The 57,671-nt window shown below is 54.7% G+C and carries 43 protein-coding genes (2 of these 43 cut by a window edge); 11 read left to right on the top strand and 32 right to left on the bottom strand.

The window, feature by feature from the left end:
• Positions 1-1,036, top strand: the 3' portion of a protein-coding gene (gene aspC, locus ACMGG3_RS03530; protein ID WP_414149583.1) for an aspartate transaminase. 155 nt of this gene lie to the left of the window's left edge; 1,036 of the gene's 1,191 nt are visible here — the last part of the coding sequence; its start codon lies beyond the left edge, outside the window; its stop codon occupies positions 1,034-1,036.
• Positions 1,037-1,086: 50 nt separating this feature from the next.
• Here aspC and ACMGG3_RS03525 read toward each other — a convergent pair whose 3' ends face one another.
• From ACMGG3_RS03525 to cmoM, 7 genes are all read right to left on the bottom strand, one after another.
• A complete protein-coding gene (locus tag ACMGG3_RS03525) occupies positions 1,087-1,734 on the bottom strand; it encodes an MBL fold metallo-hydrolase (protein ID WP_020884810.1) in 648 nt (215 codons plus the stop codon).
• Positions 1,735-1,754: 20 nt separating this feature from the next.
• Complete coding sequence (locus ACMGG3_RS03520; RefSeq protein ID WP_014169403.1) at positions 1,755-2,306, bottom strand: YcbK family protein; 552 nt, start codon at positions 2,304-2,306, stop codon at positions 1,755-1,757.
• Positions 2,307-2,482: 176 nt separating this feature from the next.
• Positions 2,483-4,306, bottom strand: a complete 1,824-nt coding sequence (gene ldtD / locus ACMGG3_RS03515) for a L,D-transpeptidase (RefSeq protein WP_014169402.1) — start codon at positions 4,304-4,306, stop codon at positions 2,483-2,485.
• A 177-nt stretch (positions 4,307-4,483) separates the two neighbouring features.
• Complete coding sequence (gene mukB / locus ACMGG3_RS03510; protein ID WP_044857323.1) at positions 4,484-8,935, bottom strand: chromosome partition protein MukB; 4,452 nt, start codon at positions 8,933-8,935, stop codon at positions 4,484-4,486.
• On the bottom strand, positions 8,935-9,639 hold the full coding sequence (gene mukE, locus ACMGG3_RS03505; protein ID WP_014169400.1) for a chromosome partition protein MukE: 705 nt from the start codon (positions 9,637-9,639) through the stop codon (positions 8,935-8,937). The genes mukB and mukE overlap by 1 nt, the downstream gene beginning before the upstream one ends.
• A complete protein-coding gene (mukF, locus tag ACMGG3_RS03500; protein ID WP_014169399.1) occupies positions 9,620-10,942 on the bottom strand; it encodes a chromosome partition protein MukF in 1,323 nt (440 codons plus the stop codon). Before mukF ends, mukE begins: the two co-directional genes overlap by 20 nt.
• A gap of 3 nt (positions 10,943-10,945) precedes the next feature.
• Entirely contained in the window at positions 10,946-11,725 is a 780-nt protein-coding gene (cmoM, locus tag ACMGG3_RS03495) for a tRNA uridine 5-oxyacetic acid(34) methyltransferase CmoM (RefSeq protein WP_032677804.1), read from the bottom strand.
• A 124-nt stretch (positions 11,726-11,849) separates the two neighbouring features.
• Between cmoM and elyC the strand changes: the two genes are divergently transcribed.
• Positions 11,850-12,629 carry an envelope biogenesis factor ElyC gene (gene elyC / locus ACMGG3_RS03490; RefSeq protein WP_044857324.1) on the top strand — a complete coding sequence of 260 codons (780 nt, stop codon included), beginning with the start codon at positions 11,850-11,852 and terminating at the stop codon, positions 12,627-12,629.
• On the opposite strand, the gene ACMGG3_RS03485 is transcribed toward elyC, so the two are convergent.
• The 13 genes from ACMGG3_RS03485 to ACMGG3_RS03425 form a co-directional block, all read right to left on the bottom strand.
• On the bottom strand, positions 12,606-13,499 hold the full coding sequence (locus tag ACMGG3_RS03485; protein ID WP_014169395.1) for a YcbJ family phosphotransferase: 894 nt from the start codon (positions 13,497-13,499) through the stop codon (positions 12,606-12,608). The genes elyC and ACMGG3_RS03485 overlap by 24 nt on opposite strands.
• Positions 13,500-13,640: 141 nt before the next feature.
• Entirely contained in the window at positions 13,641-14,387 is a 747-nt protein-coding gene (gene kdsB / locus ACMGG3_RS03480) for a 3-deoxy-manno-octulosonate cytidylyltransferase (RefSeq protein WP_014169394.1), read from the bottom strand.
• The gene (gene ycaR, locus ACMGG3_RS03475; RefSeq protein WP_006174474.1) at positions 14,384-14,566 is read right to left on the bottom strand and encodes a protein YcaR; all 183 of its coding nucleotides are present in this window, start codon (positions 14,564-14,566) and stop codon (positions 14,384-14,386) included. Before ycaR ends, kdsB begins: the two co-directional genes overlap by 4 nt.
• Positions 14,567-14,611: 45 nt before the next feature.
• Positions 14,612-15,841 (bottom strand): winged helix-turn-helix domain-containing protein, encoded by a 1,230-nt coding sequence (locus ACMGG3_RS03470; RefSeq protein WP_032677802.1) that lies wholly within the window; start codon positions 15,839-15,841, stop codon positions 14,612-14,614.
• 44 nt (positions 15,842-15,885) lie between these two features.
• On the bottom strand, positions 15,886-16,863 hold the full coding sequence (gene lpxK / locus ACMGG3_RS03465) for a tetraacyldisaccharide 4'-kinase (protein ID WP_044857923.1): 978 nt from the start codon (positions 16,861-16,863) through the stop codon (positions 15,886-15,888).
• Positions 16,860-18,608, bottom strand: a complete 1,749-nt coding sequence (gene msbA, locus ACMGG3_RS03460; protein ID WP_020884816.1) for a lipid A ABC transporter ATP-binding protein/permease MsbA — start codon at positions 18,606-18,608, stop codon at positions 16,860-16,862. The genes lpxK and msbA overlap by 4 nt, the downstream gene beginning before the upstream one ends.
• A gap of 36 nt (positions 18,609-18,644) precedes the next feature.
• Positions 18,645-20,909, bottom strand: coding sequence for a ComEC family protein (locus ACMGG3_RS03455; RefSeq protein ID WP_414149582.1), 2,265 nt, complete (start codon positions 20,907-20,909; stop codon positions 18,645-18,647).
• Positions 20,910-21,124: 215 nt separating this feature from the next.
• Positions 21,125-21,412: an integration host factor subunit beta gene (gene ihfB, locus ACMGG3_RS03450; RefSeq protein ID WP_008499965.1), complete on the bottom strand. Its 288-nt coding sequence runs from the start codon at positions 21,410-21,412 to the stop codon at positions 21,125-21,127.
• A 171-nt stretch (positions 21,413-21,583) separates the two neighbouring features.
• Positions 21,584-23,257 carry a 30S ribosomal protein S1 gene (rpsA, locus tag ACMGG3_RS03445; protein ID WP_014169387.1) on the bottom strand — a complete coding sequence of 558 codons (1,674 nt, stop codon included), beginning with the start codon at positions 23,255-23,257 and terminating at the stop codon, positions 21,584-21,586.
• Between the two features lie 110 nt (positions 23,258-23,367).
• Positions 23,368-24,051 (bottom strand): (d)CMP kinase, encoded by a 684-nt coding sequence (cmk, locus tag ACMGG3_RS03440; RefSeq protein ID WP_014169386.1) that lies wholly within the window; start codon positions 24,049-24,051, stop codon positions 23,368-23,370.
• Positions 24,052-24,304: 253 nt separating this feature from the next.
• Positions 24,305-25,588 carry a 3-phosphoshikimate 1-carboxyvinyltransferase gene (gene aroA, locus ACMGG3_RS03435; RefSeq protein WP_414149581.1) on the bottom strand — a complete coding sequence of 428 codons (1,284 nt, stop codon included), beginning with the start codon at positions 25,586-25,588 and terminating at the stop codon, positions 24,305-24,307.
• Positions 25,589-25,657: 69 nt separating this feature from the next.
• Positions 25,658-26,746 carry a 3-phosphoserine/phosphohydroxythreonine transaminase gene (gene serC, locus ACMGG3_RS03430; protein WP_025204554.1) on the bottom strand — a complete coding sequence of 363 codons (1,089 nt, stop codon included), beginning with the start codon at positions 26,744-26,746 and terminating at the stop codon, positions 25,658-25,660.
• Between the two features lie 162 nt (positions 26,747-26,908).
• Positions 26,909-27,601, bottom strand: a complete 693-nt coding sequence (locus ACMGG3_RS03425) for a DUF421 domain-containing protein (RefSeq protein WP_020884820.1) — start codon at positions 27,599-27,601, stop codon at positions 26,909-26,911.
• Between the two features lie 127 nt (positions 27,602-27,728).
• Between ACMGG3_RS03425 and ycaO the strand changes: the two genes are divergently transcribed.
• The 4 genes from ycaO to pflA all read left to right on the top strand — a co-directional run bounded on the left by ycaO (position 27,729) and on the right by pflA (position 34,032).
• On the top strand, positions 27,729-29,489 hold the full coding sequence (ycaO, locus tag ACMGG3_RS03420; protein ID WP_032677795.1) for a 30S ribosomal protein S12 methylthiotransferase accessory factor YcaO: 1,761 nt from the start codon (positions 27,729-27,731) through the stop codon (positions 29,487-29,489).
• A gap of 406 nt (positions 29,490-29,895) precedes the next feature.
• On the top strand, positions 29,896-30,753 hold the full coding sequence (focA, locus tag ACMGG3_RS03415; RefSeq protein WP_025204555.1) for a formate transporter FocA: 858 nt from the start codon (positions 29,896-29,898) through the stop codon (positions 30,751-30,753).
• Between the two features lie 51 nt (positions 30,754-30,804).
• On the top strand, positions 30,805-33,087 hold the full coding sequence (pflB, locus tag ACMGG3_RS03410; RefSeq protein WP_014169380.1) for a formate C-acetyltransferase: 2,283 nt from the start codon (positions 30,805-30,807) through the stop codon (positions 33,085-33,087).
• 204 nt (positions 33,088-33,291) lie between these two features.
• Positions 33,292-34,032 carry a pyruvate formate lyase 1-activating protein gene (gene pflA / locus ACMGG3_RS03405; RefSeq protein WP_020884823.1) on the top strand — a complete coding sequence of 247 codons (741 nt, stop codon included), beginning with the start codon at positions 33,292-33,294 and terminating at the stop codon, positions 34,030-34,032.
• A gap of 34 nt (positions 34,033-34,066) precedes the next feature.
• Here the strand turns inward: pflA and ACMGG3_RS03400 are convergent, their stop codons facing one another.
• The 10 genes from ACMGG3_RS03400 to lrp all read right to left on the bottom strand — a co-directional run bounded on the left by ACMGG3_RS03400 (position 34,067) and on the right by lrp (position 48,131).
• Entirely contained in the window at positions 34,067-34,588 is a 522-nt protein-coding gene (locus tag ACMGG3_RS03400) for an anti-virulence regulator CigR family protein (protein WP_414149580.1), read from the bottom strand.
• 123 nt (positions 34,589-34,711) lie between these two features.
• Positions 34,712-35,860, bottom strand: a complete 1,149-nt coding sequence (locus ACMGG3_RS03395; RefSeq protein ID WP_014169376.1) for an MFS transporter — start codon at positions 35,858-35,860, stop codon at positions 34,712-34,714.
• A 274-nt stretch (positions 35,861-36,134) separates the two neighbouring features.
• Complete coding sequence (locus ACMGG3_RS03390; protein ID WP_414149579.1) at positions 36,135-36,998, bottom strand: dimethyl sulfoxide reductase anchor subunit family protein; 864 nt, start codon at positions 36,996-36,998, stop codon at positions 36,135-36,137.
• A 1-nt stretch (position 36,999) separates the two neighbouring features.
• Positions 37,000-37,617, bottom strand: a complete 618-nt coding sequence (locus ACMGG3_RS03385; RefSeq protein ID WP_014169373.1) for a DMSO/selenate family reductase complex B subunit — start codon at positions 37,615-37,617, stop codon at positions 37,000-37,002.
• Positions 37,618-37,627: 10 nt separating this feature from the next.
• A complete protein-coding gene (dmsA, locus tag ACMGG3_RS03380) occupies positions 37,628-40,069 on the bottom strand; it encodes a dimethylsulfoxide reductase subunit A (protein ID WP_414149578.1) in 2,442 nt (813 codons plus the stop codon).
• Between the two features lie 211 nt (positions 40,070-40,280).
• A complete protein-coding gene (gene serS, locus ACMGG3_RS03375; protein ID WP_008499983.1) occupies positions 40,281-41,573 on the bottom strand; it encodes a serine--tRNA ligase in 1,293 nt (430 codons plus the stop codon).
• Between the two features lie 92 nt (positions 41,574-41,665).
• The gene (gene rarA / locus ACMGG3_RS03370; protein WP_014169370.1) at positions 41,666-43,009 is read right to left on the bottom strand and encodes a replication-associated recombination protein RarA; all 1,344 of its coding nucleotides are present in this window, start codon (positions 43,007-43,009) and stop codon (positions 41,666-41,668) included.
• Between the two features lie 9 nt (positions 43,010-43,018).
• On the bottom strand, positions 43,019-43,633 hold the full coding sequence (gene lolA / locus ACMGG3_RS03365) for an outer membrane lipoprotein chaperone LolA (protein WP_014169368.1): 615 nt from the start codon (positions 43,631-43,633) through the stop codon (positions 43,019-43,021).
• A gap of 127 nt (positions 43,634-43,760) precedes the next feature.
• Positions 43,761-47,501, bottom strand: a complete 3,741-nt coding sequence (ftsK, locus tag ACMGG3_RS03360; RefSeq protein WP_414149577.1) for a DNA translocase FtsK — start codon at positions 47,499-47,501, stop codon at positions 43,761-43,763.
• 135 nt (positions 47,502-47,636) lie between these two features.
• Positions 47,637-48,131 carry a leucine-responsive transcriptional regulator Lrp gene (gene lrp / locus ACMGG3_RS03355; RefSeq protein ID WP_000228469.1) on the bottom strand — a complete coding sequence of 165 codons (495 nt, stop codon included), beginning with the start codon at positions 48,129-48,131 and terminating at the stop codon, positions 47,637-47,639.
• Between the two features lie 543 nt (positions 48,132-48,674).
• Here lrp and trxB point away from each other — a divergent pair.
• The 5 genes from trxB (at position 48,675) to infA (ending at position 54,499) form a co-directional block, all read left to right on the top strand.
• A complete protein-coding gene (gene trxB, locus ACMGG3_RS03350; protein ID WP_025204565.1) occupies positions 48,675-49,643 on the top strand; it encodes a thioredoxin-disulfide reductase in 969 nt (322 codons plus the stop codon).
• Positions 49,644-49,757: 114 nt separating this feature from the next.
• Positions 49,758-51,524, top strand: coding sequence for a heme ABC transporter permease/ATP-binding protein CydD (gene cydD, locus ACMGG3_RS03345; protein WP_020884832.1), 1,767 nt, complete (start codon positions 49,758-49,760; stop codon positions 51,522-51,524).
• Positions 51,524-53,245, top strand: a complete 1,722-nt coding sequence (gene cydC, locus ACMGG3_RS03340; protein WP_414149576.1) for a heme ABC transporter ATP-binding protein/permease CydC — start codon at positions 51,524-51,526, stop codon at positions 53,243-53,245. The genes cydD and cydC overlap by 1 nt, the downstream gene beginning before the upstream one ends.
• Before the next feature lie 46 nt (positions 53,246-53,291).
• The gene (aat, locus tag ACMGG3_RS03335; protein ID WP_014169362.1) at positions 53,292-53,996 is read left to right on the top strand and encodes a leucyl/phenylalanyl-tRNA--protein transferase; all 705 of its coding nucleotides are present in this window, start codon (positions 53,292-53,294) and stop codon (positions 53,994-53,996) included.
• 284 nt (positions 53,997-54,280) lie between these two features.
• Positions 54,281-54,499, top strand: coding sequence for a translation initiation factor IF-1 (gene infA, locus ACMGG3_RS03330; protein ID WP_002211347.1), 219 nt, complete (start codon positions 54,281-54,283; stop codon positions 54,497-54,499).
• A 70-nt stretch (positions 54,500-54,569) separates the two neighbouring features.
• Here infA and ACMGG3_RS03325 read toward each other — a convergent pair whose 3' ends face one another.
• Together ACMGG3_RS03325 and clpA are read right to left on the bottom strand one after the other, a co-directional pair.
• Positions 54,570-55,013 (bottom strand): hypothetical protein, encoded by a 444-nt coding sequence (locus ACMGG3_RS03325; RefSeq protein ID WP_414149575.1) that lies wholly within the window; start codon positions 55,011-55,013, stop codon positions 54,570-54,572.
• Positions 55,014-55,498: 485 nt separating this feature from the next.
• Positions 55,499-57,671 carry the 3' portion of an ATP-dependent Clp protease ATP-binding subunit ClpA gene (clpA, locus tag ACMGG3_RS03320; RefSeq protein ID WP_020884836.1) on the bottom strand. Its footprint extends 107 nt past the window's final position, so only the last 2,173 of its 2,280 coding nucleotides appear in the window; the start codon falls outside the window, past its right edge; it ends in the stop codon at positions 55,499-55,501.

The following is a 57,671-nucleotide window of genomic DNA, read 5'->3' as shown; positions in this document are numbered from 1 at the left end:
TGAGCAGTATCTGCTGGAAAATGAAACCACCAAAAATTACCTCGGTATTGATGGTATCCCTGAATTTGGTCGTTGCACTCAGGAACTGCTGTTCGGCAAAGGCAGTGCAATTGTGAGCGACAAGCGTGCGCGTACAGCACAGACTCCTGGCGGTACCGGCGCGCTGCGCGTCGCGGCGGATTTCCTTGCGAAAAACACCTCTGTTAAGCGTGTCTGGGTGAGCAACCCAAGCTGGCCAAACCACAAGAGCGTATTCAACTCTGCAGGCCTGGAAGTCCGCGAATATGCTTACTACGACGCGGCTAACCACTCTCTGGACTTCGACGGTCTGCTGGCCAGCCTGAACGAGGCTCAGGCGGGTGATGTGGTGCTGTTCCACGGCTGCTGCCACAACCCAACCGGTATTGATCCAACGCTGGAACAGTGGGAACAGCTGGCGAAGCTCTCCGTAGAAAAAGGCTGGCTGCCGCTGTTTGACTTTGCATACCAGGGCTTCGCCCGTGGTCTGGAAGAAGACGCGGAAGGCCTGCGCGCTTTTGCTACCGTGCATCAGGAACTGATCGTGGCAAGCTCTTACTCCAAGAACTTCGGTCTGTACAATGAGCGTGTCGGTGCCTGTACGCTGGTTGCGGCGAACACTGAAACCGTTGATCGTGCATTCAGCCAGATGAAATCCGTGATCCGCGCTAACTACTCTAACCCGCCTGCACACGGTGCCTCTGTCGTTGCGACTATCCTGAGCAACGATGCACTGCGTGCTATCTGGGAACAAGAGCTGAACGATATGCGTCAGCGTATTCAGCGCATGCGTCTGCTGTTTGTGAACACCCTTGCGGAGAAAGGCGCTGACCGTGACTTCAGCTTTATTATTAAGCAGAACGGTATGTTCTCTTTCAGCGGCCTGACCAAAGAACAGGTTCTGCGTCTGCGTGAAGAGTTTGGCGTCTACGCCGTGGCGTCTGGCCGCGTCAACGTTGCAGGCATGACCCCAGACAATATGGCGCCGCTGTGCGAAGCCATCGTCGCCGTGCTGTAAATTGCACCCATAAAAAAAGCCTGCGTAATGCAGGCTTTTTTTTATTCTGGTTACCAGACAGGCATTTCGTCCTGAAGGAACGGGTTATGGAGTCGTTCATAACCCAGCGTCGACATCGGACCGTGTCCAGGGATAAACGTCACATCATCGCCCAGCGGCAACAACTTCTGTTTAATCGACTGAATCAGCTGTCCGTGGTCGCCACGTGGAAAATCGCTGCGTCCTACGCCACCTTTGAAAATCACATCGCCGGAAATCAGCAGACGGGACTGGTCATCAAAGAAGACAATATGGCCTGGCGTATGCCCAGGACAATGCAACACCTGTAAAGTCACATTCCCTACGTTAACGCGCTCTCCTTCATTTAGCCAGCGATCGGGCGTCAGGGGCAGACACTCATCAAGGCCAAACATGCGGCTCTGGGCTGGTAAACCCTGCAGCCAGAACTCATCTTCTTTTTCCGGACCGATCACAGGCACACCGAAGTGCTGTGCCAGCTCCGCCGCCGCACCAACATGATCAAGATGACCATGCGTCAGTAAAATCTGCATCAGCGTGACACCGCTATCAGCGACTTCCTGCTTGATTTTCTCAGCGTCACCGCCGGGATCGACAAGCGCGGCCAGTTTGGTTTGCTCACACCAGATTAATGAACAATTCTGGGAGAATGCAGTAACCGGAATAATACGATAGTTCATACTGCTCCTGTGTTTCGTTATTACCAGTGCCGGACCGGACCGGTATCAATATGCACAAAGTTGCTACTTGGGTAATATCCTACACCACCTGCGCGCATAGATAACGCAGCTTTGCGAATATTGGCTAACGAAACGCCTTCAATATGGAAATCCATTGCCTGTCCCTTCGTGTGATAGCTTTTTTTCGCTACCCCACGGCTGTGGGCGCGCAGTTCATTATTGGTATCAACAGAGCGATAACCAGAAATAAGCTGCACTGGCTTGCTGGTACCCAGCAGGCCCTGAAGGCGGAATAACTGATCAAACAGTCCTGGGTCGATGGCTTTTATTTTATTCGCGCGGAAATCACGGAAAAAATGGTTAAGTCTTGCTAATTCATCCTGAATATAGCCTCTGCCATCGAAGAACTCCGCTTTTAACGACTCACCGGTGTGGAGATTGTTGAGCGTTAAAACTCGCGGACGAGGTGTCGAGAGGGTGGCAAATGCTGGCGTCGGCAAGATGGCCGCTGCGCCGAGCGCAACACCACCTAACGCCAGCAGTTTGCGGCGATTAGCGTCAAATTTGTCCATGATAATCAGGTCTACAGGTCAATGTTTATCGTAAATATGCTTAGCGCACGAAGGGCACCTTAACTGGCAAAGCCGACTACGTCAAGGCACCCAACCCCAGTAAATACGCGGCCTCCAGCCATATAGCCCCGTATTCACCATTACTTACGACAACCTATTTTCCCGAACTGCTTCATTTACCTGATTAATTGTTCAGCTTTTGGCAAAATTTGTGCGCCGGATCGCGCCGTGAGATCATAATTGTAAATATCTGTACGATACTGCGTCCGCCCGTCCTCACCCACAAACGCCGTCAGATAATAAAGATTGACCGGAATATTATGGCGAATATTAACGTAACGCGTATCCCCCTGCTTCAGGGCGTCAGAGATGCGCGTATCGTTCCAGCCTGCATCCTGCAACAGCATATTAGCCAGCTCCGAGGCTTTATTGACACGCACACAGCCTGAACTCAGCGCGCGGGTGTCTTTCTGGAACAGATTGTGGTTCGGCGTATCGTGCAGATAGATAGCATCTGAACTCGGCATATTGAACTTGTAGCGTCCGAGCGAGTTATGCGCACCGGGTGCCTGCTGGAACCGGAATGGCAGATTAGACGCGGTAATGGTTGACCAGTCGACCATATAGGGGTCTATCGCCTCTTTGCTGTTCCAGCCGCGCATCACCGTATAGCCATGGCGTTCCAGGTAACCCGGATCGTTCCAGACCTTGGGCAGAATGTCTTTACGCGCCAGCGTCGGCGGTACGTTCCACGGCGGGTTAACCACCACGTTGTTCAGCGCACTGCTCATCATCGGCGTTTTGCGATCGGGACGTCCCACAATCACGCGTGACGCCAGCACTTCACTGCCGTTCTGGTAATAGACCAGCGAATACGCCGGAATATTCACCATGATGCCGGTAGAGAGGGTCCCTGGCAGCAAGCGTAAACGCTGGATATTGAGCGCCAGCACCCCTGCCCGCTGCGCAGGTGAGACGTTCAGCCAGTCGCGCGTTGACTGGCCAATCACGCCATCAGCACCCAGCCCCTGAGCAGCCTGAAACTGCTTAACCGCTGCAACCAGCTCCCGATCGTAGGCCGCGGGCTTATCACTCAGAACGGCGGCTTTTTTCTCTTTCACCGGGGCTGACGGGCTGACAACGACGCTTTGCGCATCGTCACCCGGCAGGGCAATTTTAGGCCCGCTATCCAGAATACCGGAGCGTTTGAGGATCTCACGCAGGGCAGGCACATCGCTGCTCCACTGTCCAGGACGCAGCGTCGCGGTACCACGCATCTGCGGCCATGGACGTGAATCCCCGACCAGTTCCAGAAGCGACTGATGCATGGTCGCGTATTGCGGATGTGCCGGCGCGAGGCTCGCAATAAAGCGCGGCAGATCGCCACTATCCAGCGCCAGTTGCCACTGGTTAATTACCGACAGTGCCGGAGTCGCCAGCTTGTAAGGCTTATCGCTGTACAACCAACGGTTACCATTGACCGGAATACCGGCCACAAACTGGAGATACCCCATCATGGCATCGGAAAGCACCACGTCCCGCGCCTGCCCGGTGACAGCAGGATCGGTTAAGAGCTCAACCCATTTTGTGAACTGCGGCTGGAACCCTGCAATGGCGACTTCTGCCAGCTGTTGCTGGAAGGCGCGCACCGCATCACGGTTTTCCCACATGGGTTTCATGTCACGCGCCGCATAGAGCAGCGTGAGCTGACTGGTATAGACAGGCGTGTAGCCTGCTGGCAGCCCAGACAGCAGCTGCTGGCGAAGCGATTCCGCGTCGATGCCTTCTGGCAACGGTTTAATACCGGCCATGATGGCCGTCGCAGGAGACTGCTCCAGCGGTTGAGACAGCGACGTTGGCTGTGTGCCAGTCGTTGCTGTGCTGTCAGTCGGCACAATTTCAGGCTCGTCGGCCTGAGCGGTTAACAGTGGAGCAAACGTCACTGCCAGGCATAAACTTAGCGCAGACAGCTGACGACCACATTTTTTCTTTAGCAACATCCCTTGCCCCCTGTTTTCACGACATGCCCATCACGTTGGGGCTTTCTTTTATTATAGGGTGACGGCAAACCTGTTGCCTTACCTTATGTAAAGAAGTTTAAAGATAACGCAGCCTTAAACACAAGTTAAGCGAAAAAAAAAGCGGCGCTGGTGCGCCGCTCACGGTTAGAAAACGCCTCAGGACGCGTCTGCCGTTGTTTCCGGTAAGGATTCTGGCGGCTGTGGGGCAAAACCGCGTAACCCGACCACGTGAACGTGTTCGGTATTCTGGAATACCTTACGCACCAGTTTATACGTGGTGCCTTTCTCAGGACTGATGTTCTCCGGCGCAGCGATAATGAGCTGCATATCAAGACGCTCACAGAGTTCAAACAGCGTGGCAATTGAGCGGGCGTCAAGACGCGCCGCTTCATCCAGGAACAGCAGTCGACATGGGGAGATATCTTTGCCGCGCAGACGACGTGCTTCATCTTCCCAGCTCTGGACCACCATCACCAGAATCGACATCCCGGTACCGATAGCTTCACCGGTAGAGAGTGCACCGGACTCCGCACGGAGCCAGCCGTCTGAACCACGGTTAACCTCCACTTCCATTTCCAGGTAGTTACGGTAATCCAGAAGCTCTTCACCAATGGTTTGCGGCGTGCGTTGCCCCATGTCAATCTGCGGATTAAGGCGTTGATACAGTTTCGCCAGCGCTTCGGAGAAGGTCAGACGGTTGCTGTTGAACAGATCCTGATGCTGTTCGTGCTGTTCAGACAACACTTCCAGCAGCGTCGAGTGCGCTTCACGCACGTTCACGTTCAGACGCACGCTGTTTACCTGACCAAACGATACGCTCTGCAAGCCCTGGTTCAGCTGGCGAATTCGGTTCTGCTCGCGCTGGATGGTTTTACGGATGATATTCGCCACGCTGCGGGAACTGATAGCCAGCTTCTGCTCGCGGGAGGTCAACTCTTCCGTCAGGCGGCCCAGTTCGATTTCCATCTGCTCAATGGCTTCGACCGGATCGTCGGTACGAATGATGTCCTGACGAATACGCTCACGCAGGTGCTGATAAACGGCTACGAAGAACTGGATCTTACGCTCAGGGCGTTTCGGATCTTCGGACATACGCAGCACATCGCGCAGGTGTTCGTTATCCGCCACTGCCAGACGCAAGGCACCCAGCGCCTTATCCGACATAGAGCGCAGTTCATCCGCAGAGAGATAGGCCAGCTCGCGACGATGCAGACGGCGTTCAACGTTATTGTCTTTCACCATCCGCATGACGGCGCACCAGCCCGCCTTCGCGGTCACGACCTGCTCACGCATTTCGTGATAATCACGCTCCAGCTTGCGCAGGCGACGAGTCAGGTTATCCATTTCCGCTTCACAGAAGGTCAGCGCTTTTTCCAGCTGATTACGACGTGCGCGGTTATTACTGAGCTGCGCATGCAGTTCATCACGACGGATACGCGCCCGCTCTTCTGCTCCGCTGTCAGCACGGACGCCAATGTCCTGTAACTCTTTCTGAAGATCGTTTAACAGCTCTTTCTTGGTGTCGAAGGAGCTTTTCAGCGAGGCCAGGACCTGATTGTACTGGTTCAGCTGTGCCGAGTGGCTACGCATCGCGTCACGGGCGCGAGTACGTTCCGCTTCAGCCTGTTCAAGGCGCTGACGCAGCTTCTCATTGAGATCGCTGTTACCGCTCAGCATCTCCGCGGAATCGGAGTAGCCGAAGTGGGCCCGGCGCTGCACCACTTCCGTCAGGGCAAACGCCTGCTGGCGCGCTTCGCGCTGCACCTGCTGCGACCAGGCATAATCTTCTTTTAACTGCTCGAACTGCTCCGGATCGCTCTGCAACACGGAGACCATTGGTTCGAGCTTCGCCAGCTGATTACCGTACTGCTGAACAAAACGTGCCGCTTCCTGAGCTTCATCCAGACGTTCCTGAATCTCATCCACGCGGTCAGCCAGCGTGTCATCTGCCAGCAGATTCAGGCGAGGCAAGATGCGGTTAAGGGCCGCAACGCCCTCTTTCGCCTGTTCGAACTGAACGCGGCTTTGCTGGTTGTCATTTTCATGGTTTGAGATCGCACGCTCAAGCTCGCCGCGACGGGTGTTGAGCTTGCGAATTTCGGCTTCCGGGTCAGCTTCAAACGCCACGCCCAGATGGCTGCCGATAAAGCGGCTGAACGCCTGATGAAGACGCTGGGTTTTCTGCACGTCAAACGACAGGGTCGCAAAACGTTCAGACAGCTTCTCACGCTCGGCGTGCAGACTTTCAATCCGGTTTTCACGCGCTGCGCGACCAAACAGCGGAAGCTCAGGGAAGCGAGAATAACGCCACTGACGATCGGCGATTTTGACGACAACCGCTTTTTCCAGCTCATCGACGCTGAATACGCTGTCATCGAACGACTGCGGGTCCCCTTCGATTAAATAGAGGTCTTCCGGGCAATCTTCCAGCCCTGCCAGCTGGTCAGCAATCAGCGACAGATCCGGGACCACAATCGCATTACGTGATGGGCCATACAGGGCTGAGAAGTACGGCGCATCGTCCAGACCGACATCGTCATAGATTTCGGACAACAGCACGCCGCCAAAACGTTCAGCCAGGGCGTTCAGACGTGAGTCTTCCGAACCACCAGGCTGGCTTAAACGCTCAATCTCTTCATCGATCTCACGTTTACGGGCGCCGACTTCATCGCGCTCAACAATCGCCTCGCGCTCGCGTTCCAGCAGCTGTTGCAGATATTCGGTCACGTCCTGGCTGGACTCAAACTGTTCGCCGCACTGTTCACTGAGCTGATTCAGGCTGCTTTGGGCAGCCAGCCAGACTGGTGCACGCTGCAGCAGCACCTTAGAACGGGACTGCAGCTGCTCCATCTCCTGGCGCAGCGTCATGCGCTGTTCACTGGCGTTGGATACGGAATCGGAAAGCGCAGCAATACGCGCTTCGAGCTCCTGATGCAGAGCTTCAAGATCGTCGAAATCGTAATTTTTGCCCTGGCGCTTACAGAACTCCGCCAGCATACGCTCGGCTTCCTGCTGTTCGCGAAGACGCTGTTCCAGTTCGTTCAGGCGCATACGCAGCGGCTGAACCTGCTCGGCCAGATGGCGCTGGTTCACACCGTCGCGCAGCAGTTCACGGGCAACTTCCCACGCTTCGTTACGCGCAAGCGGGCCGTTAATTGCCACAACCAGCTGGTACGCTTGCTCAAACTGACTGTGCGCCGTTTGCGCGACGCTCATCTTCTGTTCAAGCGAGAGCAGTTTCTCGGTCGCTTCCTGCTCTTTGGCCTGGAAGGTATCCAGCCACTGGTCAGCGCTTTCCGGGGTGAGGTCAGGCAGATGACACAGCTCTTTTGCACGCTGTAACGCCTGAAGTGCCTGGGTATACTGAATTGCACGCGTCTGCTGCACGTCCAGCGCCTGCTGGTAATCGGCCAGCTGATTTTTCAGCTCATCCACTTCCAGCTCGGCGGCCTCGGCACGTGCTTCGTTCTCTTCCTGCATGTCGGCAGCTTCCGCCACCACTTCATTTTGCTCTTCGAGACGAATTTGCAGCTCATCGAGATCCGCTTCATAGCGCTCGATCTTCTCCTGCTGACGCAGGGCGGTCTGCACCAGGTTCAGGTGATCGCTGGCAGCCTGGTAATCGGCTTCCAGATCGCCTTCGGCACCGTTGTGCTCGCCCAGTTCACGCGCCATTTCGACGTGCTTATACTGCTCAGCCACCAGCTGTTTACGGGAGGTAAACAGCTCGCGGCGGTACTCTAACGCCTGATCGAGATGGACACGACGTTCATTGGCGTGACGCATATAGTCCGCCGCCACGTAGTTGGTGGCCTCGCTAATCAGGTGCTTAAACAGGTCACGGTCAGACTGCGTCACGCGAATGGCTTCGAGCGTCATGCGGTTTTCACGCAGCGCAGCTTCCATATCCTGGAAGGCCTTACGCACGCCGCTGTTTTCCGGTAACAGGTAGTCGCGCAGGGAGCGGGTAATGGCGCTGGAGATACCACCGTACAGCGATGCTTCGATCAAACGGTAGTATTTGCTACGATCAGACGCGCTGCGCAGACGACGCGCCACAACGCCCAGATCGAACATCAGGGAGTGGTAATCCGTAATGGAGTTGAACTGCTTGAACTGCACGCCTTCGATGGTTTCGAGCTTATCTTTCAGCTCCTGCAGCGTCAGCACGCGCGCCTGGCGCTCATTCAGGGTTTCCGTCAGCAGCGCTGTGGGCTGCATGGAGGTTGGCAGACCCTGGATGGCAAACGGTTTAATGTCCACTTTACGGTCACGGCCTGCGACCTGCTGCAGACGTACCCCCACCACCACACGCTGATGTCGGGAGTTAATGACGTCCAGTACCGAATAACAGACGCCTGCTTTGAGTTTGCCGTGCAGGCCTTTATCGCGAGAGCCGCTGGTCGCCCCCGCTTCGGTGGTGTTACGGAAATGGAGCAGCGTCAGATCGGGGATCAGTGCCGTAACAAACGCCGCCATGGTGGTGGATTTACCCGCACCATTACCACCGGAGAGCGTCGTAACCAGCTCATCCAGATCGAACGTCCGGGCAAAGAAGCCGTTCCAGTTAATCAGCGTTAGTGAGCGAAATTTACCGCGTTCAATCATTACTCTTCCTCCCCGCTATCCGGCAGATTCTCTTCATGCTCATCATCGAGCTGCAAATGGTTTTCCACCGGCATCGCTTCACCGTCGCGGATCATGCGAAGCTGCGCTTCACGCGCATCGTCGCCCGCACGCACATCGGCGCCGAAGCGGAAGACAGATTCCGTGATGCGGAATTTGCTGCTGTCATGGCCCATAAACCAGACCATGCCCAGACGACGCAGACGGTTAAGGGAAGAGCGAACTTTTTCCTGCAATTTCTGGCGGTCAAGATCCGAGCCCGTGGAGCGGTTGTTCACCAGCTTGAGCAGCTTGCTCTCATCCGCCAGCGCCAGCAGCTCGTCGTAAAGCTCCTGCTGGGTGAAGATACCTTCATTTGCCAGACGCTCCGGGCTGAGATAGAGGTAGCAAAGAATTTTGCCGACCATCATATCCAGCTCAGAGAGCACGGAACGCGGAATCAGGGTTGTGGAACGTGGACGCAGGTAGAAAAACCCTTCCGGTGCGCGGATAAGCTCCACGTTATAGCGGGCGTAAAACTCTTCCAGGTACTCCTGGAAGTCCATCAAAAAGGCGTGATTGTCCAGCTCGTCTAAGCCAATGTGACGACCGGCACGCAGTTGGCTGTCCAGCGCCGGAAACAACGGATTCGCCAGCGCCTGTGCCAGCTTAACTGGCATCACTTGTTCAATATTTGTCAATGACATGCGCCTGTACCTTGGCTCCGTAATCGTTAATCGGCTGCCACTTCGGCGGCAGCCCGGTGAAATCTGCTTGCGCGACGCCCAGACGCACGGCCTGGTCTACCACGATGCGGGCGATGTCGAAGTGGCGCGCACGAGGATATTGCGCCAGATAGTCGCGCACCACGAGCCCAAGATCCAGCGGCACTTGTCTGGTTTTGTAGACAGCGAGCTGTTCTTCGATCATCGCCGCAAGTTGCTCACGAATTTCGTTGAACTCTTCATATTCCAGATCCGGTGGCAGTTCACCGGTCACTTCTTCATCGCGCAGAGCCATCTCTTCGTCGCGCATATCCAGCAGACGATCGGCACTGGCGTAAGTCAGCGCCCATGGCGCATCGAAATAGGTCTGTACCGACTGGCGCAGACGCTGAGCAAAGACGCGGTTTTTATCCATATCGATCGCGGTACGGATAAATTTATGCACGTGACGGTCATAACCGATCCACAGGTCAATCGACTGCTGACCCCAGCTGATAATACGATCGAGTTTGCTCTGCAGATCGAACACCAGACGGTCAATAAAATGCAGATCGTCATGGGCCATGGTCGCATCCTGGATGCGCAGGAGGTTTGCCTGAAGCTTATCCCCTGCCGCTTCCAGCGTATCCTGCAGTTCACGCAGCGTACCCGAGGTTTCCGACAGCAACATTTCACAGCTGGAGATGGCCGCACGCCAGTCTTTATTCAGCAACTGCGCGATATCGTCTTTTACCTGTTGCTGCTGTTCATCCATCAGACGCTGGGTCAGATCGATGCTGTCGAAAATCTCTGCCACCGAATATTTCAGCGGCGCATAGACGTTACGGTGCCAGTGGAATTCGTCACCGTTTTCATCCGCTGCATCGGCGGCGCGCTTAAGTTCACCCGCCACGATCGAGAGCTGCATGGAAAGACGCAGCGTGGAAAATTCACGCTGGCGGATGTAGTAATCGGTGATGCCGATACCCAGTGGCGTCAGACGATAGATGGCGTTTCCTTCCGCCTGCTCGCTGGTAAAGCGGTTCAGCAGACGTTGACGCACCATATCGTTGATTGCGTTGTTGGCACGCACGCTAATGGTTTCGCTGGTTTGCTCAAACGCATCACTGACATGGCGGAACGCATCCACCAGTTCACCCTCGCTCATTTCGCCATCCAGCCGTTCGCCGTTCAGCGTGGCAACCGCCAGCAGGAAAGAGAGTCTGTCTACCGGCAGCGAGATGGAGAAATCGTTTTTCCTGGCCCAGGCAACCAGTTCGGGGACTGTCTGGGAAAATTCACTCATAGGTTATCCTTGCATCTGCGGCTTGTGCGCGGTGACGTGAATATAGCGGCCAAGACTGACAAAAGGTTCCTGACGGCAATACCGCGTTTCTAATTCTGTTAAGGTGTCAAAACAGTCACGCTGTTTGTGTTTTTCACGCAGATAATCATGAAACACCCTGACGCCCGTTTTCCCGGTTATCTGCCAGCCAATCTCTTCCAGCCAGCCATACACCTGCTGCGGATCGCGCGGATAATCAGGGGAAAGCGTGCGTTTTTTCTTTTTTGGCATCCCGACCTGAACATAGTCGAAGTTACCCGCAACCATGTTGTGCATCAGGAAGCCGTTAGCATTGTAGAACATCAGTGACAGCGTACCGCCCGGGCGCAACATCGACCACAGGGTGCGTAACACGCTTTGCGGATCGGCAACCCACTCCAGCACTGCATGAAACAATATCAGATCAACCTGGGTTTCCAAATGCTGTGCGATGTCCTGAGCGGCGCATTGTATAAAATGCATGTTGTCGCTCACACCTTTCTCTTCTGCGGCACGCGTCGCACGCGCGATCATTTCAGCAGAAAGATCGCAAAGCGTTACGTGATGACCGCGCTGGGCCATTTTGATAGCCGTCTGCCCTTCACCGCCGCCAGCGTCCAGCACGCGCAACGTTTGCCCCTCAAACGAGGCCAGGATGTTGTCCAGATCCTGCCAGAGGATCGTCTGACGCAACTGCCCTTTCGTGGTGCCATAAATGTTGCGCGAAAACTTTTCCGCGATGTCATCAAAATTGCGATCCCGCATTGGGAGAGTTCCACTCGCTAACTGCAAAACCGCTATTTTGTCACACCCGCGCGGAGAATGAACCTCTCTGGTGTAATATCACGAGTAATCACCTGCTATATGGTTAAAAAAGGAACCAAAAAGGATGCTTTTTACCCTGAAGAAATACATTGGGGGGATGATGCTTCCCCTTCCATTGCTGCTTATCATCATTGCGCTGGGGCTGGCGCTGGTGTGGTTTAGTCGCTTTCAGAAAAGTGGCAAAACGCTTATTACCGTCGGCTGGCTGGTCCTGCTGCTGCTGAGTCTTCAGCCGGTCGCGGATAGCCTGTTACGCCCTGTCGAAAACAGGTACCCGACATGGCAGGGTCATCAGGAGGTGAAGTATATCGTGGTGCTGGGTGGGGGTTACACCTGGGATCCGAACTGGGCGCCCAGTTCAAATCTGATTAACAACAGCCTGCCTCGACTGAACGAAGGTATTCGCCTGTGGCTGGCGAATCCGGGATCGAAAATGATCTTTACCGGTGCGGCGGCAAAAACAAACCCGGTCAGCACGGCCGAAGCCGGAGCCAGAGTGGCTGAATCGCTGGGTGTACCGCGTTCCGCTATCATCACGCTGGACAGCCCAAAAGACACCGAAGAAGAAGCTGCTGCCGTGAAGCAGGCGATTGGCGATGCCCCGTTCCTGCTGGTTACGTCCGCCTCGCACCTGCCGCGGGCGATGATTTTCTTCGAAAGAGTTGGCCTGCATCCCCTCCCCGCGCCGGCTAACCAGATGGCCATCGACGCGCCGCTTAACCCGTGGGAACGGGCGATCCCGTCCCCGGTGTGGCTGATGCACAGCGATCGTGTCGGTTACGAAACGCTTGGAAGCCTCTGGCAATGGCTAAAAGGCGCGTCAGGCGAGCCAGGGCAGGAGTGATTTCGTGGCGAGATCGAAGTTGGCGCGATTAAAACGGCCAGTATTGACCAGTTGCGCCACTTCATCCCAGAGCAGATAGAGCCAGCGGCGCCAGAGAAACGCTTCTGCAACCGGCGCGCGCTGGAGATAATGCCAGAGTAACCCCTCTGCGGCCCCGCTGTCGCTGAGCCTGAACAACTCGTACTCGCGCGGTGCCCAGAGCATGATCCCCGGCCCTACCATTGCCAGGAGCTGGTCGCTACGAGGGTCTTTCAGCATGCTGCGCAGGGTAAAATTGCCGTGAACCAGCACGCAGTTGTCGTTAAAGCCGTCAAACAGCGCGGGCAAACACTCCCGGGTGCGGAACAAAATACGTTTGTCCTGCATGGTCAAACCGGTGTTATTAAACTGATTAAGGGTGCCCCACAACACTTCGACCCGCTGGCGGTACCACAGTGGCCACAGGTTTTCCTGGGTGCTGTCTACCGGCCCGACGAGCCCACCGCTGTCTTGTCTGTGCCAGCCCAGCAGCGCCTCGACAATCTGATCTTTCAGCTGTTCCCAGCGTTCCGGTGAACGAGCAGGCGCTTCCACAGGCACGCCACGTAACCGCTCAATCAGCAGGACATCGGGGCCGGGGTGTTCTTCATGCGTCATCACGCCATACACCGTCGGCATGCGGACGGTCCCTTGTCGCGCAAGCATCGACATTTTCCAGGCCAGCTGCCTGGCAACGCCCGGCGAGGTAAAACTTCGGGCCATCAGCGGCATTGGGTTTCCCTGGCTGTCATATAACGACCAGAGTGCGGTATCTGCTTTTTCGTTCACACACTCAACCCTGCTTAACTTCTCACCCAGCAGATGGCTCAGTTCAGCACGCAGCTGTTCCATATGAGATTACCCCCATTAAGACTACTGCTTTTATAATGAGCGCGCGGACAGAAGATGTCACCCGACAGAGATCAATTATGGAAAAGAAAGGGAAAATAACCGGGAGAGAACATCCCCCCGTAAGGAGGGATGCGGGCGCTATTAACGCAATTCGGCACGGACGCGCTCAAGATCTTCCGGGGTGTCAACACCCGTACCTGGCACTTCCTGCGCAACGGCAACGTGGATTTTTTCCCCGTACCAGAGCACGCGGAGCTGCTCCAGCATTTCGATATGCTCCAGCGGGCTGGGTGCCCAGGTGACATAACGACGAATAAAGCCAGCGCGGTAGCCGTAGATCCCCAGATGACGCAGGAATGAATCACCAATGGTCTCTTTTGAAACCGCAAAACGATCACGATCCCAGGGAATAGTGGCGCGAGAGAAGTAGAGCGCATAGCCCTCGGCATCCATCACCACTTTCACCGCGTTCGGATTAAACGCCTCTTCAGCGTGGAGCACAGGTACCGCGAGCGTAGCCATACCGACCTGGCGCTGCGCCAGGTTTTCCGCCACCTGGCGAATAATGACCGCCGGGATCATCGGCTCGTCGCCCTGCACGTTAACGATGACCGTATCATCACTGAAACCGCATTTCTCAACCACTTCTGCCAGCCGCTCTGTGCCAGACTGGTGATCGGCGCGGGTCATGCACACTTCTCCGCCAGCCGCCTCAACCGCACGGGCAACGTCCGGATGATCGGTTGCCACGATAACGCGCTCAGCACCGGACTCACGCGCACGTTCAAGGACATGCACAATCATCGGTTTGCCGTTGATATCCACCAGCGGTTTACCCGGCAGACGGGTTGATGCATAACGCGCAGGAATAATGACAACAAAACTCATGGTTTGCTCTCTTCTGCCACCAGGGAGCGGGCTTCGTTTTCCAGCAATACCGGAATACCGTCGCGCAGCGGGAATGCCAGACTGTCCAGCTTGCAAATCAGCTCTTGTTTGTCCTGGCTGTAGTAAAGTTTGCCGTTGCACACCGGGCAGGCAATAATTTCAAGTAAACGGTGATCCATAGTTCCTCCGTATGGGTAATCGCTAAAGCTTAACACATTCCTTTTTCAGGGAGTGTCTGTTTCCCAGCCACGTCGACAGGTGCTAAACAACCCGTCAGGCACCCTACCCAGCGCCACGTCGTGGGCCCCCTGCCAGCGTGCGAATTCGCTAATGGCGGAGGTTAATCCTTTTTCCAGCGCCGCGGTGGTCTTGATCCCCTCTTCAAGATAGAGCGCGATAATCTCCAGCGTGCCGGTTTTGCGGTGCATTTTGGCGTCCATTCGACCGACCAGTTGCCCTTTGTGCAGCAGAGGCAACACAAAGTAGCCGTACTGACGCTTTGGCGCGGGGGTGTAACACTCAAGCCGATAGCTGAAATTAAACAGCTGTTCGGCCCGTTTTCTGTCCCACACGACCGGATCGAAAGGCGATAACACCGCGCTGTGGGTTGCCTGAAGCTTACTGTCCAGAGCCTGGGGTAAGAGCGGGAGGAGATCCGAATGCAGCCACATGTCCCCGAGGGTTTCTACCGTGACGGGGATAACACGATGTTCACGCTGCCACATTTCCAGCAGCGGTTTCAGGGCCGGCTGGCGAAGGCGATAGTAATCCGCCAGCCACTGCGGCCGGAAAATGCCCAGACTGCGGGCGCTGTTCTCCAGCATGATGGCTTCCGCTGCCTCCTGGGTGAGTAAGTCACGCTCATCGTCCCAGTGTGGCATCACGCGGTGCGTCAGGTCATACACGCGCTGAAAATTACGCCGTTCAATCACCATGACTTTGCCGGACGTAAACAGTCCTTCAAGGTGGCGTTTGTGCGGCTTCCACTCCCACCAGCCGCTGGTCCCTTTTCTCGGATGTTCAAAATCGGCGGAACGTACAGGACCGTTTTGCTGAATATGCTCGATAAGCTGTGCAATTTCAGTCGCGTGCTCCTGCATCCATTCCTGGCGGTATTTCCAGCCCATCTTTTCGGGGGCCAGCATGCGATGGCGAACTAGGGCAAAATCGCTGCGCGGCAGGAAACAAGCCTCGTGCGCCCAGTACTCCATTAAGTCCCCCTTACTGAGCGCGTCATCCAGCCACTGAGGCGGATAATTCCCCAGTCGACTAAACAGCACAAGGTAAGGGCTACGGGCCACGATATTAATGGTGTCAATTTGAAGGAGCGACATGCGCTGAACGGTAGAGAGAATATCGGCGGGCTGCGCGCGGCGGCGGGGCTTTTTGAGTAGCCCCTGTGCGGCAAGGTGCAAATGACGTGCGGCTGAAAGCGAGAGTTGCGGTAAAGACATGCGTTTTCCTGTCAGTCAAAGCGCCACCAGAACCGCGTAAGCCATTACTGCACTAACGCAATCAGTTCCTTGAGCAATTGTTCCGGTTGCTCACCGCTGAGTTCAGCGTCAACCGGTAAATACCACCAGTTATCCTTCGCAAAGGCACGGCATTTCACCGCATCTTTTTCAGTCATGATTAGCGTCTGCCCCGGAGCTGTCAGGGCCGCAACCTGATCTGGTACCAGCGCCTGATGATCGGCCAGCGGAACGCGTTTTTCAAGCCGGGCGCCACACTGTTCCAGCGTCGCGAAGAAACGCGGAGGATGACCGATACCCGCCATGGCCACCAGCGCGGGTAACAAGGAGACAGCACGGCGCTCTCCGGTCAACAGATTCACCGCCATTCCCGGCCTGAGATGCATAGGGATCTCACCCGGTTTGGCCTCTCCACCGTTAACAATCACCGCATCAACGGACCTGAGACGCGAAGCGCGTTCGCGCATTGGTCCGGCGGGTAGCCACCAGCCGTTACCGAACCGGCGAACCCCGTCAATGACCACAATCTCTTTATCACGCGCCAGCGCGTAATGCTGCAGACCATCGTCAGTAATAATAATGTCTACCGCGTGTTCGGCAAGAAGTGCCTGAACGGCATCACTGCGTACCGGGGAAACCGCAACAGGTGCGCCTGTACGCTGGTAAATCAATACTGGCTCATCACCCGCTTCAGCGGTCGTAGTTTCCGCCGTCAGCAACAGGGGATACTGCGCCGCTTTTCCGCCATACCCACGCGATACCACGCCTGGGCGTATACCGCGTTTTTGCAGTTGCTCCACCAGCCAGATCACCACCGGTGTTTTACCGTTGCCGCCAGCCGTCAGGTTACCCACCACGACAACTGGCACCGGCGCGCGCCATGCTCGCTTCAACCCCAGGCGGTAAAGTAGACGAATGAGGCCGCTCACCAGGCCATAAAGCCAGGAAAGCGGCAGAAGCGGCAGCCACAGCGGTGATTCACCGGACCAGATGCGTGCAATCATTCGCCGAATTGCATCTTATGCAGTTGGGCGTAAACGCCGCGGTGCGCCAGCAAATCAGAGTGGCTTCCGCGTTCGACAATCACGCCATCTTCAACAACAACGATTTCGTCAGCCTGCTCGATAGTCGACAGACGGTGCGCAATCACCAGCGACGTACGGTTCTTTTGCAGCTCATCCAGCGCAGACTGAATGGCACGTTCAGATTCCGTATCCAGCGCAGAGGTTGCTTCATCCAGAATCAGAATCGGGCTATCACGCAACAGCGCACGAGCAATGGCGATACGCTGGCGCTGGCCACCGGAGAGCAGTACACCGTTCTCACCGATAATGGTATCCAGACCGTTATCCATCTTGTTGATAAAGTCCATCGCATAGGCCATACGAGCGGCCTTTTCAATCTCCGCACGGCTGTACTCTTCTGTACGCGCATAGGCAATGTTATTTGCCACAGTATCGTTGAAGAGATGCACATTCTGGGAGACCAGCGCCACCTGGTTACGCAGCGACTGCAGGGTATACTCCCGCAGGTCATGGCCATCCAACAGGATTTCACCCTCGTCGATATCATAGAAACGGGTGATCAGGCTGGCGATGGTGGATTTACCTGAGCCGGAGCGGCCTACCAGCGCAACGGTTTTACCCGCGGGAATGGACAGGTTGATATTACGCAAAGCCGGCGTTTCGCGGCCAGGATAGGTGAAAGTCACATTGCGGAATTCAACATCGCCGTGGGCGCGTTCAATCTCGCGTTTACCTTCATCTTTCTCCTGTTCGGTATCCAGAATGCTGAACAGGGTCTGGCAGGCAGCCATCCCGCGCTGGAACTGAGCGTTGACGTTCGTCAGTGATTTCAGCGGACGCATCAGGGCAATCATCGATGAGAAGACCACGGTGATGGTACCTGCCGTCAGCGTCTCCATCACGCTCGGGAAGCTGGCCGCATACAGAACAAAGGCCAGCGCCAGAGAAGCGATCAGCTGGATGATAGGGTCAGAAATTGAAGAGGCCGAAACCATTTTCATCCCCTGCAGACGCATTTTGTTGCTGACTTTATCAAAGCGTTTGGTTTCGACTTCCTGCCCGCCGAAAATCAACACCTCTTTATGCCCTTTCAGCATCTGCTCAGCGCTGGTCGTAACCTGGCCCATCGTGTTCTGCATATTCTTACTGATGTTGCGAAAACGCTTTGAAACGACGCGAATAGCAATAGAGACAACCGGTGCCAGCACGATAAGGATCAGTGACAGCTGCCAGCTGTAATAGAACATCATGATGAACAGACCAATAATCGATGCACCTTCACGCACCACGGTAATCAGCGCGTTGGACGACGATGATGCTACCTGCTCGGAGTCGTAGGTAATACGTGACAGCAAGGTACCGGTAGACTGCTTATCAAAGAACGCTACTGGCATGCCCATCATGTGACCAAACAGCCGACGGCGCATGGTCATAACGACTTTCCCGGAAACCCAGGAGATACAGTAGCTCGAAATGTAGCTGGTGATACCGCGTAAGATCATCAGTCCAATAACCACCAGTGGCATCCATATCAGCACTGAGCGATCTGTTTTACCAAAACCGTCATCCAGTAACGGTTTGAGAAGCGATAACATAAACGTATCGCTGGCTGCGTTGAGGACTAACGCTACACCCGCCACGATCAAGCCTGCTTTAAAAGGTGCAATCATCGGCCAGAGTCGGCGGAAGGTTTGCCACGTGGAGAGATCTTTGTCGTTATGCATTCAAAAAACCAGCATCTGTTGAAATAGCCGCATATTCTACCCGTTATCTCCGGGCGCGCCAAACCACTGATGATACCAACGCGGTAAATATTCATCACGTACGCGCTGTATTTGCCATCGATGTTGCGAGAATGTCACCGATATTTGTCCAGAATGGGGGGTATCGTGCCAGATATAGCCCTCTTTTCGATAACGTCTGATAACTTTTGCCGACGGAAAATGCCATGCGTTATAGCGGGCCGCAGAATCGAGCGCGATCCTCCCATCCACCCGCTGCACCAGTGGCAATGATGAAGACGTATTGCTGCCATGATGGGGTACCTGTATTACAGTGGACGTCAGATGACGCCAGTAATGGCTAAGCATAGTCTGTTCCGCTGGCGCTTCAATATCCCCCGTAAGCAACGCACTCTGCTCACCATCGTCGATTTTTACCACACAGGAGCGATTGTTCCCCCTTTCGGAATAGCCCTCAGGTGGCCAGTGGACGGTGAAGGTTAACCCCTCCCATATCCATCTCTGCCCGCGAAAACAAGGCCGATGCTCCGCCCGATCTAACGGGCTTCTTATCCATAACGTGGGCCATGTTTTTTGCAGCGTCGCCAGGCCGCCCGCATGGTCGAGATGCTTATGACTGAGAATGACGCCTTCTGGTTGCAAATGGTGCCAGCGTAGCCACGGAATGATCAACTGCCGGGCGCTATCACCACCCGGCCAGGCGAGCCCGGTATCATAAAGAAGGGCTTTGCCATGGCGTTCAATGACCATTGCCAGTCCCTGCCCCACATCCAGCATATGCAGTGTCCAGCCCTCACTCCTCACCGTTCGCCAAAGCGGAAATGCCAGTAAGATACTCCCTGCCAGACACACTGCAGGAACGGATTTCAAGGCATGAAAGCGCCAGCCGATAATGGCAAGCCAGGGCAATAACGTCAGGTATTGCCATCGTTCATCTACATTCTGCCAGCCATCCGGCAGGCGCATCAGCATCCAGAACAACCCCCCCAGGGATTTATCGGCTGCAAACCAGAGGGCACTTTCCAGCGCCGTCAGCGGCAACAGATGAAGCAACATTCCGGCCAGGATCAGCGGTACGCAGACAAAAGTGACCAGGGGGACGGCAAAGAGATTAGCCACCAGGGAAGAGAGGCTAAACCCATGAAAAATCAGCACCTGTAATGGCATGAGCAGAAGCAACATGCCGGTTTGCAGATAAAGCAGATTCACCAGAGGCTGTAACCAGCGAACCCGGTGCCCGCGAGGAAGAGGCAGCCACTGAAACCAGAAAATCAGCGCGGCGACGGCAAAAGCTGAAAGGGCCAGACTTTGAGAAAGCACGGCTAAGGGATCGCTTATCAGGATTGCCGCGATACAGCAACACCACACCTGCCAGGGAGACCACTGACGGGCGCCAATGCGCAATGCCGCCAGCACGGCAAGTGCGATAACCGTTCGCAATGCGGGCGGTTGCAGCCCGGTAAGCCAGGCGTAGAAAGCGGCAAAGAGCAACCCGGCCAGGAGAGGAATCTGCCAGTGGATCCAGTGGCCCGGCATCAAAAACTGAAGCCCACGCGCAAGTAACCAGACGATGGATGCGGCCAGCGCAATATGCAGACCCGAAATTGCCATCAGGTGCAACGTGCCGGTGTCGCGCATCAGATCTTTAATTTCCCGGGGCACCTCCAGACGTTCCCCCATCCCCAGCCCAAGCATAACCGCGCCCCAGTGAAAAGCAGAAAGTCGCTGTTGCAGTGACATCAGGTACTGAGCACGCAAGCTGCAGTTTTCATCGACGATTTTCGCCTGCGTGAAACGTCCGCTGAGCGTCTGGTGTCGGGCAAAGGCGCTTCGCTGGGGATCATATCCCCCGTCGTTTAGCTCGCCATGCACAGGCCGGAGCCTGAGCGTCATGGCCCAGCGCTGACCGGCACACACCTTTTGCGGCAGGTAATTGCCATACAGCGTCACGCCCGTGGATGCCCACCAGCGTTGACCATCGACACGCAGAATGTTGCCCTTATGCATTGTTGCACCATCGGTGGCCGTGATTTCTATCTCTGCCTGCACTGCTCCCGTCGTTAAATGTTGCATCGGCCAGACGCTTTCCTGCGCAGCAAGAAGACCCCAGGCACAAAATAACACCATGATCCCCATATACTTCAGGACGTTGTATCGCTGGGCGGCCAGCGCTATCCCACTGGCTATCATTACCCACACGGTATGACGTTCAGGCAGGACGGGTAACCAGAGTAACGGCATGATCGCCAGAATGGCGCAAAAACTTATCGCGGGAATGCCCATTACTACCTCCCTGTTTGAGGGTGACAGTATGGAAGCAGGCAGGGTGAGTCGTCAGCCAGAAGAAACGCGGTTTACAGCGGGCGCTGAAACATTTTTATCCGTTTGCAGAAAACAAAAGGAAAATTGCGCGGCATCTTCAGAATAAAAGCGGCAGGCACAAAAAAAGCACCCGCAGGTGCTTTCTTTCGAACCCAGTTTAGCGCTGATGGCTAAACTCAGTTGCCGTAAATGTTGGCGCGATCGCGCAGTTCTTTACCCGGCTTAAAGTGTGGAACGTACTTACCTTCCAGTTCGACTTTATCGCCAGTTTTCGGGTTACGCCCGGTACGTGGAGCACGATAGTGCAGAGAAAAACTACCGAAACCGCGGATTTCAATGCGCTCGCCCTGGGCAAGAGTGGAGGCCATATGCTCCAGCATCTCTTTTACGGCATCCTCCACTGCTTTCGCAGGGATATGCGGTTGCTGACTGGCAAGTCTTTCAATCAATTCTGACTTGGTCATGATTCCTCCGGTTCCTTTCAAACCAATTAGCTGAACAGCTCATTAAACAAGGGCGGCCGTAGCCGCCCTTTGTTATTGATTACAGGACGAATCCTCTAATCTGTCAAGTTTGCTCCTCATCCTTCTCGCTGTAAATGCGTTACAGCTCAAAATGATGCGGACAACCTGATATTACTCGCCTTTAGCTGCTTTGAAAGCTTCAGCCATTGCGTTGTTAGAGAAGTTTGCATCTTCCTGTTTGTTAACAGTGGCGATTGCATCTTTCTCATCAGCTTCGTCTTTAGCACGAACAGACAGGCTGATTGCACGGTTCTTACGGTCAACACCGGTGAACTTAGCTTCAACGTCGTCACCAACGTTCAGAACCAGAGTGGCATCTTCAACGCGGTCACGTGAAGCTTCAGAAGCGCGCAGGTAACCTTCAACGCCGTCAGCCAGTTCTACGGTTGCGCCTTTAGCGTCAACTGCAGTGACTTTACCGTTTACGATTGCGCCTTTCTTGTTCAGTGCAACCCAGTTGTTGAACGGATCTTCTGCGAGCTGTTTAACGCCCAGGGAGATACGTTCACGCTCTGCGTCAACCTGCAGAACAACTGCAGCGATTTCGTCGCCTTTTTTGTATTCACGAACTGCTTCTTCGCCTGCAACGTTCCAGGAGATGTCAGACAGGTGAACCAGGCCATCGATGCCGCCGTCCAGGCCGATGAAGATACCGAAGTCAGTGATAGACTTGATTTTACCTTCAACACGGTCACCCTTGTTGTGGGTTTCCGCGAACTGCTGCCATGGGTTGTTTTTGCACTGTTTCAGGCCCAAGGAGATACGACGACGTTCTTCGTCGATATCCAGAACCATAACTTCCACTACATCACCAACGTTAACAACTTTGGATGGGTGGATGTTTTTGTTGGTCCAGTCCATTTCGGAAACGTGCACCAGGCCTTCAACGCCTTCTTCGATTTCAACGAAGCAGCCGTAGTCAGTCAGGTTGGTAACGCGACCAGTCAGTTTAGTACCTTCTGGGTAACGCTTAGCGATAGCTACCCATGGATCTTCGCCCAGCTGTTTCAGGCCGAGGGATACACGAGTACGCTCGCGGTCGAACTTCAGCACTTTAACAGTGATTTCGTCGCCCACGTTCACGATTTCGCTTGGGTGCTTAACGCGTTTCCACGCCATGTCGGTGATGTGCAGCAGGCCATCAACGCCGCCCAGGTCAACGAATGCGCCGTAGTCAGTGAGGTTCTTAACGATACCTTTGACTTCCATGCCTTCCTGCAGGTTTTCCAGCAGCTGATCGCGTTCTGCGCTGTTTTCGGATTCGATAACGGCACGACGGGATACAACAACGTTGTTACGCTTCTGGTCCAGCTTGATTACTTTGAACTCAAGCTCTTTGCCTTCGAGGTGCAGGGTGTCACGGACTGGACGAACGTCTACCAGAGAACCTGGCAGGAACGCACGAATACCATTCAGCTCAACAGTGAAGCCACCTTTAACTTTGCCGTTGATAACACCGACCACAGTTTCAGCTTCTTCGTAAGCTTTTTCCAGCGTGATCCAAGCTTCGTGACGTTTAGCTTTTTCACGGGAAAGCAGGGTTTCGCCGAAGCCGTCTTCTACTGCATCCAGAGCAACGTCAACTTCGTCACCAACCTGGATTTCCAGCTCGCCCTGGGCGTTTTTGAACTGCTCTGCCGGAATGGCGGACTCAGATTTCAGACCGGCGTCAACCAGTACTACGTCTTTGTCGATAGCAACAACAACACCACGAACGATGGAACCCGGACGGGTTTCGATTGTTTTTAAGGATTCTTCAAATAGTTGAGCAAAAGATTCAGTCATGTTTAATCTTCAGGTTAATATAACGTCCACCTGGCTCCGTGCCGGATGGGGTTGTTTCACATACCCGCCGTCAATCCATTGCAGCGGGGGTACTGCTAAATCGGTCGCAATTACGCGAGTGCCAGTTTTTGGCGCGCATATTGTAGCGCTTTTTCAATCACTTGCTCAATAGTTAAACTGGTTGAATCCAGAACTAATGCATCTTCTGCAGGAACAAGTGGGGCGACGGCGCGGTTACGATCGCGGTCATCGCGCTCTTTTATCTCGGACAAAAGGCGATCAAAGTTAACACTAAACCCCTTTTCCTGCAACTGAAGCATGCGGCGTTGAGCCCGTTCTTCCGAGGAGGCGTCAAGGAAAATTTTCACTGGCGCATCAGGGAAGACAACGGTTCCCATGTCACGCCCGTCCGCGATCAGGCCAGGCAGTTCACGGAAGGCGCGTTGACGGCGCAGCAGTGCTTCACGCACGCGCGGGAAAGCGGCAACCTGTGACGCGGCATTCGCCACGTCCTGAGTCCGAATTTCACCGCTGACATCTTCACCTTCGAGAATCACTTCCAGATTTCCGTTGGTTGAGATAAAGCGAACATCAAGATGGGTAGCCAGCGGAACCAGCGCGTCTTCGGAGGCCACATCAACATGGTGATGCAGCGCCGCAAGCGCTAACACGCGGTAAATAGCACCAGAGTCCAGCAGATGCCATTGCAATGCTTCCGCCATTGCCTTGCACAAGGTGCCCTTTCCTGCACCGCTTGGGCCATCAATGGTTATGACCGGGGCAATTGCCGTCATCTTTATCTCCTTAAACAGGCATACCGTTAACGTAAACGCCGCGCATTATACGCGCCAATGCCCACAATCGTTAACGTTGTGTGCAAAAACGCGAATTACAGGTATTTAGATGAAGAATTATTGCGCAATGATACTTCTACATCGTTCGCGTTGCTTGCAGGCGGCAGGCGCACATCTTCAGAAGTGTAGATCATCACGTCAATGAGTGGGAACGGTGTAAGCGCGCCAGCACAGAGGCTGGCGCGAAGGTAAATCAGGCAGGGGTACTGATACGCGCCAATTGCTCGAAGTAGTCCGGGAAGGTTTTCGCCGTACATTTCGGGTCGAGAATGGTCACCGGCGTATCGGAGAGCGCCACCAGCGAGAAGCACATTGCCATGCGGTGATCGTTATAGGTGCCGATTTCCGCAAACTGCAGTTTTGCCGGAGGCGTGACGCGGATGTAGTCTTCGCCCTCCTCCACTTCGGCGCCCACTTTACGCAGTTCGGTCGCCATCGCGAACAGACGGTCAGTCTCTTTTACGCGCCAGTTGTAAATGTTACGCAGCGTCGTGGTGCCTTTTGCGAAGAGCGCCGCCGTGGCAATGGTCATCGCCGCATCCGGGATATGGTTCATGTCCATATCGATAGCGTTCAGCTCACCATGGGTGCAGGAGATGAAATCATCGCCCCAGGTAATCGTTGCGCCCATTTTTTCCAGCACGTCAGCAAAATGGATATCGCCCTGAACGCTGTTACGGCCAATGCCGGTCACTTTCACCGTACCGCCCTTAATCGCCCCTGCCGCCAGGAAATAGGAGGCAGACGAAGCATCGCCTTCCACAAGGTAATGACCCGGAGACTGGTACTGCTGCGCAGCGCGAACCACGAATTGCTGATAAGCGCGGTTCTCCACCTCAACACCGAAGGTTTTCATCAGGTGCAGCGTAATATCAATGTACGGTTTAGAGACCAGGTCGCCTTTGATGGTGATGACCGTATCCTGTGGTGCCAGCGGCGCAGTCATCAGCAGAGCCGTCAGGAACTGGCTGGAGACGCTGCCATCCACGTCGACGTTACCGCCATTGAAACCACCGCGCAGACGCAGAGGCGGGTAATTTTCCTGCTCCAGATACTCAATTTGCGCGCCGCCCTGACGAAGGGCATCCACCAGATGACCAATGGGACGCTCTTTCATGCGTGGCTCACCGGTCAGCACAATATTGTTGCTGCCCAGGCACAGGGCCGCCGCCAGCGGGCGCATCGCCGTCCCCGCATTACCCAGAAACAGTTCACGCTCTTCAGCCGAGCGTAACGCGCCGCCGTTGCCGGTCACTTCACAGCGGGTGCGGTCGTCAGACAGCGTGTAATGAACTCCCAACGCTTTCAGCGCATTGAGCATATGGCGCACGTCATCGCTGTCCAGCAGGTTTGTGAGGACGGTGGTGCCGTTTGCCAGAGCTGCCAGCAGCAGAGCGCGGTTCGAGACACTTTTTGAACCAGGCAGATTAATGGTGCCATCTACCCGCGCGATAGGTTGTAACGTCAGGGATTCCATGAAACTTAACTCTCAACTCAACATAATAAAAACCCCGCAGCAGGGCTACGGGGGTGAAAAACAGCGTAATTAACCGTGGCGACGTTCGAAGTCGATCATGAAATCGGTCAGGGTTTTAACCCCTTCCAGCGGCATCGCGTTATAGATAGAGGCACGCATACCGCCTACAACACGGTGGCCTTTCAGCGCATGCAGGCCTGCAGCGAAGGACGCTTCAAGGAAGACTTTATCCAGGTTGCTGTCCGCCAGCTGGAACGGCACATTCATACGAGAGCGGTTAGCTTTCGCGACATCGTTACGGTAGAAATCGCTCTTATCGATCACGCCATACAGCAGGTCGGCTTTCTGCTGATTGATTTTGTCCATCTGCGCCACGCCGCCGTTTTGCTTGAGCCATTTAAAGACCAGGCCAGAGAGGTACCAGGCAAACGTAGGGGGGGTGTTGAACATGGAGTCGTTATCGTTGAGGACCGTATAATCCAGAATAGACGGGCAAGACTGATGGGCTTTACCCAGCAAATCTTCGCGCACGATGACGATCGTCAAACCCGCCGGACCGATATTTTTCTGCGCACCCGCATAGATAACACCGTAGCGGCTGACGTCAATTGGCGCGGACAAAATGGTAGAGGAGAAATCGGCTGCAACCACCACGTCTTTACCGAAGTTCGGGGTCTCGTCGATGGCAATCCCGTCGATGGTTTCGTTTGGGCAATAGTGCAGATACGCAGCGTTATCAGAGAGCTGCCACTCGCTCATCGGCTTCACGGCACGCAGGCCATCAACGGTAATTTTGGCGTCGATAACATTTGGCGAGCAGTACTTTTTGGCTTCTTTAACCGCACTTGCCGCCCAGTAACCCGCATCAACGTAGTCTGCCGTGGTTTTGTCGCCGAGGATATTCAGCGGGACGCCAGCAAACTGACCGCGGCCACCGCCGTGGCAGAACAAAACTTTGTAGTTTGAGGGAATGTTCAGCAGATCGCGAAAATCCTTTTCTGCCTCTTCCGCCACCTGAATAAACTCTTTACCACGGTGGCTGATTTCCATCACCGACGTACCCAGACCGTTCCAGTCACAAAGTTCCTGTTGAGCCTGTTTAAGCACGTCTGCCGGCAACATCGCCGGACCTGAACTGAAATTAAAGACTTGAGCCATTTCCCCTCACCACGCTAAAAGCAATAAGTTATAACTGTGGATATCGGTTTTATCATTCAGTGACACGCGCCGCAATGTCTAAAACTTATGACCGGTGAAATGTGTCCCGCGTCACACAATACAATCTGCCATCTCACTGCGGCAAAACCGACAATATGGCTGTCAGGTAAGGCGTTTGGCCCGGCTAACCTTCGTCCATTCCGGATTTGTACAGCGGGGACATAATTGATGATCGCCCGGTTGCATCGCCACAACATGGCTACATCTTATACAGGCATATTCGCCTGACTCAGGCACGGTCGTGAAACGCTCAATAAGCATATCCGGCAGAATACAGAGCCCCGGCTTCACCTCGTCGTCAGCATAGTAATAGACGCTGATTTGCCCGTTCGTTTCCATGATTGCCAGCCGCACCTGCCCGAGTTGTTCAACGCTATTCAGACGCAGTTCCATAAAAAACTCGAACTCGGTCATGTTGGCACTCTGTACATTTTCCCAGGCCAGCCGCCCGTTCTCGACGATAACCACCGGCTTCCCTTCGAGAAGATCTTCCAGCTTTTCACTTTTCGACATCAGCCACATGACAAGCCGGTAAAGTAGCGCCAGTGAGACAAAAACGATAAAGACCGGCACCATCGGCACATCGTCGTAAAAGGCGACATCCCCCGCCGCTGAACCCAGCGTCAGAATAATCAGCACCTCAAAGAGGGACATCTGCCGGACGCCACGCCGCCCGGTGATTTTGAGAAACAGAAAGACCAATACAAAGGTATACAGGCTGCGCAGGGCCACTTCGCCCAAAAATTCGGGAGGAACTTTATCAAACGCCATCCGCTGGAGATCAAATGCTTTCATTTTTCTATGCCTTAACAGTAAGTTACTGTCTGTAAGCATAGTCGAGTCTTTTATTTTCGCCGAAGATAGCACCTGTCACGCAAAACCCGTATCATTGCGCGCTTTACGTACGATAAAAGTGAACGCCATGACTCAAACGTTTATCCCCGGCAAAGACGCCGCTCTGGAAGATTCCATCGCTCGCTTCCAGCAGAAACTGACCGACCTGGGCTTTAATATCGAAGAAGCCTCCTGGCTCAACCCGGTGCCTCATGTCTGGTCCGTGCATATTCGCGATAAAGAGTGTGCCCTGTGCTTTACCAACGGTAAAGGCGCGACAAAAAAAGCGGCACTGGCCTCTGCGCTGGGTGAGTATTTTGAACGTCTGTCGACCAACTATTTCTTCGCCGATTTCTGGCTGGGTGAAACCATCGCCAACGGCCCGTTTGTGCACTATCCAAACGAAAAATGGTTCCCGCTGCCTGAAGACGACGCGCTGCCGGAAGGCATTCTCGACGCGCGTCTGCGTGCGTTCTACGATCCGGAAAACGAACTGACCGCCAGCATGCTGATCGATCTGCAGTCCGGCAATGAGGATCGTGGTATCTGCGCCCTGCCGTTCACGCGTCAGTCTGATGAGCAGACCGTCTATATCCCGATGAACATCGTTGGCAACCTGTACGTGTCCAACGGTATGTCTGCCGGTAATACCCGTAATGAAGCGCGCGTACAGGGGCTGTCTGAAGTCTTCGAACGCCACATTAAAAACCGCATCATTGCCGAATCCATCAGCCTGCCTGAAATTCCGGCTGACGTGCTGGCGCGCTACCCGGGCGTGGTGGAATCCATCGCCAGGCTGGAAGCGGAAGGTTTCCCAATCTTTGCCTATGACGGCTCACTGGGCGGTAAATACCCGGTTATCTGTGTGGTGCTGTTTAACCCTGAAAACGGAACCTGCTTCGCCTCTTTCGGCGCGCACCCTGACTTTGGCGTGGCGCTGGAGCGTACCGTCACCGAGTTACTGCAGGGCCGTGGCCTGAAAGATCTGGACGTGTTTACGCCACCGACCTTTGACGATGAAGAAGTGGCCGAGCACACCAACCTTGAAACCCACTTCATCGACTCCAGCGGTTTGATCTCCTGGGATCTGTTTAAGCAGGACGCGGACTATCCGTTCGTCGACTGGAGCTTTGCAGGTACCACCGAAGAAGAGTTCGCCACGCTGATGGCTATCTTTAAGGCGGAAGATAAAGAAGTCTACATCGCTGACTACGAACACCTAGGCGTGTACGCCTGCCGCATTCTGGTGCCGGGCATGTCCGACATCTATCCGGCAGAAGATCTGTGGCTGGCGAACAACAGCATGGGCGCGCACCTGCGTGAAACCCTGCTGGCCTTGCCGGGCAGCGAATGGGAAAAAGAAGATTACCTGAACCTGATCGCGCAACTGGACGAAGAAGGCCATGATGACTTCACCCGCGTACGCGAGCTGCTGGGTCTGGCGACCGGTAAAGATAACGGCTGGTATACCCTGCGTATTGGTGAGCTGAAAGCAATGCTGGCACTGGCTGGCGGCGATCTGGATCAGGCTCTGGCCTGGACCGAGTGGACTATGGAGTTTAACCAGTCTGTCTTCTCTGCCGAGCGCACTAACTACTATCGCTGCCTGCAAACCCTGCTGCTTCTCGCGCAGGAAGAAGATCGTCAGCCGCTGCAATACCTGAATGCGTTTGTTCGCATGTACGGTGCTGACGCCGTTGAAGCCGCCAGCGCAGCACTGAGCGGTGAAGCGCCGTTCTACGGTCTTCAGGCTGTGGATAGCGATCTGAAAGCCTTCCCGGCACATCAGTCTCTGCTGAAAGCGTATGAAAAATTGCAGAAGGCGAAATCCGCTTACTGGTCAAAATAAGCGCATATAACATTATCAGCTGTAGGCGTATTCAATCGTCTGGGCTATATTACGGGGCAATTTCATTGCCCCGTTTTTTATTTTTTTCGGCAATGACTGTTGATTGTAATAATAAAGTTAAATATGGGTAAATATAATAATATTTACCTGGGCTTTACTGTTACTTTTTATGGTAATTACTCCATATTAATTAACTGTTGCAGAGGTGGCCGAAAGAAATAATTCAACTCTTTTCATAACTTTTAAAATTTATTTTTATACGGATAATCAAATACTTACTCCGCTTTTGCTGTAAATCCATACACATTGCGGGCCTATAAGCCAGGCGAGATATGATCTATATCAATTTCTCTTCTATAATGCTTTGTTAGTATCTCGTCGCCGACTTAATAAAGAGAGAGTTAGTGTGAAAGCTGACAACCCTTTTGATCTTTTACTCCCAGCTGCTATGGCCAAAGTTGCCGAAGAAGCGGGTGTCTATAAAGCAACGAAACACCCGATGAAGACGTTCTATCTGGCGATCACGGCTGGTGTGTTCATCTCTATCGCGTTTGTCTTCTACATCACTGCCACCACCGGTACTGCCGCGATGCCTTTCGGCATGGCGAAACTGATTGGCGGTATTTGCTTCTCACTGGGACTGATTCTTTGCGTCATCTGCGGCGCCGACCTCTTCACTTCTACAGTGTTGATTGTCGTGGCAAAAGCCAGCGGAAGAATTACCTGGGGTCAACTGGCGCGCAACTGGCTTAATGTCTATGTTGGCAACCTGATTGGCTGTCTGCTCTTTGTTCTGTTGATGTGGCTCTCTGGCGAGTATATGACCGCCAACGGTGGCTGGGGACTCAACGTCCTGCAGACCGCAGACCACAAAATGCACCACACATTTATCGAAGCCGTTGCTCTCGGCATCCTCGCTAACCTGATGGTCTGCCTGGCTGTCTGGATGAGCTACTCGGGTCGTAGCCTGATGGATAAAGCCATGATTATGGTTCTGCCGGTTGCGATGTTTGTTGCCAGCGGCTTCGAGCACAGTATTGCGAACATGTTTATGATCCCAATGGGAATTGTAATCCGCAACTTTGCAAGCCCGGAGTTCTGGACTGCTGTTGGTTCAACCCCGGAAAGTTTCTCTCACCTGACTATTATGAATTTCATTACTGATAACCTGATCCCTGTCACTATCGGGAACATTATCGGTGGGGGTCTGTTAGTTGGGTTGACATACTGGGTCATTTACCTGCGTGGCGACGACCATCATTGATGGTTATCTCAGGCAGTAAATAAAAAATCCACTTAAGAAGGTAGGTGTTACATGTCCGAGCTTAATGAAAAGTTAGCCACAGCCTGGGAAGGTTTTGCGAAAGGTGACTGGCAGAATGAAGTAAACGTACGTGACTTCATTCAGAAAAACTATACCCCGTATGAAGGTGACGAATCCTTCCTGGCTGGTGCAACTGACGCGACCACCAAGCTGTGGGACAGCGTAATGGAAGGCGTAAAACTGGAAAACCGCACTCACGCGCCAGTTGATTTTGACACCTCCGTTGCTTCTACCATCACTTCTCACGATGCTGGCTACATTAACAAAGCCCTTGAGAAAATCGTTGGTCTGCAGACTGAAGCACCACTGAAACGTGCGATCATCCCGTTCGGTGGTATCAAAATGGTTGAAGGTTCCTGCAAAGCGTATAACCGCGAGCTGGACCCAATGCTGAAAAAAATCTTCACCGAATACCGCAAAACCCACAACCAGGGTGTATTCGATGTTTACACCAAAGACATTCTGAATTGCCGTAAATCTGGCGTTCTGACTGGTCTGCCAGATGCCTATGGCCGTGGCCGTATCATCGGTGACTACCGTCGCGTTGCGCTGTACGGTATCGACTTCCTGATGAAAGACAAATACGCGCAGTTTGTTTCCCTGCAGTCTGATCTGGAAAACGGTGTAAACCTGGAAGCGACTATCCGTCTGCGTGAAGAAATCGCTGAACAGCATCGCGCGCTGGGTCAGATCAAAGAAATGGCGGCTAAATATGGCTGCGATATCTCTGGTCCTGCAACCAACGCTCAGGAAGCTATCCAGTGGACCTACTTCGGCTACCTGGCCGCTGTTAAGTCTCAGAACGGTGCAGCAATGTCCTTCGGTCGTGTATCCACCTTCCTGGATGCTTACATCGAACGTGATATGAAAGCGGGCAAAATCACCGAGCAAGACGCTCAGGAAATGATTGACCACCTGGTCATGAAACTGCGTATGGTTCGCTTCCTGCGTACCCCTGAATACGATGAGCTGTTCTCTGGTGACCCAATCTGGGCAACGGAATCTATCGGTGGTATGGGTGTTGATGGCCGTACTCTGGTTACCAAAAACAGCTTCCGCTTCCTGAACACCCTGTACACCATGGGTCCTTCTCCGGAGCCGAACATCACCGTTCTGTGGTCTGAAAAACTGCCTCTGAACTTCAAGAAATTCGCCGCTAAAGTGTCCATCGACACCTCTTCTCTGCAGTACGAGAACGATGACCTGATGCGTCCGGACTTCAACAACGATGACTACGCTATCGCATGCTGCGTAAGCCCAATGGTTGTTGGTAAACAAATGCAGTTCTTCGGTGCGCGTGCAAACCTGGCGAAAACCATGCTGTACGCAATCAACGGCGGCGTTGATGAAAAACTGAAAATGCAGGTTGGTCCTAAGTCTGAACCAATCAAAGGCGACGTTCTGAACTTCGATGAAGTCATGGAGCGTATGGATCACTTCATGGACTGGCTGGCTAAACAGTACGTCACTGCCCTGAACGTTATCCACTATATGCACGACAAGTACAGCTACGAAGCCTCTCTGATGGCGCTGCATGACCGTGACGTTATCCGCACCATGGCGTGTGGTATCGCAGGTCTGTCCGTTGCGGCTGACTCCCTGTCTGCAATCAAATATGCGAAAGTTAAACCAATTCGTGACGAAGACGGTCTGGCTGTTGACTTCGAAATCGAAGGCGAATATCCGCAGTTTGGTAACAACGACTCTCGCGTTGATGACATGGCGGTTGACCTGGTTGAACGTTTCATGAAGAAAATTCAGAAGCTGACCACTTACCGTAACGCTATCCCGACTCAGTCTGTTCTGACCATCACGTCTAACGTTGTGTATGGTAAGAAAACCGGTAACACCCCAGACGGTCGTCGCGCAGGTGCGCCATTCGGTCCTGGTGCTAACCCAATGCACGGTCGTGACCAGAAAGGTGCTGTTGCCTCTCTGACCTCCGTTGCTAAACTGCCGTTTGCTTACGCGAAAGATGGTATCTCTTACACCTTCTCTATCGTGCCAAATGCGCTGGGTAAAGACGACGAAGTACGTAAAACTAACCTCGCGGGTCTGATGGATGGTTACTTCCACCACGAAGCGTCCATTGAAGGTGGTCAGCACCTGAACGTGAACGTAATGAACCGTGAAATGCTGCTTGATGCGATGGAACACCCTGAGAAATATCCTCAGCTGACCATCCGTGTCTCCGGCTACGCAGTACGTTTTAACTCCCTGACGAAAGAACAGCAGCAGGACGTTATCACCCGTACTTTCACTCAGTCCATGTAAGTGGAATTGACTGAAATCACGCGTTAAAAGGCGTACAATAAAGGCTCCACATACGTGGGGCCTTTTTAACACTCTCTCCATCACAGTCTCTTTTGTCCGCTATCTATACTCTATGGATAACAGCCAAAACAGACTTAAACACAGCCGGTTTTGAGCTGTGCATACACAGGCCCCGGACGGGCCGATGCTGGAGATATCACCGCAATGTCAATTATTGGTCGCATTCACTCCTTTGAATCCTGTGGCACTGTCGATGGCCCGGGTATCCGCTTTATCACCTTTTTCCAGGGCTGCCTGATGCGCTGCCTTTACTGCCATAACCGTGACACCTGGGATACGCACGGCGGCAAAGAAGTGACCGTCGAAGAACTGATGAAAGAGGTGGTGACCTATCGTCACTTTATGAACGCATCCGGCGGCGGCGTAACCGCTTCCGGCGGTGAAGCCATTCTGCAGGCCGAATTCGTGCGCGACTGGTTCCGCGCCTGTCGCAAAGAAGGCATTCATACCTGTCTCGATACAAACGGTTTTGTCCGCCGCTACGATCCGGTCATTGATGAACTGCTCGACGTCACCGACCTGGTGATGCTCGATCTCAAACAGATGAACGATGAGATCCACCAGAATCTGGTGGGTGTTTCCAACCACCGTACGCTGGAGTTCGCCAAATACATCTCCGGGAAAGGCATCAAAACCTGGATCCGCTATGTTGTTGTACCTGGCTGGTCAGATGATGACGATTCCGCGCATCGGCTGGGAGAATTTACCCGCGATATGGGCAACGTTGAGAAAATTGAGCTTCTGCCCTACCACGAACTGGGTAAACACAAGTGGGTCGCCATGGGGGAAGAATATAAACTCGATGGCGTTAAGCCGCCGAAGAAAGAGACGATGGAACGCGTGAAAGGTATTCTTGAACAGTACGGCCACAAGGTAATGTATTAAGAAAAGGCCCGGTGAGAACCGGGCCTTTTTTATATTATCTGAAGACGCCATTAATAATGGTGGTCACAACCGCAGTACTCAGCGCAATTAAGACCAGATCGTCACCGACGACACGCCATTCATAGCCAGGATAGGAAGGAAGCTGGCCCAGCATAGAAGCCGGCACGGTTTTCTTCGCAATGCCCGGAGGGAGCGGTTTACCGCGTGCGAGGTTTTTCGCAATACCCGGAGGCAGTGACTCATAACCTGTTAAGCCGTAATTGAGTGCCAGGTGACGGGCATGATCGAAGCTCACACGGGCGTCGACATCGTCACTGACGCTTTTATTCGATTTACCTGGATTTTCCTGACCGTTATTTTGTTTATTACCGTGGGTACCGGAATTTCCGTTGCCATGACTACTGGAATTGCCGTGACTGCCGCCATTACCTTGTCCGCCACTGTTCCCGTGACCACTGCCATTCCCGTTACCCGGGTTAGCCATGACCGGAGCTGCAGCAAACGTTAAAGACAACACTACTGCCAGAGCGGTAGTGGTAAAACGACGAGTAGACATGATTGTTGCCTTTTAGTGATATAACTCACCTGAATTATCGCCTGGTGCAATAAACAAACAATACGTAAAAGTCTTATATGTGATGGGGACAAAAAAGCCAGTCATCGACTGGCTTTTTATTAATCAGGCATGCGCCACAGGCGTCGGGTGTTCTCCCACTTTGCGCAGCAGCATTAAGAGATAAATAAACGATACGCTGGCGATCATAATAAACAGCAAATTGTCGGAGTAATTCTGCATCAGCATCGCGGTAAAGGTCGGTCCCAGCAGGCTGCCGATGGTATAGCTCAGTAACAACGCCTGGTTCATTGCCACTAACTGGTGGTGTTCAACTTTCTCACAGGCCCAGGCCATCGCGACCGGATAGAGCGTAAAACCTGCGGCACCCAGAATAAACAGCGCAGGCGCCATCGCCGCATTGCTGAGCATGGCGAGACAGCCCATGATCACCACGAAAACCTGAACACGCAGCACCAGCAGGCGACCAAAGCGATCGGCCAGGCGTCCAATCGGCCACTGACCGACAATCCCCGCACTCACCATCACCGCCATCCAGAACCCAATCCCGGAATCGCTGACGCCCTGATGGTTCAGATAAAGCGGCATCAGGCCATACAGTGAACCAAGCACAATTCCGGAGATAATACAGCCGTTAACCCCAAGGCGCGCCTGACGCAGTCTCAGCATTGGCCAGACGTGGGTTGCTTCCTGGTGTTCGCTGTTCTGGTTCACAATGCGCGTAAAGAGCAGCGGCAGGATTGCCGCCAGCACCATTCCCGTCACCCACGGCAGAACGCTCATCAGGTCGGTTGGCAGTTTGCTCACCATCAGTTGACCAAGCACGGTACCGATGTAATAAACCATCATATAGGCTGCCAGCAGGCGTCCGCGGTTACGTGACGTGCCGCTGCACATCAGCGCGCTTTCAACCACCACCCAAATCATCGCGCAACCCACTCCGGCGATAAAGCGCCATACCATCCAGCTCCAGAAGCCGACCATCAGGCCCAGCCCGGCACATCCGACAGCGAAGAGCAGCGAGGCCAGATAATAGCTGCGGTTAAAACCAAAGCGTTTAATCAGGCTTCCTGTAACCAGCGTACCCAGCAGGTTACCGGTAAAAAAGGACGAGCTGACCATACCCACCTGCCAGGTCGGTAAGTTTTCATGGGCGAGCCACAGCGGGACGAGCGTATTTAACACTGCGATCGCCAGGGTCAGCAGAAGCAGGCCACAGAGCAATAAAAGCACTGGCCGGGTATAGATGGTCATGGATTAAAAACCGTGAGGAAGTTCAGATTTCGTGCGCATCATGCCACTGGCAAAAACAAAGTCAATCCACTGATTTCACCGCCACGCACGATATGTTCCCTGTCGATTTAAAAAACTTATCCTGCTAATGCAACGCCTGCTATAGATATGAATTATGTATCTGTTTTTATTTATTAATGCCCGAAGTGAAAACAAAACGTCAGTCGAAAAATTTCATGATTAAAATAAAAAAAGCCGGGCGCTCCGTCCCGGCTTTATCTCACCCACGGCAACGCTAACTGGCGACGGCCATACCTACGGTCATATGCAAACCGTAGAACACACCGCGGCCGATCAGTTCACCTGCGAGGACCAGCACAAAAGCCAGTGACAGGAGCGGCAGCGCGGGTTGATACCCCTTAAGCTGAGGCACAATCCAGCACACCAGTGCCGCCACCAGCAGGACCACGCGCCAGGCCATCAGCGAGCCGTATGCCGGCACCAGGGCAGACGCCTGCTGAACAGAGCTGTGAATGGTTGCCAGCTCCGCGCCCTGCATCAGGGTGACGACTGCGCTCACCACCAGCGCCAGCAGTGAAACGACAGGCAGCAAACGCATCACCCAACCGTCAACACCCGCGACGCGCAGCAGCATGAAGCCAAGAAGCGGCCCACCAATAAACAGCGTCAGGAAGAAGCTCATCGGCGTCCAGATGCTGTACCAGGTCGGCACGGTGTCGATGGTGTTATAAACCCGCACCATCATCCACACAAACACCACGCCCAGCACCATCGTGACAATCAACCACACGCTGCGCAGCCCTGCCGGCAATTTCTTCAGTGCTGCCAGCAGCCAACCCAGCCCACCCACAGCAAAGAAGATCGCCCCGCTGGCGATTTCATTACTGAGTGACGACGCCCCCACCCGGTTCAGGGAGTTGAACGCGCGCATTGGCGAGCCGAGGTGCAGCGTAGAGGCAATAAAGCCAATTCCCATCAGCACCCACAGGCCAAACATACTCAACACTAAACGTTGTTGTTGCTCAGCAGTGAGATTCCCTTTCAGCAGCGCCAGCGCGAGGACAATAAAACCGCCCGCCACACACTGCCCAAAGACCGTGAAGATCATCAGCGGCCATTCATGCCATCCACTTCCCATCTCACACCTCCTTCGGGTTTGCCAGGTAGCCGGTGGTATCCCCTGTCGGGCGGCTGTTGGCGTTAGGTTTAATCACGATGCTTGGCTTCGTGAAGTGCGCGGACGGCAGCGGCGCGACGGCCGCCAGCTGACCATGTTTTTTACGCAGTTCGTCGATGGGACCGAAGTCCAGCGCACGCAGCGGACAGGACTCCACGCAGATCGGCTTTTTGCCGTCTGCCACGCGGGTGTGGCAGCCGTCGCACTTGGTCATATGCCCTTTGGCGGCATTGTACTGCGGGGCACCGTACGGACAGGCCATGTGGCAGTAGCGACAGCCGATGCAGACATCTTCATCCACTACCACGAACCCGTCGTCACGCTTGTGCATCGCCCCGCTCGGGCAGACCTTGGTGCAGGCCGGGTCTTCGCAGTGGTTGCAGGCAATCGACAGGTAGTAGGCAAACACGTTCTGGTGCCAGACACCGTTGTCTTCCTGCCAGTCACCGCCCGCGTATTCGTAAATACGGCGGAAGCTGACGTCCGGGGTTAAATCTTTGTAATCCTTGCAGGCGAGCTCGCAGGTTTTGCACCCGGTGCAGCGGCTGGAATCAATAAAAAATCCATACTGGGTTGTCATCGGTTACTCCTTACACCTTTTCAACCTGAACAAGGTTCGTGTGGGACGGGTTGCCCTTCGCCAGTGGCGACGGACGCTGCGTGGTCAGTACGTTAATACTGCCTGCCTGGTCGATGCGATTCGCATCCGGGCTATACCAGGCCCCTTCCCCCAGCGCGACAACGCCAGGCATCATGCGCGGAGTCACCTTGGCTTCAATGTGTACCTCACCGCGACCGTTAAAGATGCGCACGCGGTCGCCATTGCTGATCCCACGGGCTTTGGCATCCATCGGGTTAATCCACATCTCCTGACGGCAGGCAGCTTTCAGTACGTCGACGTTGCCATAGGTGGAGTGAACACGCGCTTTGTAGTGGAAGCCGGTCAACTGCAGCGGGAATTTCGCGGTCAGCGGATCGTTGTAGTTTTCAAAGCCCGGCGTGTAGATCGGCAGCGGATCGATAACATCCCCTTCCGGCAACTCCCAGGTAGAGGCAATTTTTGCCAGCTCTTCTGAATAAATTTCAATTTTGCCCGATGGCGTGGTCAGCGGATTGGCCTGCGGATCGTCACGGAAAGCTTTGTACGCCACGTGGTGGCCTTCCGGATCACGCTGTTTGTACATCCCCTGCTCACGGAAGGTATCGAAATCCGGGAGGTCAGGGATCGCTTTGCGAGAGAGTTCATGCAGATGACGCATCCACCCTTCCTGCGTGCGCCCCTCGGTAAATTGCTGCTCAACGCCAAGACGTTTCGCCAGCTCAGAGGTCATCTCATAGATGGTTTTGCACTCAAAGCGAGGTTTAATGGCCTGATCGGTAAAGATGACATAGGACATGTTGCCGCAGGAGGCATCCAGCGCGAAATCCATCTGCTCAGAGGCCGTGCAGTCCGGGAGAATAATATCGGCATATTTTGCCGAAGAAGTCATGTGGCAGTCGATCACCACAATCATCTCGCACTTCTTGTCATCCTGCAGGATTTCATGGGTGCGGTTAATTTCAGAGTGCTGGTTGATGAGACAGTTTCCGGCGTAGTTCCAGATCATCTTGATCGGGACATCCAGTTTGTCCTTACCCCGCACGCCGTCACGCAGCGCAGTCATTTCCGGGCCGCGTTCAATGGCATCAGTCCACATAAACATGGAGATACTGGTCTGAACCGGGTTTTCCAGTGTCGGCATACGTTCAAATGGCACTTCATAGGAGCCTTCACGCGCACCGGTGTTACCGCCATGAATGCCCACGTTACCCGTCAGAATGGCGAGCATCGAAATGGCACGGGTGGCAATTTCACCGTTCGCATGACGCTGTGGACCCCAACCCTGACTAATATAGGCCGGTTTAGCCGAGCCAATCTCGCGTGCCAGTTGAACAATACGGTCTACCGGAATTCCCGTGATGGTGGACGCCCATTCCGGCGTTTTGGCAATACCGTCGCTGCCCTGACCGAGAATATAGGCCTTATAGTGGCCATTAGCCGGCGCGCTGGCTGGCAATGTTTTCTCGTCATAACCGACGCAGTATTTATCGAGGAACTGCTGATCGACCAGATTTTCAGTGATCATCACCCACGCCAGCGCGGAGACCAACGCAGCATCGGTGCCTGGACGAATCGGGATCCACTCATCTTCACGCCCTGCTCCGGTGTCGGTATAGCGCGGGTCGATAATAATCATGCGGGCATTCGATTTGGCGCGGGCCTGTTCGAGGTAGTACGTTACCCCGCCACCGCTCATGCGCGTTTCACCCGGGTTGTTGCCGAACAGCACCACCAGCTTACTGTTTTCGATATCAGACGGGCTGTTGCCGTCTGCCCAGCCGCCGTAGGTGTAGTTCAGACCGGCGGCAATCTGCGCCGAAGAGTAGTCGCCATAATGGTTCAGATAACCGCCGCAGCAGTTCATCAGACGGGCCACCAGCGTTTTCCCCGGTGGCCAGGAGCGGGTCAGCGTGCCGCCGAGCGTCCCGGTGCCATAGTTCAGATAGATGGATTCGTTGCCGTAGTCTTTGATCAGACGCTGCATGTTCGTCGCGATAATGTCGTAGGCTTCATCCCAGCTAATGCGCTCGAACTTCCCTTCTCCACGCTTGCCAACGCGCTTCATCGGGTACTTCAGGCGGTCCGGGTTATAAACGCGACGACGCATTGAACGGCCGCGCAGGCAGGCGCGGACCTGATGTAACCCCTCGTAGTTATCGTCCCCGGTATTATCGGTTTCGACATATTTAATCTCACCATCCACCACATGCATACGCAGTGGACAACGGCTACCGCAGTTTACGGTACAGGCACTCCACACCATTTTTTCCGGGGTGGTCGGGGACAGTGCATCCGCCGCCGACACCAGACGAGAAAAAGGGAGCGTAAAGGCGCTGCTGGCAACGGCCAGACCACCAATTGCCGTGGTTTTCATCAACCCACGGCGAGTGACCTCGGCAGCCATTAACGCTTCAGGCGCTTTGATTTTCATAGAGACTCACTTTGGTTGCTCACATAGAAAAGAGAGGCGGCATATGCCGCTATATAGTTTTATATATAACGAATGACTTCGTTATTAGTTTTTTATGCTGACTTTCATTCGGAGGAGTATTACTACTTTGGAGGGAGGGGTTATTGCGTCGTATCAATTCTAAGGTATAAAAAAAGCGCCCTGAGGCGCTTTTTTGTTTCACGTCAAATCATTAACCGATGTACTGCTGGCCTTTCATGTACGGACGCAGCACTTCAGGGATCTCAATACGACCGTCCGCCTGCTGATAGTTTTCCAGCACGGCAACCAGTGTACGACCGACAGCCAGGCCAGAACCGTTCAGGGTATGCACCAGACGGGTTTTCTTGTCAGACTTGCTGCGGCAACGTGCCTGCATACGACGCGCCTGGAAATCCCAGACGTTAGAGCAGGAGGAGATTTCACGGTAGGTATTCTGGGCAGGAACCCAGACTTCCAGGTCGAAGGTTTTGCAGGCACCAAAGCCCATATCACCGGTGCACAGCGCCATACGACGGTACGGCAGACCCAGCAGCTCCAGCACTTTTTCAGCGTGGCCGGTCATCTCTTCCAGCGCGTCCATCGACTCTTCCGGGCGGACAATCTGCACCATCTCTACTTTGTCGAACTGGTGCATACGGATCAGACCACGCGTGTCACGACCGTAAGAACCCGCTTCAGAACGGAAGCACGGAGAGTGTGCTGTCAGTTTGATTGGCAGGTCGTCTTCGTCGATGATCTCATCACGCACGAGGTTAGTCAGCGGCACTTCCGCAGTTGGGATCAGCGCGTAGTTGCTGCTGTCAGCTTCCTCGTCCAGCGGACGGGTGTGGAACAGATCGCCGGCAAATTTTGGCAGCTGGCCAGTACCGTACAGCGTATCGTGGTTAACCAGATACGGGACGTAGGTTTCACTGTAGCCGTGCTGCTCGGTGTGCAGATCCAGCATAAACTGCGCCAGAGCGCGATGCAGATGAGCAATCTGGCCTTTCATCACAACGAAGCGAGAACCGGTCAGCTTAACTGCGGCCGCAAAGTCCAGGCCGGCATGCATTTCGCCCAGGGTCACATGATCGCGAACCTCGAAGTCGAACTCGCGAGGCGTGCCCCAGCGTTTCACTTCAACGTTGTCGTTTTCATCTTTACCGACAGGTACGCTATCGTCAGGAATGTTCGGGATCGCCAGCGCGATATCACGGATCTCGGCCTGAAGCACGTCCAGCTCCGCTTTCGCCTGATCCAGCTCTTCACCCAGTTTGTTCACTTCCAGGCGTAATGGCTCAATGTCTTCCCCGCGCGCTTTCGCCTGGCCGATGGATTTCGATCGAGAATTACGCTCTGCCTGCAGATTTTCAGTTTGTACCTGCAGAACTTTACGACGCTCTTCAAGAGCGCGCAGCTTATCTACATCCAGCTTAAAGCCCCGGCGTGCCAGTTTTTCAGCGACTGCGTCTGGCTCATTACGCAGCAGATTGGGATCGAGCATGCTTATCCTGTGCTTATCGAATTAAAATAGGAAAATGTGACCACAGCCTGCGGCCACAGAGATACATTGCCAACATTACCGCAACGATCGCACTAACGGTAGCGTTTTATAGGGCTATTTTGATCCTGTCCGGCGAGCCAGGCGAGCTTTTCGCCAATCTTGCCTTCAAGACCTCTGTTTGTGGGGTGATAATAGCGGGTTTGTGCCATCTCCTGCGGGAAATATTCCTCCCCGGCGGCGTAGGCATTGGGTTCGTCGTGGGCGTAGCGGTATTCCTGCCCATACCCCATCTCTTTCATCAGTTTGGTCGGCGCATTGCGCAGATGAACCGGCACGTCATAATCCGGACGTTCACGAGCGTCGGACATGGCCGCTTTAAAGGCGGTATAGACAGCGTTACTTTTCGGTGCGCAGGCCAGATAAACAATCGCCTGAGCGATAGCACGCTCGCCTTCAGCAGGCCCGACGCGGGTAAAGCAGTCCCAGGCCGAAATAGCCACCTGCATGGCGCGCGGGTCGGCATTCCCAACATCTTCAGAGGCAATCGCCAGGCAGCGACGGGCCACATACAGCGGATCGCCACCGGCGGTGATAATGCGGGCATACCAGTAAAGCGCCGCATCAGGCGCGCTGCCGCGCACGGACTTATGCAGTGCCGAAATCAGATCGTAAAACCGATCGCCTTTATTGTCGAAACGCGCGCTGCGCTCCCCGGCGATCTCGGTGAGCAACGCCGGTTTCAGTACCCGCTTGCCGGACGCATCCACTTCGGCCATATCGGCCATCATTTCCAGCGTATTGAGTGCCCGGCGGGCGTCGCCGTTAACCAGTTCAGCGATCGCCCGGCGCGTGTCGTCAGGCAGAACGATATCCTGCCCGCCGTAGCCGCGCGCGTTATCGTTCATCGCCTGCGTGAGAACCTGTTCAATATCCTCCACGGTCAGGGATTTGAGCAGGTAAACACGTGCGCGGGAAAGCAGCGCGGAATTGAGTTCAAACGACGGGTTTTCGGTGGTGGCACCGATGAAGAAAATGGTGCCGTCTTCAATGTGCGGCAGGAAAGCATCCTGCTGGCTTTTATTGAAACGATGAACTTCGTCGACAAAGAGAATGGTACGTCGCCCGGCATTGCGGTTCTGCCGCGCACGTTCAATTGCCTCGCGGATCTCCTTCACGCCGGACGTGACCGCCGAGATGCGCTCGACATCCGCGTTAGCATAGCGGGCGATAACTTCCGCGAGCGTTGTTTTGCCTGTACCGGGTGGGCCCCAGAGGATCATGGAGTGCAGATGCCCGGCCTCAATGGCACGCGGCAAGGGTTTCCCCGCAGCCAGCAGGTGTTGCTGGCCGATGTACTGCGCTAAATTTTCTGGCCGCATACGAGCGGCCAGAGGTTGAAACGCATTCTCAGAAAAATCGAGCGACAGATTGCTCACTCATGCCTCTTACTTGTTGCGCTGATCGTCCACCGTTACGCCCTGCGGCGGGGTAAAGGTGAATTTAGACGCGTCAACCGCGCCGTTTTGCTGGGTCTTGAGCTGGTAGCTGCTACGCTGGTCGTCCTGCTCAACCGCACCAAACTGATTAATGGTTCCGTTGGTGCTCACGTTGATGGTGAACTGTTTCAGGTTGCCATTGCTGCCTTTCGGCGTCAGAACAAACTCATCACCATTCTGTTTGATATTGTACTGCTGCCAGTCGCTGGACTGGTTACGCGCAATCAGCATGAAAGGCGTATTGCTGGTCGCGTCTTTCAGCCAGGTCGCGGTAGCCTGCTCGACAAACGGGTTGTAGAACCACAGGGTCTTACCATCAGAAACCAGGATGCTCTCATCCGGCTGAGTCATATGCCAGTTAAACAGATTCGGGCGTTTTACCCACAAATCCCCCTGACCTTCCTGCACCGCATTGCCACTGCCGTCAGTCACTTTTTGCGTGAAGCTGGCGTGGAAACTGCTCACTTTATCCAGTCGGCTTTTAAGGTCGCTGGCTGCATCAGCCCAGACGCTGCTGGCGACAAAACTGGTGAGTAATGCACAGGCGATTGCGATTTTTTTCATTGTTATTCCTTAAAATACGTCATCCCGATATGGGGTTCTGCCCTCTATTGTGTACCTGCCCGAAGGCAGGCGACAGAAGAAAATGCTTAATTTTGGCTGATTTACCCTTCTTTGCAATCACTGAAGGTTAATCAAACGGCGGCGGTGCCAGCACCTCACGGTTACCGTTGTGCCCCTGCTCGCTCACAATGCCCTGCGCTTCCATCTGCTCGATGATGCGCGCTGCGCGGTTGTAGCCGATGCGGAACTGACGCTGCACACCCGAGATAGAGGCTTTACGTTTTTCGGTGACGAAGTTAACCGCCTGGTCGAATAACGGATCCAGCTCCTCGCCGCCGTCCAGGCCACCACCGCCGCCTTCGCTTTCGCTGTCGGAGGTAATGCCATCAACATATTGCGGACGACCGCGCGCTTTCCAGTCCTGCACCACGGCGTGAACTTCCTGGTCGCGAACAAATGCGCCGTGAACACGCACCGGAGAGGTGGAGTTCGGGCCAGAGTAAAGCATGTCCCCCATACCCAGCAGCGACTCCGCGCCACCCTGGTCGAGAATAGTACGCGAGTCAATTTTGCTCGATACGGTAAACGCGATACGGGTTGGAATGTTCGCTTTGATCAGACCCGTAATGACGTCCACAGACGGACGCTGCGTCGCCAGAACCAGGTGGATGCCGGCCGCACGCGCTTTTTGCGCCAGACGTGCAATCAGCTCTTCCACTTTTTTACCGACGGTCATCATCAGGTCAGCGAATTCATCCACCAGCACGACGATGTAAGGCAGTTTTTCCAGCACCGGATGTTGGGCATCCATGCTGTCGCCCGGTTTCCAGTAAGGGTCCGGAATCGGGCGGCCCATCCGTGCCGCTTCGGCGATTTTCTCGTTATAACCGGCAAGGTTACGCACGCCCAGCGCAGACATCAGCTTGTAGCGACGCTCCATCTCATTCACGCTCCAGCGCAGGGCATTGGCCGCGTCTTTCATGTCGGTAACCACTTCTGTCAGTAGATGCGGGATACCTTCATAGACCGACAGTTCCAGCATTTTCGGGTCGATCATGATGAAACGGACATCTTCCGGCTGCGCTTTATAGAGCATGCTGAGGATCATGGCGTTCACACCGACGGATTTACCGGAGCCGGTGGTACCTGCTACCAGCAGGTGAGGCATTTTTGCCAGATCGGCCACCACCGGCTCGCCCGCAATATCTTTACCCAGAACCACGCTCAGCGGTGACGGGTTGTCGCGGAACTTCGCGTTATCCAGGACTTCGCGCAGGTAAACGGTCTGACGTTTCTTATTCGGCAGTTCAAGACCGACGTAAGGTTTACCCGGAATAACCTCTACAACACGCACCGCCACGGTCGACAGAGACCGCGCCAGGTCACGGGAAAGGTTAGAAATGCGCGCGGCTTTTACGCCTGGTGCCAGATTAAGTTCGAAGCGAGTGATCACCGGCCCTGGGGAGTAGTTGACCACATCAGCCTTGATACGGAAGTCCGCCAGACGCGCTTCCACCAGACGAGCCATCTGCTCAAGAGCAAAGGTATCGACCGGCTCGACTTCAGCCGGCGGTGGAGTTAACAGATCCAGCGACGGCAGAGGCGTGCTTGGACGCTGCAGCGGACGGCTGTCGCCGTTACGCATCAGCAGCGGGTGAATGAGACTCTCCTGAGGCTGCTGGAACTGCGGCGGCGGTGGTGGCTGCTGCGGTTGCACGTAAGCCTGCGGCGCCGGTTGCTGCGGTTGTGCATACGCCTGCGGTGCCGGTTGTTGCGGCTGTGCATACGCCTGCGGTGCCGGTTGTTGCGGCTGTGCATACGCCTGCGGCGCTGGCGCAGTCTGCGGACGCGTCGGTTCAGCGTCCGGCATCACGCTCGGCGTGAACAGCGGCTCGCTCGGGCCATCATCAACCAGATCTTTCATTGGCGAGAATTCAAAATCCGACAGCGAGAACGGATTCGCTCCGGCAGGCTGCTCACCGGCATAACGCTGCTGCTGCGTGGCCGCGAACTGGCGCGCTAATTCCGCCTCAGCCGCGTCATCTTCGTCTTGTGGATGATGCACTTCATGCTGGTATTCTTCGCCATAGCGCTGATGCTGCTGCGCGGCGAACTGGCGCGCCAGTTCATCCTGATGCATTTCATCAACGTCATCTTCATACTCATTCTCGCGCGCTTTTTCCTCAGCCATACGCTGAGAAGGGAGCTTGATACCGTAGGAGGCCAGCTCACGCCGCGTTGGCACGCGAACACGGTTTGGGCGAGGTAACTGCGGGCCAATCCCCTCTTTCACCTGTGGACGTGGCGCACCGCCTGTGGCGAGGCTAAAGACCGGGGCTGCCGCTGTAGCCTGCTTCACGCTTTCAGCAACAGGTGCAACGGCAGGCGTTGGATCAACCGGAGGAACCGAAACAGAAGGTGCTTTGGTTACAGGCTCCTGCACCGGTTCAGGCACAGGCTGATACCAGGCCGCCAGCTGTTCACGCTCGCGGGCACGACGCTCTTCGACCTCTTCGAAATAGTACAATGGCGGACGAGACGGTTTCGCCTCTTCCACCACCTCAGGCTCAGGCTGAGGCGCTACGTATGGCTGTTCAGGTTCAACCGGCTCCGGCACGTACTCCTGATGAGGCTGTGCGGCAGGCTGCGCGTACTGCGGATATCCCTGAGGCTCATATGCCGGCTCCGGCTGATAAGGCTGCTGCCAGGCTTCCTGCTGGACAGGAACATAGCTCTCTGGCTCTGGCGCAATAACCGGCTCAGGCGTATGAACGCCAGGGGCGGTTTGCCACTCCACCTGGGGTTGCTGAATGGCGGATTCGGGCGGTGGAACCGGTGCTGAAGGCATCACCGCATCGGCTGGAGCGGCATACGCCTGTGAAGCCGTAGTGGCGGCGGCCGCTGCAGCGACCGGCTCGGTCACGGAGTGACCATTTAACAGCGGGTCGTATTCATCAAACGCTCCCGGCGTGGCACGGTTGCCGGAGAAGAGCACATCGTTTGGATCGACAGCCGCACCGGCTGCACGATATTCAACCTGATCGTCTTCATCCATGCGTTTGCCGGAGAAGAGCGCCGCATCGGTTTTACGGCCTAGCGGGTTGGCAAATTTCTCGGCAACACGCTGACGACGCGCCAGCGCGCCGCGCATAATGCGGGCACGACGAGATTCGCGACGCTGAACGGGAGCATCGTCTTCCTCTTCGTACTCATCTTCATATTCATCTTCGTCAACCCACGTATCGTCGCGACGGGTACGGTTGCTGGCGAAGGTCAGGAGGGTGAGGATAAAGCTGCCAATCTTCTCGGCAATGCTCACCCACGACCAGCCGGTGAACAGCGTCAGTCCTGCCGCCCAGATACAGAGCAACGCAAGCGTGCCACCGCTGCTGTGAAGCATGGGCTGTAGCGCAGAACTCAACAGGCTGCCGATCACCCCGCCAGAGGCGAAATACCAGATATCATCGGCATTGATAGCCGCCAGCCCACACGAGGTGAGGATCAGCGCCAGTGCGCCAATCAGGCGCAGCGACACCGCGAAATAGTCGATATAGTCATCGTTTTGACGATGGCGCCAGGCAAACCAGCATCCGCCAATGATAATGACGGGAAGGGTGTAGGCCATCACCCCGAAAATGAAGAAGAGCGTATCTGCAAGCCAGGCGCCGGGAACACCGCCTAAGTTATGGATAGGCTCATGCCAGGCGGTTTGTGACCAGCTGGGATCTGAGGGGTTGAAACTGAGTAGGGCTGTCATCAGCCAGACGGCAAAAAGGGCAATAACAATCAGCAAAGCCTCGAGGAGACGACGTCCGCTGCTTAGCTTCGATAATGTGACTTCTTTGTCTTCAGTGTATTCCTGGCTCAAGAAAGGCTCTCCAGGTATCAGGCATATCCTGCCTGTTTGCTAAAACGGACAACAGCGCCGGGTATCCCCGGCACTGTTGCTGTATGGATTAACAGGAGTGTAATCAAACTACACTGATTTTGCACCTGTTCCGTGTTAGCGCGTCTTAATAACCAGACGATTGCTCTGTTTGACTTCTTCCATCACCACATAGGTACGGGTGTCATTCACGCCCGGCAGACGCAGCAGGGTTTCACCCAGCAGCTTACGGTAGGCGGACATATCAGGCACACGGGTTTTCAACAGGTAGTCGAAATCACCGGATACCAGATGACACTCTTGAATTTCTTCAAGTTTTTGTACAGCGGCGTTAAATTGCTCAAACACATCCGGCGCACCACGATTCAGAGTAATCTCAACAAATACCAGAAGTGAGGCATCCAGATAATGCGGGTTCAACAGAGCCGTATAGCCCTGAATGAAACCCTGTCTTTCCAGTCGGCGCACACGCTCAAGGCACGGCGTCGGGGAAAGTCCCACACGTTTTGAAAGCTCGACGTTGGAAATACGCCCATCCTTTTGCAATTCATTAAGAATGTTACGATCGATACGGTCGAGATCTTTGCCAGGGCGCTTCTTGCTATCTACCATTATTATTGTCTCTCTGTATTCCTTCCCTACTCCTGCCTGGACCCTGTGCACATCACTGTTCAGAGCCTGTACCCGTTAGTCATCACATCGCCTGGTTATGTATTAGACGCGATGCGGATTCGGGTTCTGTTGGTAAGAAGACCGTTGCCCGAAGGCAGTCACCGATATCACGTATGGCGTCTGTCCACGCCATGCGTAGATTTCACTGACCCGGTAAAAATGGCATTTACGTGCATGCCTATGCGGCATGCGGTTAACGCGGTTTTTTTCTTCCTTGAATGTTTTCGCAAAAGCGCAGGGGATTGTCAAAGCAAAACATCGATTTTTAGTACAACATGCCGGATATTCATTACGGCAGGGTATTATTCCTCATTTTATTGCCATACAAACGAGCGAATTTCGGCGCAAAGCGTGATGTTATAGCGCTTAATTCATCGTCGCTGGCTATTGCACATATCGATATCAAAATTGCTGCGCTCTTTTTTTACGGCAACAAATTCCCTACAATCCAGCCAAATGTCTGCCAACAACAATGGGGATCTCATGGGCACGGCCAAACACAGTAAGCTGCTAATTCTTGGTTCTGGACCTGCGGGATATACCGCGGCGGTCTATGCTGCACGCGCTAACCTGCAACCGGTTCTGATTACCGGCATGGAAAAAGGCGGTCAGCTGACCACCACCACGGAAGTGGAAAACTGGCCAGGCGACCCGAACGACCTGACCGGGCCGCTGCTGATGGAGCGTATGCACGAGCATGCGACGAAATTCGAAACCGAAATTCTGTTCGATCATATCAACAAGGTTGACCTGCAGAACCGTCCGTTCCGTCTGACGGGCGACAGCGGCGAGTACACCTGTGATGCGCTGATCATCGCGACCGGCGCTTCTGCCCGTTACCTCGGTCTGCCGTCTGAAGAAGCATTCAAAGGCCGTGGCGTCTCCGCCTGCGCAACCTGCGATGGTTTCTTCTATCGCAACCAGAAAGTGGCGGTTATCGGTGGCGGCAACACTGCCGTGGAAGAAGCCCTTTATCTGGCGAACATCGCCTCTGAAGTGCACCTGATCCACCGTCGTGACACCTTCCGCGCAGAGAAGATCCTGATCAAACGTCTGATGGATAAAGTGGCGAGTGGCAATATCGTGCTGCACACCAACCGTACCCTGGAAGAAGTCACGGGCGATCAGATGGGCGTTGCCGGTCTGCGTATTCGTGATACCCAGAACACCGATAACGTCGAAACGCTGGAAGTGGCGGGTCTGTTTGTGGCGATCGGTCACAGCCCGAACACCGCGATTTTCGAGGGGCAACTGGAGCTGGAAAACGGCTACATCAAAGTGCAGTCCGGTATTCACGGCAACGCGACCCAGACCAGCATTCCTGGCGTATTCGCTGCAGGAGATGTGATGGACCATATCTACCGTCAGGCGATCACCTCTGCTGGCACCGGCTGTATGGCCGCGCTGGACGCTGAACGCTACCTCGACGGGCTGGCGGAACAAGGTAAATAATCTTTACAAGTCAGTAACAAACGTAAATAAAGGCGGCGATAAGTCGCCTTTATTGTCTCTCCGTTGTAACATTGCGCTGCCCAACTTCTAATAACGTCACCTGCTAAGTACGCAATGGAAAAAACCCGTCAACAAGAGTTAACACGCTGGCTGAAACAGCAAAGCGTTCTTTCCCGCCGCTGGCTAACCATCTCCCGTTTTCTGGGGTTTGTCAGTGGTCTGTTGATTGTTGCCCAGGCATGGCTGCTGGCCCGCATTCTTAATCACATGATCATGGAGAACATTCCGCGCGAAGCGCTCCTGTTGCCCTTTATCGTCCTGATCCTGATTTTTGTTCTTCGTGCCTGGGTGGTCTGGCTGCGTGAGCGCGTGGGTTTTCACGCCGGACAGCATATCCGCTATGAGATCCGCCGTCAGGTGCTTGACCGCCTTCAGGAGGCCGGTCCGGCGTGGATCCAGGGTAAACCCGCGGGAAGCTGGGCGACGCTGATCCTTGAGCAGATTGACGATATGCATGACTACTATGCGCGCTATCTGCCACAGATGGCGCTAGCCGTCTTCGTTCCGTTGCTGATTGTCATCGCCATCTTCCCGGTCAACTGGATGGCGGCACTGATCCTGCTGGGCACAGCCCCGCTGATCCCGCTGTTTATGGCGCTGGTGGGCATGGGCGCCGCGGACGCTAACCGACGTAACTTTCTGGCTCTGGGTCGCTTAAGCGGCCATTTCCTTGACCGTCTGCGCGGCATGGAAACGTTGCGCATTTTTGGCCGCGGTGAAGCGGAAACTGAAAATATCCGCCTCGCATCGCAGGATTTCCGTCAGCGCACCATGGAAGTGTTACGTCTGGCGTTCCTCTCCTCCGGCGTACTCGAATTCTTTACCTCGCTGTCGATTGCGCTCGTGGCGGTCTACTTTGGCTTCTCGTATCTCGGCGCGCTGGATTTTGGCCACTACGGCACGGCGGTGACCCTTTCAGCCGGTTTCCTTGCGCTGATACTGGCACCCGAATTTTTCCAGCCGCTTCGCGATCTGGGCACCTTCTATCATGCAAAAGCGCAGGCCGTGGGCGCGGCTGACAGCCTGAAGACGTTTATGGAAACGCCACTGGCGCATCCGGAACGCGGTGACGTGACCCTGAACGCCAAAGAGCCGGTTACCCTTGAAGCGCGTGATTTCTCCATTCTGTCGCCTGAAGGCAACGTACTGGCAGGCCCGCTTAACTTTACCCTTCCGGCCGGAAAACGTGTGGTGCTCGTAGGCATCAGCGGTTCAGGGAAAAGCTCTCTGCTCAATGCGCTATCGGGTTTTATGGCCTACACCGGATCGCTGCGGATCAACCAAACTGAACTGCGCGATCTCGATCCGCTTGCCTGGCGTAAACAGCTTAGCTGGGTGGGACAAAACCCTCAGCTTCCTGCCGCCACGCTGCGAGACAATGTGCTGCTGGCTCGCCCGGATGCGCGTGACGATGAACTGCAATCCGTGCTCGACCGCGCCTGGGTCAGCGAGTTTCTGCCGCAGCTTCCGCAGGGTGTCGATACCGTTGTCGGTGACCAGTCTGCCGGCCTGTCAGTCGGTCAGGCCCAGCGTGTGGCGGTTGCCCGCGCGCTGCTTAACCCATGCCAGCTCATGCTGCTCGACGAGCCAGCAGCGAGCCTTGACGCACACAGTGAGCAACGCGTCATGGATGCCCTGAATGCAGCCTCACGGCAGCAGACCACCCTGATGGTCACCCATCAGCTGGAAGGTATTGCTGACTGGGATCAGATCTGGGTCATGGAAAATGGTCATATTGTTGAGCAAGGCGATTACGCCTCTCTCGTTGCCGCGCAGGGCCCGTTTGCCACCCTGCTGGCAAACCGTCAGGAGGATATCTGATGCGTGCTCTGCTTCCCTATCTTGCGCTCTATAAACGCCATAAATGGATGCTGCTGCTGGGCATTGTGCTGGCGATTGTTACCCTGCTTGCCAGCATCGGTCTGCTTACGCTCTCCGGCTGGTTCTTGTCCGCTTCGGCCGTCGCGGGGTTCGCGGGTTTATACAGCTTTAACTATATGCTTCCGGCGGCAGGCGTTCGCGGCACCGCAATCACGCGTACTGCCGGACGTTATTTTGAGCGTCTGGTCAGCCACGACGCCACTTTCCGCGTGCTACAGCACCTGCGCATTTATACCTTCAGCAAACTGTTACCCCTCTCCCCTGCCGGGCTGGCGCGTTTTCGTCAGGGTGAGTTACTCAACCGTGTCGTAGCCGATGTCGACACGCTGGATCACCTTTACCTGCGCGTGATCTCCCCCATCGTGGGGGCGTTTGTGGTGATTGTGGTGGTCACGCTGGGGTTGTCGGTTCTGGACGTTCCCGTTGCGCTCACGCTGGGTGGCATCATGCTGCTGACGCTGATTATCCTGCCACCGCTGTTTTATCGTGCAGGTAAATCCACCGGCGAGAACCTGACGCGACTGCGCGGTGACTACCGACAACAGCTGACATCCTGGCTGCAGGGACAGGCGGAACTGACCATTTTTGGTGCCAGCACGCATTATCGCAGTCAAATGGAAAGCACTGAGCTGAACTGGCACGAAGCCCAGCGCCGCCAGTCGGAGCTGACGGCATTCTCCCAGGCGCTGATGATGTTAATCGGCGGCGTGGCGGTCATCGCCATGCTGTGGATGGCTTCAGGTGGCGTAGGCGGGAATACCCAGCCCGGCCCCCTGATTGCCCTCTTCGTTTTCTGCGCCCTGGCCGCGTTTGAAGCGCTGGCCCCGGTGACGGGCGCCTTCCAGCATCTTGGACAGGTCATCGCTTCTGCCCTGCGCATCACCCAGATTGCCGAGCAGGAGCCGGAGGTTACGTTCAGCGGCGCTCAGACCGCCGTGCCGGAGCAGGTTGCGCTGACCCTGGATAACGTCACCTTTGCCTATGAAAAACAAGCGCAGAACGCGCTGGAAGGGATCATGCTGTCTGTTAAAGCAGGCCAACGGATTGCGCTCCTCGGTCGTACCGGTTGCGGTAAATCCACCCTTCTTCAGTTGCTGACCCGCGCCTGGGATCCGCAGCACGGTCAGATTCGGTTTAACGATACGCCGCTGACCGACTTCAGCGAACAGACGCTGCGCAAGACCGTGAGCGTGGTTCCGCAGCGCGTGCACCTCTTCAGCGCGACGCTGCGTGATAACCTGCTGCTCGCGGCACCTCAGGCCTCCGACGATGATCTGCGCGCCATGCTGGAGCAGGTTGGGCTGCAAAAACTGCTTGAGAACGACGGGCTGAACGGCTGGCTCGGGGAAGGCGGTCGTCAGCTCTCCGGCGGCGAGTTGCGCCGTCTGGCGATTGCACGCGCGTTGTTGCACGATGCGCCACTGATGCTGCTTGATGAACCCACCGAAGGGCTGGACGCAACAACCGAGAGCCAAATCCTTGATTTACTGGCCCATGTTATGACCGGAAAAACCGTGCTGATGGTCACCCACCGCCTGCGCGGGCTGGCGAGTTTTGATCAGATAATTGTGATGGACAACGGACATATTATTGAGCAAGGTAGTCACACAGAACTGTTGGCGAAACAGGGTCGCTACTACCAGTTTAAACAGCGTCTGTAGACTATATTTGTACCGATCCTAACTCGCGTATTGGAGTTCTGCTGTCATGCGCCTGGTCCAGCTTTCTCGTCATAACATCGCGTTCCCTTCGCCGGAGGGAGCGCTGCGTGAACCTAATGGGCTGCTGGCCCTTGGCGGCGACCTCAGTCCTGCGCGACTTTTGATGGCTTACCAGCGCGGCATTTTCCCGTGGTTTTCACCCGGCGACCCGATTTTATGGTGGTCGCCCGATCCCCGTGCCGTGCTGTGGCCGGCGCAGTTTCACCTGAGCCGCAGCATGAAGCGTTTCCATGCGAAATCACCCTACCGCGTCACCCTGAATCATGCCTTCGGTCAGGTCATTGAAGGCTGTGCCGAAGACCGTCATGAAGGAACCTGGATCACCCGCGATATCATTACCGCCTATCACCAGCTGCATGAGCTGGGTTTCGCGCACTCCATTGAAGTCTGGCAAGACGGTGAACTCGTCGGCGGGATGTATGGCGTTGCGCAGGGGACGCTGTTTTGCGGCGAATCGATGTTCTCCCGTGCCGTGAATGCCTCGAAAACCGCGCTGCTGATCTTCTGCCAGGAGTTTGCCCAGCGCGGTGGAAAACTGATGGATTGCCAGGTCCTCAATGAGCATACGGCCTCCCTCGGTGCGGTTGAAATCCCCCGCCGCCACTACATAGAACATCTGGACGTTTGCCGTCAGGAGAAGCTGCCGCGAGACTTCTGGGTACCAAGAACGCTCTTTATGCCCAATGCCTAAATGTTTTCCGCATATTTTTTGTGAGGGTGTTATAATTATGCCGCAGAGTAGGTTCTGCCTGTTGCCTCGCCGCCGTTTGGGTCCTCCGCTTCAGATAACGTCCTGACGTTTATCCTGTTGTATCCCCTTTACGAATGCGCTTTCCGTTCGGTTGTACCGTGACGCTTGGGCAATGCGCCGAAACTATTTTGCTGCGTTTTAAACGCGCAATTCTTTACTTAATTGATGAATTTCGGCATTATCTTGCCGGTTCAAAACTTGGTAGTGATACCCCAGAGGATTAGATGGCCAAAGAAGACAATATTGAAATGCAGGGTACCGTACTTGATACGTTGCCTAACACCATGTTTCGCGTAGAGCTGGAAAACGGTCACGTGGTAACTGCGCACATCTCCGGTAAAATGCGCAAAAACTATATCCGCATTTTAACGGGCGACAAAGTGACTGTTGAACTGACCCCGTACGACCTGAGCAAAGGCCGCATTGTCTTCCGTAGTCGCTAATTGTTTTCGCCTGTAATGGCAGATGAATATATAAAGGTCGGGTTAACCCCGGCCTTTTTTATTTAACGGCTTAATGCCGGGCAGGAAGATGTATTGTCATGCGGGGCTGCGCCGGCGTGATTAAATCCCCGGCCATGGAATGCGCCACCTCATGCAGCAATCCCGTCAGGTGCGGCAGCATATCCCGATCAAAATGGGACACCAGCAGCACGTGGTTTACTGCCCGGCAGTAGTCACACTTTGTTTCGGTATCTTCCAGTAGCCACGCTTTTTGTCGCGGTGGTTCAGCGTCCTCCTCAAATTCCACTATCTGAAAATCACGCATTGATTCTGTGAGTCCGGTTTTGACTTCTTCCAGATACGCGCCTAAACAGCGGCACACGGGCTGCGTTTGCGGGTGGGCGTTGCAGTCCAGCAGAATTTCGGTGAGCAGTATGCAGCGCCCGGCCAGGGTCGGGAGATCGGGGTTGAGGGAGAGTTCGGTGTAGAGCAGTGAAAAATTGTTATGTTCCATTTGTTTATGACTCCGTGTGAAATGATGAGATCTCCACCCGAACGCCAACTCAGGTGGCAGACTGAACCGGTTTGGCGTACCGACCCACACGGGAAAATCGGCGCTTCAATAGAAGCCCCGGTTCAGCCCACCATAATTGAGTCTGCGGATTATATCGCTAGCTTTCAAAAGTGTGAACGAACCTGATGATAATTGACGCATCAACATCATTTCTCGTGTGTAATCAGGACGCCAATCCCGGCACCTGATTTTGCAGGTGCGCCGCCATTTTAGTACTGTGGATTTATCCAGCAACTGACTTCGAAAGAAACTGGAAAGCGCCTCGCAAAATTCCTCTGCGGTCTGTTGCCCTCACCCCAACCCTCTCCCACAAGGAGAGGGAGAAAACACTAAAAACGACAACACTGTTGTCGTTTTGCTTTTACCTTGGCATGCATAAAAAAACCGGGCATTCGCCCGGTTTTTAACATTAACGTTCAACTCACTCAGTGAGCCGCTTCCGGCTTGTGCTTCTGCGCACTCTGGAAATCGTACGTCAGCTCATTCTTCTCCTGGTCCAGCGCGACCGTCACCTGACCGCCGTCCACCAGCAAGCCAAACAGCAGCTCGTTCGCCAGCGGTTTCTTCAGGTTGTCCTGAATCACACGCGCCATTGGACGGGCCCCCATCGCACGGTCGTAGCCTTTCTCAGCCAGCCAGTTGCGGGCCTCCTGGCTCACTTCCAGCGACACGCCTTTCTGATCCAGCTGAACCTGCAGCTCGACGATGAACTTATCCACTACCTGATGGATAACCTCGGTAGAGAGGTGATCGAACCAGATGATGTTGTCCAGACGGTTACGGAACTCCGGCGTAAAGATCTTCTTGATCTCTTCCATCGCATCGGTGCTGTTATCCTGATGGATAAGGCCGATAGATTTACGCTCCGTTTCACGTACACCGGCGTTGGTGGTCATTACCAGCACTACGTTGCGGAAGTCCGCCTTGCGCCCGTTGTTATCGGTCAGCGTCCCGTTGTCCATCACCTGCAGCAGGATATTGAACACGTCCGGGTGCGCTTTCTCGATTTCATCAAGCAGCAGTACCGCGTGCGGATGCTTGATCACCGCGTCAGTTAACAGACCGCCCTGGTCAAAGCCCACATAGCCCGGAGGCGCACCAATCAAACGGCTGACGGTGTGCCGCTCCATGTACTCGGACATATCAAAACGCAGCAGCTCAATGCCCAGCGCTTTGGAGAGCTGAACCGTGACCTCGGTTTTCCCCACACCGGTCGGACCGGCGAACAGGAAGGAACCGACAGGCTTATGTTCATGCCCCAGTCCGGCACGGGCCATCTTGATGGCTTCGGTTAACGCCTCAATGGCTTTATCCTGCCCAAAGACCAGCATTTTCAGGCGATTGCCAAGGGTGCGCAGCGTGTCACGGTCGCTCTGAGAAACGCTCTTCTCAGGGATACGCGCGATACGGGCCACCACGGTCTCGATATCCGCCACGTTAACGGTTTTCTTACGCTTGCTGGCCGGCATCAGACGCGCACGCGCCCCTGCCTCATCAATCACGTCAATGGCCTTATCCGGCAGATGACGATCGTTGATGTATTTCACCGCCAGCTCCACCGCCGCACGCACCGCTTTAGCGGTATAACGCACATCGTGGTGCGCTTCGTACTTCGGTTTCAGACCGTTGATGATCTGCACGGTTTCTTCAACAGAGGGTTCAGTCACATCGATTTTCTGGAAACGACGCGCCAGGGCACGATCTTTCTCAAAGATGTTGCTGAACTCCTGATACGTTGTGGAACCAATCACGCGGATCTTACCGCTGGAGAGCAGCGGTTTGATCAGGTTAGCAGCATCCACCTGGCCACCCGAGGCCGCACCGGCACCGATGATGGTGTGGATCTCATCGATAAACAGAATGCTGTTGGTGTCCTGCTCGAGCTGTTTCAAAAGCGCCTTAAAGCGTTTTTCAAAATCGCCGCGGTATTTAGTGCCCGCCAGCAGCGAGCCAATATCCAGCGAGTAGATGGTGCAATCGGCAATCACTTCCGGTACGTCGCCCTGCACAATACGCCAGGCGAGACCCTCGGCAATCGCGGTTTTACCGACGCCAGATTCACCCACCAGCAGCGGGTTGTTCTTGCGGCGACGGCACAATACCTGGATCGCGCGCTCCAGCTCTTTATCGCGACCAATCAGCGGGTCGATACCGCCAACGCGAGCAAGCTGGTTGAGATTGGTGGTGAAGTTTTCCATACGATCCTCCCCGCCTGCTTGCTCTTCATTGTTATTGACCTGATTGCTGGAATCCGATGCCTGGTTCGGCTCGTCTTTACGCGTTCCGTGAGAGATAAAGTTAACCACGTCGAGTCGGCTGACTTCGTGTTTGCGCAGCAGGTAGGCAGCCTGTGACTCCTGCTCGCTGAAGATGGCGACCAGCACATTTGCGCCCGTCACTTCGCTACGTCCGGAAGACTGGACGTGGAATACCGCACGCTGCAACACGCGCTGGAAGCTGAGCGTCGGCTGCGTGTCGCGCTCTTCTTCACTGGCTGGCAGCACCGGTGTGGTTTGTTCGATGAAGGCTTCGAGTTCCTGACGTAGCGCCACCAGATCCACGGAGCAGGCTTCCAGCGCTTCGCGGGCAGATGGGTTG

The organism is Enterobacter sp. BNK-18 (genome assembly GCF_047456135.1).
Classification (GTDB): Bacteria; Pseudomonadota; Gammaproteobacteria; order Enterobacterales; family Enterobacteriaceae; genus Enterobacter; species Enterobacter ludwigii.
The sequence above is the reverse complement of the archived record's forward strand: the minus strand, read 5'-3'. Positions and strand labels throughout refer to the sequence as shown.

Coding starts and splice junctions, on each gene's coding strand:
- ACMGG3_RS03325 (WP_414149575.1), bottom strand. CDS start 55,013: ATGGAACATAACAATTTTTCACTGCTCTACACCGAACTCTCCCTCAAC.
- ACMGG3_RS03385 (WP_014169373.1), bottom strand. CDS start 37,617: ATGACAACCCAGTATGGATTTTTTATTGATTCCAGCCGCTGCACCGGG.
- mukF (WP_014169399.1), bottom strand. CDS start 10,942: ATGAGTGAATTTTCCCAGACAGTCCCCGAACTGGTTGCCTGGGCCAGG.
- serC (WP_025204554.1), bottom strand. CDS start 26,746: ATGGCTCAAGTCTTTAATTTCAGTTCAGGTCCGGCGATGTTGCCGGCA.
- cydD (WP_020884832.1), top strand. CDS start 49,758: ATGGAAAAAACCCGTCAACAAGAGTTAACACGCTGGCTGAAACAGCAA.
- cmk (WP_014169386.1), bottom strand. CDS start 24,051: ATGACGGCAATTGCCCCGGTCATAACCATTGATGGCCCAAGCGGTGCA.
- serS (WP_008499983.1), bottom strand. CDS start 41,573: ATGCTCGATCCCAATCTGCTGCGTAATGAGCCAGACGCAGTCGCTGAA.
- lpxK (WP_044857923.1), bottom strand. CDS start 16,863: ATGATTGCACGCATCTGGTCCGGTGAATCACCGCTGTGGCTGCCGCTT.
- ACMGG3_RS03395 (WP_014169376.1), bottom strand. CDS start 35,860: ATGACCATCTATACCCGGCCAGTGCTTTTATTGCTCTGTGGCCTGCTT.
- msbA (WP_020884816.1), bottom strand. CDS start 18,608: ATGCATAACGACAAAGATCTCTCCACGTGGCAAACCTTCCGCCGACTC.
- lrp (WP_000228469.1), bottom strand. CDS start 48,131: ATGGTAGATAGCAAGAAGCGCCCTGGCAAAGATCTCGACCGTATCGAT.
- kdsB (WP_014169394.1), bottom strand. CDS start 14,387: ATGAGTTTTGTTGTCATTATTCCTGCGCGTTATGCATCAACCCGTCTG.
- ihfB (WP_008499965.1), bottom strand. CDS start 21,412: ATGACCAAGTCAGAATTGATTGAAAGACTTGCCAGTCAGCAACCGCAT.
- elyC (WP_044857324.1), top strand. CDS start 11,850: ATGCTTTTTACCCTGAAGAAATACATTGGGGGGATGATGCTTCCCCTT.
- ACMGG3_RS03520 (WP_014169403.1), bottom strand. CDS start 2,306: ATGGACAAATTTGACGCTAATCGCCGCAAACTGCTGGCGTTAGGTGGT.
- mukE (WP_014169400.1), bottom strand. CDS start 9,639: ATGTCATTGACAAATATTGAACAAGTGATGCCAGTTAAGCTGGCACAG.
- ycaO (WP_032677795.1), top strand. CDS start 27,729: ATGACTCAAACGTTTATCCCCGGCAAAGACGCCGCTCTGGAAGATTCC.
- mukB (WP_044857323.1), bottom strand. CDS start 8,935: ATGATTGAACGCGGTAAATTTCGCTCACTAACGCTGATTAACTGGAAC.
- ACMGG3_RS03455 (WP_414149582.1), bottom strand. CDS start 20,909: ATGGGCATTCCCGCGATAAGTTTTTGCGCCATTCTGGCGATCATGCCG.
- infA (WP_002211347.1), top strand. CDS start 54,281: ATGGCCAAAGAAGACAATATTGAAATGCAGGGTACCGTACTTGATACG.
- cmoM (WP_032677804.1), bottom strand. CDS start 11,725: ATGCGGGATCGCAATTTTGATGACATCGCGGAAAAGTTTTCGCGCAAC.
- lolA (WP_014169368.1), bottom strand. CDS start 43,633: ATGAAAAAAATCGCAATCGCCTGTGCATTACTCACCAGTTTTGTCGCC.
- pflB (WP_014169380.1), top strand. CDS start 30,805: ATGTCCGAGCTTAATGAAAAGTTAGCCACAGCCTGGGAAGGTTTTGCG.
- ACMGG3_RS03470 (WP_032677802.1), bottom strand. CDS start 15,841: ATGTCTTTACCGCAACTCTCGCTTTCAGCCGCACGTCATTTGCACCTT.
- ACMGG3_RS03425 (WP_020884820.1), bottom strand. CDS start 27,601: ATGAAAGCATTTGATCTCCAGCGGATGGCGTTTGATAAAGTTCCTCCC.
- ycaR (WP_006174474.1), bottom strand. CDS start 14,566: ATGGATCACCGTTTACTTGAAATTATTGCCTGCCCGGTGTGCAACGGC.
- aroA (WP_414149581.1), bottom strand. CDS start 25,588: ATGGAATCCCTGACGTTACAACCTATCGCGCGGGTAGATGGCACCATT.
- ldtD (WP_014169402.1), bottom strand. CDS start 4,306: ATGTTGCTAAAGAAAAAATGTGGTCGTCAGCTGTCTGCGCTAAGTTTA.
- ACMGG3_RS03390 (WP_414149579.1), bottom strand. CDS start 36,998: ATGGGAAGTGGATGGCATGAATGGCCGCTGATGATCTTCACGGTCTTT.
- ACMGG3_RS03485 (WP_014169395.1), bottom strand. CDS start 13,499: ATGGAACAGCTGCGTGCTGAACTGAGCCATCTGCTGGGTGAGAAGTTA.
- ACMGG3_RS03525 (WP_020884810.1), bottom strand. CDS start 1,734: ATGAACTATCGTATTATTCCGGTTACTGCATTCTCCCAGAATTGTTCA.
- ACMGG3_RS03400 (WP_414149580.1), bottom strand. CDS start 34,588: ATGTCTACTCGTCGTTTTACCACTACCGCTCTGGCAGTAGTGTTGTCT.
- pflA (WP_020884823.1), top strand. CDS start 33,292: ATGTCAATTATTGGTCGCATTCACTCCTTTGAATCCTGTGGCACTGTC.
- dmsA (WP_414149578.1), bottom strand. CDS start 40,069: ATGAAAATCAAAGCGCCTGAAGCGTTAATGGCTGCCGAGGTCACTCGC.
- rpsA (WP_014169387.1), bottom strand. CDS start 23,257: ATGACTGAATCTTTTGCTCAACTATTTGAAGAATCCTTAAAAACAATC.
- cydC (WP_414149576.1), top strand. CDS start 51,524: ATGCGTGCTCTGCTTCCCTATCTTGCGCTCTATAAACGCCATAAATGG.
- aat (WP_014169362.1), top strand. CDS start 53,292: ATGCGCCTGGTCCAGCTTTCTCGTCATAACATCGCGTTCCCTTCGCCG.
- trxB (WP_025204565.1), top strand. CDS start 48,675: ATGGGCACGGCCAAACACAGTAAGCTGCTAATTCTTGGTTCTGGACCT.